Here is a 57,671-nt window from a genome sequence, read left to right on the forward strand (position 1 = left end):
ACGGAAATGAACTTCTTATCTTTTACCACTACCGTTTTCTTCTGGTACCCAACATATGAAATGGTCAATGATGCGTTCTTTGCCAACTGTATAGTGAATATACCGTCCACATCTGTTATAACCCCGTTCTGCGTTCCACTTTCCAATACGGTAGCTCCAATAACAGGCTCTCCGTTTTCGTCTCCCACATATCCTTTCATTTCTGCTTTTACTTCTTTTTGCTGGCTCTCGTCGATCTTTCTATTATCTGCCGCCGTTACAACGGAAACGGGAAATAATGTGAAGGCTAACCATAACAGGATGCAACAGCTTTCGCTGGTAAGGCATCCTTGTTTTACTTTACAGTTCATATATCAATAGATTTTTTGATTAGTAGTGTAGATTTTTCTCTGAAATACAGGGAGGTGTGTCGTAATGCACGATGTACCCTCTTTTTTATTCATTACTATACAACTCTGTTCATTTTCTTTTCTATTATTCATTGTGTGTGCAATTTATTTTATAATTATTTCTTTGACTTTATATAAATTACAGTACAAATTCTCAAACTAAGAATCGTTTATATATACGATAGGAAAACAACTCTCTCTTCCGCCCGAAGGCTGGCTGGCAAAAAAAAGTAAATACCTTGTCATACATCAAATTTAGTTGTTAATATATTTGCAAAATTACCCGGAACAACTCGGATAAAATATCAGAAAATGACCTGATATTATAAAATTTAAAGCAAAATACATATTACTAGTGCGATATGAAATCTTTAGGCAGTACTCCGAACTGTTTTTTAAAACAGCTTGAAAAATAGGAGGGGGTACTGAACCCTACCATGTAAGAGACTTCCACCACTCCATAGGTTCCTTCTTTCAGTATGGAAGCTGCCTGCTTCAAACGGAAAAGGCGGAGATATTCGTTCGGACTCATATTTAGGATTCCTTTCAATTTCCGGTAAAAGTTGGAACGTCCCATATTCATTGCATCCGCTATATCATCAATTTGCAGGTCCGTATTATCAAGATGGCGTAATACATACTCATTTAACTTGCTAATAAACATCTCATCGGCCTTTGTCTGCGCCATTGCATCTGCTTTGATAAAAGGAAATTCAATAAAGTGACGGCGTAATCTTTCCCGATTACTCAACAGATTTGCTACATTGGCACGAAGATACTCCATAGAAAACGGCTTTTCAATATACGCATCCGCCCCTTCTTCAAGTCCTTCGATTCTTGATTCCAGATTAGTTTTAGCTGTCAATAATATTACAGGAATATGACTATAGTCCAGATTTTGTTTCAGATGCTTGCATAATTCAACCCCGTCCATCAGAGGCATCATAATGTCACTTATTATCAGATCCACAGATTTCTGTTCAAGAACGTCCAACGCCTCGACCCCATTTTCCGCAATCAGTACATGATACAATGAAGACAATTGCCTGAACACAAAAGCAAGCATATCCTTATTATCTTCTACAACCAATATGGAAGCAACCTCTCTTTTATCTTTATCAGAAACTTCACGATCTTCATCATCATACCCAGGTTTCTTATGTTGTTCTTCCGAATCATCCGGAAGTGTCTGGTGTAATATTGGAATGGAAAGAATGAAACGGTTACAATCTAGCTCCCGGTCCATCACCAGCATACCTTGATGCAACTCTGCCAAGTAACGAGCCATAGCTAATCCGATGCCTGTGCCCGAGACAATATCTTTCCCGTCCCGGTATTGGACAAAGGCTTTAAAAATATTTTCACGCATTTCGATAGGGACTATATTCCCATCATTACTCATAGAGATAGTGAACACCTCATTCTTCTCATCAACAGACAAATGGAGATAAACGTATGTCCGGGCATATTTCAATGCATTAGCAAACAGATTACTGAGAATTTTGGTCAAAGCCTCTTTGTCAACAGAAGCCAACAATTCTTCCTCTGGAACTTCTACTTCAAGTTTAATTCCCCTTTGCTTTGCCAAAGTGGTGAAATACTTATAAACAGAGTGGACGATAGTACCGATATTATATTCTTTCGGATTCAATTTAAAACCTTTATTTTCCGCTTTACGGAAATCAAGTAATTGGTTTATCAGGTTCAGTAACCTCTCCACGTTCTGATCCATAATTTCCAATTCCATCCTTACATTTTCGGAGAGTTCCCTATCAGCAAGTACATTCTCCAATGGGCACTTTATCAGTGTTAAAGGAGTACGGATTTCGTGTGCCACATTTGTAAAGAAATCTATCTTAGTGGTGTAGAGTTCCTGCTCCTTTTCCTGTTCGAACTTCTCCATCTCTTTACGCTGCTTTTCAATAGTACGCTTCCTTAAATAAAAGAAGAGGGCGAAAAATGTACCGAGTATCAATAGGATATAAATCAGGTATGCCCATACGGATAAATAAAACGGGGGCAATATCCTGATCCCCAATGTGCGTACATCTGGATTCCATACACCATCACTATTCGCACCTTTCACGCGTAACATGTATGTCCCATAAGGTAAATTGGAATACGTAATAGGGCCCTTACCCGCTGTATGCCATTCGGAATCATACCCTTCCAGTCTATATAGCAGTGTATTCATGCTCGGTGACTGATAACTTATCGCAGCTATCCTGAAGGAGAACGAATTCTGATTTGACTGAAGTTCGATATGGTTTGACAAAGTGATACTTTGTTTCAATGGAGAGCCTTTTTCTCCGACTACCACCTTTTTATTAAAGAGCATAAAATCGGTAATCAAAACAGAGGGTAAAAAATCATTATCAATAAAGGAGGAGGGGGCAAAGGAGATGAAACCGTTAATACAGCCAAAATAAATCCGTCCATTCTTATCCTTATAGCTGGACTGGTAATTAAACTGGTTACTCAGCAACCCATTAGCAACTGTATACACTTTAAAACTGGAATTCTTCGGGTTAAAATGCACCAGCCCTTTATTGGTTGAAACCCAGAACAATCCCTTTTCATCTTCTTCAATCCGATAAATGACGTTGCTTGGCAGACCGATACCGTCATAACGGACAAAGGTGTTGGCGGAAGGCACAAAGCGGCAGAAGCCACCTCCTTGTGTGGTAAACCATAGCTGATTTTGACTGTCTTCAAAAATACTCAGCACCTTATTGGATGGAAGGGTGGACGAGTCTGCTTCCTCATGTACGAAATGTTCCCAACCACCTGTACGGACATTCTTTTTATAGACGCCATCGGCATAAGTTGCCAGCCATAAATTCCCCTGCTTATCCTCCTTTATATAATAAACAAACGTCCACCCAAGTTCGGGGACGCGTTTAAAACGTTCCGTATCTGGGTTGTACCGAAACAATCCTATTGTTGTTCCAAGATACAGATCGCCCGCAGTTATCCGGCAGATAGAAAAGATATCACTTGCAATATTATCATAGTGCTTTACAGCGTATGTCCTCAAATCAATACGCTTCAATCCTTTTGCAAAATTCCCAACCCACAGATAATCTCCGTCCAAATACAATCCGTGAACATTATGATAAATATCCGGATGAATGAACGGTTCGATTTTTCCAGTACTAGGATAATAATGGAAAAGCCCCTTATCTTCTGTACCTATCCAGAGTGTGCCGTCATGGGCGGCACAAAACTCCCGCACCCTTTTTCCCATTTTGTTTGATTCTTTCTGGGGATAGACTTTATCAAAGTAGGTATATTGCCGGGGGTAATAATTCACACCCCCAAAATAAGTCCCTATCCACATTCCGCCTTCACGGTCTTTGAGAATCGAATAGATGGCATTGTCAGAGATTGAATAGGGATCACCGTTGACGTTCTGCAAGTGGATGATTTTTGCCGTGTGCAGATTATAGATATAAAGTCCCGATTCGGTTCCTATCCATAATTCGTCATCTGAATAAAATGCAAGTTCCCTGATATAAATATCACCTCCCAATTCATCCTTGGAAAGAAGGGTACGGATAGTCTTATTAGTTAGGTTCACTTCTTTCAGTCCGAATACAGTTCCCACATACATGCAATTATAGGGTCCGGGGAGCAATTTATAGATGTATTCATCTCTGAAAGACACTTTTGAATCTTCTGGAAAAATCGGAGTTAAAGTTTTAAGCTTGTCTTTTGAATAATACAGATTTCCATCACGTATGTCCAACCAGCAGACATCGTCCGAATCAAAATAGAGTTGGCCGGAAGTTTTAAGGTTCAGAGTACCGGACCCGTCCGACTGATAATTAACCAACTGGCTATCCTGGGGATTGTAATAGAAGATTCCCCGCGTCTGAGTTACAACCCAGATACCTCCTTTCTGGTCCCCAGTTATCAGATTGACCGTACAGTCTATATCTATGTTTGAATTACTTATCAGAGTAAAATGCCTGACCTTTTCCATTTGTGGGCAATAGACATATAGGCCTACGTCTGTCCCAATCCATATTTGCCCAAGATTGTCTTCATACAAAGAAGTGATGAAATTATTGCCCAAGGTTCCGGATTCTTTCATGAAAGTCCGAAAAGAGATACCATCATACCGGTCAAGACCATCCTTCGTCCCAAACCACATAAATCCTTGTTTATCCTGAAGGATGGCATGGACCGTATTCTGGGATAATCCATTATTGATATCAAGTGAACGGAATGCATATTGTCCTTCATTCAGAACGGCAAGGGAATAAAGAGGCATCAAAGAAAGAAGTATTAATATAACTAAAATACGTAGTCTCTGCATTGTCTTAATTGTTAGTTTCATTAATTAACATACAACAGGATATAAGAATATCCTGAAAAGTGGATATCAGAGCTATTTCAACAGTATATTCTCAGTACGTCCCGGTGTCAGCAATTCCCAAAGGGATGCTACCGTCCAACCGGGAGCAAACATGTCATTATAATATCCTTTTCCATTCCTTCCATAATCCCAGTTGGTGTGCTGGATCACTTCCGGATAATAACCAACTTTTATCACTCCACACATATGTCCTTTATAAGGAAGTAACTGGCACATGGAAGTAGAAATGACTTCAGCAAAATCAGAGAAACGAGGTTCATTATACTCTTTGGAAAGCCAACGGAGCACATCGGCAAATTCAAAAATAAATACATCAATATGATTATTCTCCACCGAGACATTTCCCCAGCCGCGAGTTTTCAGACCGATATCACCCAACATCTGCCCGGGAGCAAACGGAACGTCCCAGACGTAATACCAGGACAAGGCAAAATAAGCCGCTTTTCGTGTCAGAGAGGCATAGTGGTTATGTTCCGTACCATTTGTTATCAATGATAAATAGTAAGTTGCCGTAGCGGTATAGAGGGAAGCTTCCTTATCCTCACAGTTTGCATCCAGCGTAGAGGAGAAATAGTCAGCCTTTGATATAAGCTCTTTTTCCAGATATTCCGCAGTACGCCGGGCAGCGGACAGATAGCGTTTGTCCTTAAAATATTTATATCCCATAACCAGAGGTAATGTAGCGGATGGAGTACTTCCTCCACTTCCGTCAACAACTGTAAAGTCATCATGGAATTTACGTGGAAAACTTCCATCTGGATTTTGCAGTTGCAAGAACATATCGAGCATTTTCTTTAAGCGTTGTTCCCAATCAGGATGGTGACGTTTATACTTCTGTTCATAATTCAGATAATGAAACATGGCATAAATTCCTTCCGACTGACGACGTATGCTATGCACTGGGCGTTCTTCTTTCACATCACTATCATTTTCCAGATTTACCCATTCACGCAAATAACCGGTTTCCGTAAAGCCATTTTCTAAGTAACTATCAAATATCTTTTTACTGCTAGCTGCAAGGTCATCACGTCCATTCTCATTGCCAAACTCCCATGCATTGAAAGCGTTTAGAAGTACGCGACCGACAAAACCTATCTCTGCTACATTCATGTTGGCACAGGCTGCCACTTTCATTTCAGGGCTGGAGTAATAGGCAAGAGCTTTGTCCCCAACAAAACTTTCCACAAAATAATTGCTCAGCACTCCTTTTATCTCTTCTGGAGAAAAAGGTATTTTCACAGGTTGGGGACGGTATGTATCATAACAATATTCCCAAGTATGGCAAATAAAATCTGAGTAGTCTGTAGCCTGCCCCTCGATAAATTCCCAGGTCAGGAGTACTGTTTCTCCTTTTTTTAGATATTGGAAAGATGTAACCTCCGGAGCCAGCGTCAACTTACGAATATAGGTTTTAGGAGCTTCTCGGTAAGGAAATCCAAAAGATAGTGTTGATGTTCCGTCATGGCTCTCAAAGCCGGTGAACCCTAGGGACGTTTTGCCCGAGAGGATGATTTCGCCTGTTTGGTGGGTAGCAAGGGCATCCCATTGAAAATCGTCCTTGCGTGCCACAGTCATATAACGTCCATCTTTCTGATTGAAGATACCGGTAAGGGGTGAGCTCAGACGATCCTCACGTACCAGCCAACTCTCTGATATATGAAATGAAGGAGCACCTTTAGGAGAACGTAAATTGCGACTATACCAGAATCCTGGTAGATAAAACATACAGTCATTATGTCGGAAGCCTGTTTTCAACTGTTGTTGATAATTAAAGTACACGTCTTCCAATGCCGTAATACTTACTACCATTACACATTTAACATTGTCACGTTCTATTCTCTCTGTAATGATTAATGGTATTTTTTCTTCAGACTCTAACAGATAGATTCCCTTATCATCAACGGCTCCTTGAAAAGCAAGGGAATAGTTTCGTGATTGATTACCGGGAACCTTCAAGGAGACTTGTGCAGATATTCTTTTATATATATCATTAACAGTCCTAGCATCAATAGTAATAGTACAGATCATCAGGCAACAAAGCATACATCTTAATTTTGTCATATAAATCAGATAATTTAGTTTATTAATATTCTTTTAATTTGCGTTCCAAAATTAGGATATTACGTATACAAAGAATGTGATTTTTTGAGCAATTATTATAAGATTTCAGTAGAATTCATAAGAAACAGCCCATTAAGTATTTATTTTTTAATCCTCTATTAAGATCCCATTACAATATACACTTATATTTTTATTGGGATATTTAATACTACAAATGTAAATGTGTCAGAATGCGGGCACAACCTCAGGTCCCTAGCCTTTGTATTGACGAGACTTCTTTAAGCTGCGGAGAATTATATACTGTTGTCACTAATCGTGCGGGACGTGGTGGCAGAGGTACACTTGTGACCATGATACGTGGCACGAAGTCTGAAGACGTCATAAAGGTGCTTGAAATGATTCATGTCTCCAAGCGCAAGACAGCCAAAGAGGTCACTTTAGATCTTTTGCCGACCATGATGCGGATCGTCTGAACGGCTTTTCCCAATGCCACTATGACAGGTTATCGGTTTCATGTACCTTAATTCCGCAATACTATTGTAAATTAAATCTTTTAAGTAGAGGTTGTGTCAAAACGCTGACACACCTCTTTTAAATGCTATTTAATGCGAAATTACAAAAATACGCATTTAGATGGAGGCAAACTGTTTGCGCCATTGGCTAGGTGACATGCCCGTTTTTTGTTTGAATATACGATAAATCCATGTGTGGGATGAGAAACCGCACTCTGTGGAAATAGCGTCAATGCTATATTCGGGGTTGGCTTTCATCATGCGAACAGCCTCATTAAAACGAATGTCGCTAAGCCAGGTTCTAAAATTGGTGTATTCTGACTGATTGAAGTATTCTGTCAGTTCGTTTTTCTTGTATCCCAACTTGGTAGCTAGCGAATAGATGTTAACTTCATAGTCCTTATAAAATCCCTCTTCACACCATTTCTTGAGGGCTAATTCTATTTCCATCTTTCTATTAGCTGTCAAGATATTTGTGCCATGAGTGTTCTTGCCGTCTTTCATGTCTTCTGCTTCCGTGACTTTTGCTTCTGCGTCATTTTCCTCAGGAATGACTTCTTTGGGTGTGATGTAATAGCCCATAGCAATGAAAGTGTGGACGAAAAAGATGACAGAGAGTAATATCAAGGGACCTATTATATATAATAAGGTATTGAAGAGGATTGCTACAGGAAGGAGTCCAGCAGCAAAGTATAGCAAAATGATGCTGGCTTGCGAATAGCGCACGTATGGAATCAAGTCGATTCCGAAATTCTCCATGAGCTTCTGCTTTCGGGCTTTTGTTTCTTTGCGAATGATAAGAATAAAATATGCCATGCTAGCCACAAAAAGACCGAGCATCACATAGAGCATATTGCCAATGTGTAAACTTTGACTTTTGAACATGCCAATGACGAAAACTATGGCGATGAGTATGTATGCCATCATACCACGTAAACAATACCGTCGCACTTTGTTGCCTGTGCTCTCTATGTTGATTATGGAGAGAGTGATGGCAAATGCCACTGGAGTATAGAACAATATGTTGAATGCTGCGCCCACATCGGTACCTTGTGCACGGAGTCCATGAATCATCTGTAAGAGGTAGTGGACGGAGAAGAATAGCATGGATGCAACGAGAATCCATCTTGATATTTCGTAGCGCCACACCTTCCATCTCACCTGCAAACTTGCCATGGCTAATTGCAATGCTAGCATGGCTGTAATGACGCAACATACAAGTTGTAATATGAATAACGATTTCATAGTATTGTTATTACCTTAATTCCGCAACACTATAAATTTTAACTTTTATAATATCCTGAACAACAAAAAGTTCTTGGACAAGCCAAGCGGCAAAGCCGAGCGGCTCAGGATTTTGTCATGTCAAAGGATTCACTTAACTTAGTGTTGCAAAAATAGTCAAACAAAACCTCATCAAGCATGGTAAAAGTACAAATAAAATCCGAGAAACTCACATCTTTTGGTGGTATATTTCCAATTATGGAGAAATTCGACAGGATGTTGTCTTGTACAATAGACTCTACTTTAGGTTTGCGTAGCAAAGTGTATGGCTATCAATATAGCGAGATAATACGTTCTCTGATGTGCGTATATTTCTGTGGAGGGTCATGTGTCGAAGACGTGACCTCACACCTTATGGAAGCACTTTGCTTGCATCCACCCCTCCGTACATGCAGCGCAGACACAATACTTAGGGCCATTCGTGAATTGACCACACCGAATCTGACCTACAGGTCTGATTCGGGCAAAAGCTACGACTTCAACGTGGCTTCCGACCTTAACAATCTGCTTGTCAATGCATTGCTGGCAACTGGACAGTTGCTGCCAGACAATGAATATGACTTTGATTTTGACCACCAGTTCATTGAGACGGAGAAATTTGACGCAAAAATGACCTACAAGAAGTTTACCGGTTACAGTCCAGGAATAGCAACGGTCGGCGATGTCATCGTCGGGATAGAGAACCGCGACGGCAATACCAATGTCCGTTTCCATCAGGAAGACACTCTAAAACGTATTTTTGAGCGTTTGGAGAATGCCAGAATACATATAAACCGTGCGAGGATGGATTGTGGCTCATGCTCTGAGGCTATGGTGGAAATGGTGGAGAAGCACAGTCGGCATTTTTATATCCGCGCAAACAGGTGTGTATCGTTGTATGACGATATCTTTGCCTTGCGCGGATGGAAGACCGAATACATAAACGGTCACGAGTTTGAGATATGCTCCATCATTGCAGAGAAATGGGTCGGCAAAGCGTACCGCCTTGTCATACAGCGGCAAAGAAGCATCAACAAGGAACTCGACCTGTGGGAAGGGGAATATACATACAGATGCATACTGACAAATGACTATACTTCGACAGACCGTGACATCGTGGAGTATTACAACAAGCGTGGCGGTGCTGAGCGTGTATTGGACGACATGAACAACGGCTTTGGCTGGAAACGGCTGCCAAAATCGTTCATGGCGGAAAACACGGTGTTCCTGCTTCTGACCGCTTTAATACGAAACTTTTACAGACACCTCATATCTGACGCAAACATGAAGAGCTTTGGACTTAAACGCACAAGCAGAATCAAAACTTTTGTATTCAAGTATGTTTCTGTCCCTGCAAAATGGATTAAGACTGCAAGACAGCACATACTGAACATATACACAAGCAATGGCATACATGATGGCCTTCAAATTTGATTTTGGGTAGCCTCAAATCTTCGTGGCCTTTTGCGTATTGCCTCAAGTCGCATCATGGGGTAAGGGGATTTTGTCTCTTGCGACTGCACCATTAGGGTTCTTTACGAAAACGAGTCGTTTTAGAGAGGTATCTGCAACCCCAGATATCAAAAATATTACAGGTTGCGGATTTTAGGATGTACAAAAGCTCTTTTATGAGGCAATTGATGAACTCAGGATTACTTATCGCTGAAGGGCACGGGATTTGGAGAGCGGAGAGCGATGAAATTCAGTGGCGCAGAGAGTAAAATAATAAAAAAGTTGGATTTTTATTGACGCGAATCAATTCTTTTAGTATTTTTGCCTTGTCTTTTACCAAAAAAGATTAATAACAGTAAGCGTTAGGCATTATCCATGTTCAGGAAATCCCCAATTTCAAGACAACAATTGGATAATACATCAGGTGTCCCTATGCACTATTATATCTTGTTAGCATATATAGGCGTGGGGCGTTGTGTATTATATGTTGTTGAGTATGGGGATACTTCTGAACGGTAATACCAAAGTTCCCACGCTTAACTTTATATAAACACAACTTCAGGGAACAGAGTTGTCATATAATCGCATTATGAAAGCAATTTGTTTCAAAACCGGACAGGTCCTGCCTTCCGTTTTCATTCCTCTGTCTGTTACTGTCTTTAGTGGAATTCTCTGCCTTTTTGTTTCCATTCCTGCCCCTTTTCGGGACTTGCGGCTATTATTACACAAATTACATGCCAAACAGTTTCTCTGAATCCATTTATGGCATTCAATAATCCCCCTGGACATACAGAAGAGGAACTTTGGCAACAAATACTCTCCCTGTCAAGGGAATTGCAGGAATGCAGGGCCTACCTGCACTATCATAATACGCTGGATTACATATACGACAAGATCAACATGATAGAGAAAGAACTGGATATCTTGTTGAGAATGTTGTAGGGATCTTGTGACAAAAAGGCATGATAATTATACATTTTTATGACTATTTGTCTCGCAAGCATTAAAATTCATTTTACAACTCCATAAGAGTCCGATTTACAGATGCTATCACATAAATTCATGATTATTGCAGGATATGAATTACGATTTATTTTGTCTAATTTCAAATATCAGAACAGCCATGGATAAACGAATTGAATATGCGATGAACACATTGATCAATACAGAAATCTGGTCAACTAACCTGTACCTGTCATTGCAGGTCTATTTTGAGGGGCAGCAACTTCTGATATTGGCCTCATGGCTAAGTGCACAGGCACAGGACAATATGGGCAAGGTCTATCAGATGATGAACCGCATCTATCATGAAGGAGGTGCTGTAACCATCCATGAAATCAGGCGCGACATCCGGCAATGGCCGACACCGCTGGCTGCCTTGAACACCCTGCTTGAACATGAACAATATATATCCCGTCAGATATCCGAACTTCACGTACTATGCCAGAATACGGATTCATCCATCCATTCTTTCATCAAGGGGCTGTACACAAAACGGATATATGTAAGTACGGCGTTTATGGAATTGTTGCGTATCCTGGCCATGGAATATGAACGCAGGCTGCCCTGCTTCATATGATGTGTCAAATCGTGTAACCTGACCGGAGTTTATTGTTCACAGAGAAAATAATGGTCTAAAAATAAAACAAGTATCATCCTATGGATATATTCGCATACTCAATGTTGTGTTTCACTTCGTTGTTCACATTGATGGACCCCCTCGGAGTGATGCCGGTTTTCCTGCAGATGACCGAGGGCATGAGTGCCGGAGAACGCCGGAGCATCGCCTTAAAATCCTGCGCCCTCACGTTCGTCATACTGGTACTTTTCACCTTGTGCGGCAGGTTCCTGTTCCATTTTTTCGGGATCTCGACCAATGGTTTCCGGATTGCGGGAGGTATCATCATCTTTAAAATCGGATATGACATGCTGCAGGCACACTTCACCCATGTGAAACTGAACGAGAACGAGAAAAAAGAATATTCCAGGAACATCACCGTCACGCCTCTTGCCGTTCCGATGCTGTGCGGTCCGGGTGTAATTTCAAGCGGCATAACACTGATGGAAGATGCCCCTGAGCATATTTTCAAAATTGCACTGGTTTGCGTGATCGCCCTAGTCTGTCTCCTCTCTTTCATTATCCTTTGCGTGTCAACGCGGCTTTTGAAAATTCTTGGAGAAACCGGAAATAATGTGATGATGAGACTGATGGGGCTTATTCTGATGGTCATCGCCGTGGAATGTTTCATAAACGGGATGCAACCTGTCCTGACAGATATTTTGAGACAAGCACACGCTTGCCCCTGAATATGAAAAATAAAAAATAGTACCAACATTAAAAATTAGATTCATTATGACCGAGAATTTACAAAAGGCCCTGAACGGGCAGATTACTGCGGAATTATGGTCCGCCAACCTGTATCTTTCAATGTCCTTCTATCTGGAAAAGGAAGGTTTTTCCGGCATGGCCCGCTGGATGCGCAAGCAATCGGCGGAAGAGACAGGACACGCATGTGCCATCGCCGAATATATGGCCAAACGTGAGGCGGAGGCAAAAGTGGACAAGGTCGATGTGGTTCCACAGGGTTGGGGCAGTCCCACCGAAGTCTTTGAACATGCCTTGGAACACGAGAGACATGTTTCCAGATTGATTGACGAACTGGTACATCTGGCTTCCGAGGAGAAAGACAATGCCACCCGTGATTTTCTTTGGGGATTTGTCAGGGAGCAGGTGGAGGAAGAGGCGAATTTCCTGAACATCGTAAACCTGATGAAGAAAGCCGGAGAGAGCGGCATCCTTTTCATGGATGCAAAACTGGGGGAACGCCAGTCCTGATTTGGAATAAAAAAACGACTGACATGAGCACGATTATTGATTTGTTGGGAACGCAGGCAGGATACTACCTGGACCATGTATGCAAGACAATAGACAAGAAACTCATCCATATCCCCGAGCCGAATATGATAGACAAGGCATGGGTGGATTCCGACAGGAATATACGCACCTTGGAGAGCCTGCAAGCCCTGTACGGGCACGGGCGTCTGGCCAATACCGGGTATGTCTCCATCCTGCCGGTGGATCAGGGGATAGAACATTCTGCCGGAGCATCCTTTGCACCCAATCCTCTTTACTTCGATCCCGGGAACATTGTGAAACTCGCTATCGAGGGAGGATGCAACGCCGTGGCATCCACATTCGGAGTTCTGGGAGCTGTGGCACGTAAGTACGCCCATAAGATTCCTTTCATCGTGAAGTTGAACCATAACGAGCTGCTGACTTATCCGAACAGTTATGACCAGGTCATGTTCGGTACAGTGAAGGAGGCATGGAACATGGGTGCCGTTGCCGTGGGGGCAACTATCTATTTCGGTTCGGAACAAAGCCGCCGCCAGATTGTGGAGGTCTCACAGGCGTTTGAATATGCCCATGAGTTGGGGATGGCCACGGTATTGTGGTGTTATCTGAGAAACAGCAGTTTTAAGAAAGACGGGATTGACTATCATGCGGCAGCAGATCTGACAGGGCAGGCCAACCATATCGGGGTCACCATCAAGGCTGATATCGTGAAGCAGAAGCTGCCGTCCAACAATGGAGGTTTTAAAGCCATCGGATTCGGTAAGACCGACGGGCGTATGTATACGGAACTGGTCTCCGACCATCCGATAGACCTCTGCCGCTACCAGGTGGCCAACGGGTATATGGGAAGGGTTGGCCTGATCAATTCGGGGGGCGAGTCCCATGGGACATCTGACCTGCATGATGCCGTCGTAACCGCAGTGGTGAACAAACGTGCCGGAGGTATGGGACTTATCTGTGGGAGAAAAGCCTTCCAGAAGACGATGAAAGACGGGGTCTCGCTTCTGAACACCATTCAGGATGTCTATCTGGATCCTTCGATAACCGTTGCATAAAAACTATATGGCATGAAAAGGATCGTATTGTTGAGACATGGCGAGAGCCTATGGAACAAGGAAAACCGCTTTACCGGTTGGACCGATGTAGACCTGAGTGATAAGGGGATCGCAGAAGCCTGTAAAGCCGGTGATATGCTGAAAGAAGCGGGATTCTCTTTTGAGGCGGCTTACACATCCTATCTGAAACGGGCTGTGAAAACGTTGAATTGTGTTCTGGACCGTCTCAATGAAGACTGGATCCCGGTGGAGAAAAGCTGGAGGTTGAACGAGAAACACTACGGCATACTTCAGGGACTTAACAAAAGGGAGACAGCAGACAAATATGGCGAGGAACAAGTCCATATCTGGCGGAGAAGTTACGGCGTGTCGCCCGAGCCGGTGAAGGAAGACGATCCCCGCTATCCGGGGAACGACACCCGTTACGCCGGTGTTCCCGAAATGGAACTGCCACGGACTGAATCCCTGAAGGATGCCGTCATGCGTGTCATGCCCTATTGGGAATGTGTCATCCTACCCACATTGATGCATAGGGACAACCTGCTTGTCGTTGCCCATGGAAACAGTCTGCGCGGGATAGTCAAGCATCTCAAGAATATTTCCGATACGGACATATCCCTCTTGAACCTGCCCACGGCAGTACCTTATGTATTCGAATTTGATGAACGGCCGGTGCTTGTCAGGGACTATTTCCTCGGAGACCAGGAGGAGATACGGAGACGGACGGAGGCTGTAGCCGAACAAGGTATGATCAGACGATAAGAGTCAGTCAATCAGACTGATTTGTATTGTCTTTTTGAATATTTTATTTATTAACAATTTAAAAAAGGAGGTAAAAATGGTACCTGTAAAAACAAATTCAAACTGGTTGCCGAGTATTTTTAACGATTTCTTCGAGAATGAGTGGCTGGCAAAAACGGGAGTTACGGCTCCTGCCATCAATGTCATTGAGAATGACAAGGACTACAAGGTTGAAATGGCGGCTCCCGGAATGACGAAGGATGATTTCAAGGTGAATGTTGACGAAAACAACAACCTGACAATCTGCATGGAAAAGAAAGAAGAGAAGAAGGAGGAGAAGAAAGACAAGAAGTATCTCCGCCGCGAATTCTCTTATTCCAAGTTCCAGCAGACCATCCTGCTACCTGAAAACGTGGAGAAGGATAAGATTTCCGCAAAAGTCGAACACGGGATCCTGTCCATTGAAATCCCGAAAGTGAAGGAGGAAGAAAAACAAAAAACTTCCAAGGCTATCGAGGTTAAATAATTCCATATCTGGAATGGTGTAAGGCCGGACAGGCTTTTCCTGTCCGGAGAGCCGTCCGGCCTTTAACAGGCACTTCCGGAACAGGGAACCGGCACAACCGATGAAGGAATTCAATTTTGAAAAAGAGCTGCTTAGCGTACAGGACGAACTGTTCCGTTTCGCGTACAAACTGACAGCGGACAGGGAGAAGGCGGAAGATCTGCTGCAGGATACCCTGCTCAAGGCAATGCTTCACAAAGAAAGTTACAACAAGAACACAAATTTCAAAGGGTGGCTGTTTATCATCATGCGTAACACGTTTATCAACGGTTACCGGGCGGAGGTCGGTCATACCCGTCTGTACATATCCTCCGATCCTGCATATTATTCGCGGATCATGGACGAGTCCCGTACAGAGGAGGTGGACAGGAACTATGACCTGGAAAAGATACGTAATGCCATCAAAAGTATACCGGAGTCGCATTTCATACCTTTTGAGATGTACCTGTCAGGGTTCAAATACCGTGAGATAGCGGAAAGAACCGGTGTGAGTTTGGGAACCATAAAGAGCCGTATTTTTCACTGCCGGAAAAAACTGAAAGCTATATTGGCAGAATGAAACAAAACAAGAACTGAGATAGATGAAAAAAGATGAATATATAGGAATCCTTACTTCCGGAGGGGACGCTTCCGGAATGAATGCGGCAATCCGTGCCGTGACCCGTACCGCCATTTTCAACGGCTTCAAAGTCAAAGGAATTTACAGAGGGTACGAAGGCCTGATAGCGGGCGAGTCCAGGGAACTTACGACCGAGGATGTGAGCAGCATCATCCAGCGTGGGGGAACCATCCTGAAAACGGCACGTTCCGAAGCGTTCACCACCCCGGAAGGACGCAGAGAGGCATACGATACCATGAGGAAAGAAAAAATCGGGGCGCTGGTAGTCATCGGGGGCGACGGCTCACTGACTGGAGCCCGCATATTTGCCGAGGAATACCCTGTCACGTGCATAGGACTGCCCGGTACCATCGACAATGACCTGTACGGTACCGATTTTACAATCGGATATGATACGGCCCTGAACACCATTGTGGAGTGTGTGGACAAAATCCGGGATACAGCCACCTCGCACGACCGAATTTTCTTTGTCGAGGTGATGGGACGCGACGCCGGTTTCCTCGCCCAGAACAGCGCAATAGCCTCGGGAGCCGAGGCCGCCATTATTCCGGAAGACCGGACGGATGCGGATCAGCTGGAGACTTTTATCGGACGCGGATTCCGGAAGACCAAGAACAGCAGCATCGTCATCGTGACGGAAAGCCCGGGCAATAAGAATGGCGGAGCCATGCACTATGCCGACCGGGTAAAAAGGGAATACCCCGGATATGATGTCAGGGTCTCTATCCTGGGACATCTACAACGGGGAGGAGCGCCAAGTGCCAACGACCGCATATTGGCCAGCCGGCTGGGTGAGGCCGCCATACAGGCCCTGATGGAGGACCAGCACAATATCATGGTAGGCATACATAACAATGAGATTGTCTATGTTCCTTTTGACCAGGCTATCAAGAACGACAAGCCCATTGACAAAAACCTGATCCGTGTCCTTAACGAGTTGTCCATATAAAATGTTACTCCTATGTCGGAAGTTGCCCCTTTAATATCAGACCTTGCCACTATCTTGATTATAGCCGGTATCATAACCGTCATTTTCAAATGGCTGGGACAGCCGGTCATAGTGGGATATATTGTGGCCGGTATTATGGCAGGTCCTTCCATTTCCCTATTCCCGACTGTTTCCGACCAGGCCAATATCAAGATATGGGCGGATATCGGTGTTATTTTCCTCCTGTTCGCCATAGGACTGGATTTCTCGTTCAGAAAGCTGATAAGTGTGGGAGCCTCGGCCATATTCTCCACTGTTATCATCGTCTGCGGCATGATGTTCCTGGGATATACGGCAGGCAATGCGATGGGCTTCTCACACACGAGCTGTATCTTTCTGGGCGGAATGCTGTCCATGTCCTCCACCGCCATCGTATTCAAAGCATTCAGTGACATGGGGCTTCTCGATCAGAAATTTACCGGTATTGTCCTGGGGATACTAATCATTGAGGACGTGGTGGCGGTAATCATGATGGTGGTCCTCTCCACATTGGCTGTAGGCAAGCATTTTGAAGGCTTCGAAATGCTGGAGAGCATATTGAAACTTGCGGCCTTTCTTATTTTCTGGTCAGCATTGGGAATCTATCTGATTCCTACCCTTCTGAAAAGATTGAACCGCTTTATTAGCAATGAAATACTGTTGACAACCTCCCTGGGACTATGCCTGGGAATGGTGATGATAGCGACAAAGGCGGGATTCTCCGCCGCGCTGGGTGCGTTCGTCATGGGATCCCTGCTGGCAGAAACAGATAAAGCGGAAGAAATCGCACATATCGTGCAACCGGTAAAGGACCTGTTCGCCTCCGTTTTCTTCGTATCAGTGGGAATGATGATCGACCCTGCCATGATATGGGAATATGCCGTTCCTGTTTTTATCCTGACGGCACTGGTCCTATGCGGGCAGGTCCTGTTCGGGAGTTTCGGCGTGTTGCTTTCCGGACAACCGCTAAAGATTGCGATACAAGCCGGCTTTTCCCTGGCACAAGTGGGTGAGTTTGCGTTCATCATCGCTTCGTTAGGAATCAGTCTGAATGTAATGGACAAATACCTTTATCTGGTCATAGTGGCAGTATCGGTCATCACCACTTTCCTTACTCCTTATATGATAAGACTGTCGGATCCCGTCTACTGTTTTGCAGACAGGCACTTGCCACAATTCCTGAAAGATTACCTGACGCATTATTCTTCTGGAACAATGACCACAAGACATCAAGGCTCCTGGCACAAGCTCATCAGGTCCATGTTGGTATCCGTCACCCTTTATCTGGTGGTATGCCTGTTTTTCATAGCGCTGTTCTTCTCCTATGCGTATCCTCTGGTAATGGGACGTATTCCGGGGATGAAAGGAAGCCTGCTGAGCTTCGTTCTTGTCCTCCTTATCATATCCCCGTTTTTGTGCGCCATCATCATGAAGAAAAACAATTCCGTCGAATTCCGCAAACTTTGGGCGGACAACAGGTTCAACAGGGGGCTGCTGGTATCAATGATAGTGATCAAGGTGTTGATCTGTATCATTATCGTAATGGGTATCATCATCCGTCTTTTCAATGTCGCTTTGGGGTCAGGACTGATATTATCTTTCCTGATCATTGTCGTTATCTATTTTTCCAAGCGGATACGGAAACGATCGCTAAGTATGGAAAAACAGTTCCTCGAGAATTTCCAGGGTACAGCCGGGACATTTCCACAGGAAGAACCGGAAACAGGAGAAACCTCCACAGAAAAAAATCATGAACTATCAAATAAGTAAAATGTTATGGAATATTCAAGTTATCATGTAAACGTCCCACAATGGAGGGAGATTACAGTCGGTTCACACCTTCCGGCAGAATTGCGGAGATTTGCGGAGATGGCACATAATCTTTGGTGGACCTGGAACGAGGATGCGAAGAGTTTATATAGTGGTTTGAACCCGGAACTATGGGAAGAGGCGGAACAGAATCCGGTACTGTTTCTGGAACGGATGGATTATGAAGAGCTGGAGGCACTGACACATGACGGAAACTTCATGCGTAAGATGGAAAACGTATATTCCACTTTTAAGGCGTATCTTGATGTGGAGCCGGACCACAGCCGTCCGTCAGTTGCCTATTTCAGCATGGAATATGGTCTGGACAGGGTTCTTAAAATCTATTCCGGCGGTCTGGGCATATTGGCAGGTGACTATCTGAAGGAAGCTTCGGACAGTAACGTAGACCTCTGCGCTGTAGGGCTTTTATATCGTTATGGCTATTTTGACCAGGCTCTGGCGATGGACGGGCAGCAACAGGTTCATTATGACCCACAGAATTTCGGGCAGCTTCCGATAGAGAAAGTGATGCAGCCTGACGGGCGACAACTGGTAATCCATGTTCCCTATGCCGACAGTTTCACGGTCCATGCCAATGTATGGAAGGCCAATGTGGGACGTGTTTCCCTCTACCTGCTGGATACGGACAATGAACTGAACAGCGAGTTCGACCGTCCGATTACCCATCACCTGTATGGCGGTGACTGGGAAAACCGGCTCAAGCAGGAAATACTGCTCGGCATCGGAGGAATGATGACATTAAAAGTATTGGGCATCGAGAAAGATGTATATCACTGCAACGAGGGGCATGCCGCACTGATCAATATCCAGCGGTTATGCGACTATATATCCGAAGGCCTGGACTTCGGACAAGCCATGGAACTGGTTAGGGCTTCCTCGCTTTACACTGTGCATACACCTGTGCCTGCCGGCCATGACTATTTCGATGAGGGGCTTTTCAATAAATATATGAAAGGATATCCTGATAAGCTGGGCATTACGTGGGACGAGTTGATGAACCTCGGACGGCAAACTCCGGGCAACAAGGGAGAACGTTTCTGCATGTCGGTATTCGCCTGCAAAACCAGCCAGGCGGTAAACGGTGTCAGCAAGCTGCACAAGTCCGTTTCACAGCAGATGTTCGCGCCTCTCTGGAAAGGCTATTTCCCGGAAGAGAACCATGTGGGCTATGTGACGAATGGCGTACACTTTCCCACTTGGTGTACGGCGGAGTGGAAAAAGCTGTTTAAGGACAATTTCGATGAGAATTTCATGAACGACCAGTCCAATCAGGAAATATGGAAAGGCGTTTATAATATACCCGATGAAGAGATATGGAACATGCGGAAAAGGTTGAAAACCAAACTGATATCCTACATCAAGTGGAAATGCGGCCGGGACTGGCTCAAAAGCCAGGTTGACCCGGCATTGGGTGTCTCCATTTTCGAGAAGTTTAATCCGAATGCTCTTCTTGTCGGCTTCGGAAGGCGCTTTGCAACTTACAAAAGAGCTCATCTTTTGTTTACCGATTTGGATCGTCTGGCGCGGATTGTGAACAATCAGGAACATCCCATACAGTTTGTCTTTGCAGGAAAAGCCCATCCAAACGACACTGCCGGGCAAGGGCTCATCAAGCAGATTGTGGAGATATCCCGCCGTCCTGAATTCTTGGGTAAAATCATCTTCCTTGAGAATTATGACATGGACCTGGCACGGCATCTTATTTCTGGGGTTGACATCTGGATGAATACTCCCACCCGTCTTGCGGAGGCTTCCGGAACTTCCGGTGAGAAGGCTCTGATGAACGGCGTACTCAACTTCTCCGTGCTGGACGGTTGGTGGTACGAAGGCTACCGCAAGGAGGCGGGATGGGCCATCACCGACAAGGCCACCTATCAGGATGAACAGTACCAGAACCAACTGGATGCGGAAACAATTTATTTCCTGCTGGAACATAATATCCTGCCGTTATATTATGAACGGAAAGAAAAAGACTATCCGGAAACCTGGGTCAAGTACATCAAGAACTCGGTTGCGCAAATAGCTCCCCGCTTCACGATGAAAAGACAGCTGGATGACTACTATGACGGATTTTACAACAAGTTGTCGGAACACTTTCATGTTTTGGCGGCGGACAATTATGCAAAGGCGAAAACGCTTGCCGGCTGGAAGGCAGCTGTCGACAGCAGATGGAATGCCGTGGAAATCGTTTCCGTGAATGCGGGAAAAGGATTGGACGCCACGGTGGAGGCTGGTAAGGAATACGAGATGACGGTCGTCATTGACGAGAAAGGGCTGGACAACGCGATCGGATTGGAATCGGTCATTATACGGCATGAGGAGAATGAGGATCGCATCCATGAGGTCATTCCTTTTTCTTTGACATCCAAAGACGGAAACCTATACACTTTCAAGGCAATAACCAGAATGTTCAGCGCTGGAAGCTTCAAACAGGCATTCAGAATGTATCCCAACCATCCCCTGTTACCTCACCGGCAAGATTTTTGTTATGTACGATGGTTCTGAACGGACATGAATAAGCAAGAGTTACTGACAAATGGACGGTGTAAGAAGAAGGCGGACCGAGAAACCGTCTGGCCGGTTGTCATCATGAACTTCACCGGTGTGTATGCCCATGAGGTATTTGCACGGAACAATCAGTTCATTTGGCTAGACTGCCGTCACCTTTCTGGAACGAGAGGTTACTGTGACAAGGAGGGGATACGAAAATTGAAGCGGGTGATTGCCGGTTATCCAGCGGAAGGTATCCATTTCATTGATTCGGGCAATTATCATTACCTGACCAAATTATGGACAGACAAACTTCGAGTTCCGTTCTCTCTGATTGTATTCGACCATCACCCCGACATGCAGCCTCCCTTGTTCAAGGGCATGCTTTCTTGTGGGAGCTGGGTAAAAGACATGTTAGACTGGAATATGCTTTGCAAGAAAGTGGTGATAGTCGGTGCATCGGACAAACTGATACGCACCGTACCGGAAGAATACGGACAACGAGTCAGTTTTTATAGCGAAGCGACGTTAGCTCACGAGAAGGGCTGGCGCAATTTCTCCTCTGCGTATATTGAAGGACCGGTTTACTTGTCCATAGACAAGGATGTCCTGAACCCGGCATCCGCAGTAACAGACTGGGATCAAGGGTCTTTCAGCCTGCAGGAACTGGAGGAATTACTGGCAATTGTCCTTCGAAAGGAACGTGTAGTCGGCATTGATATCTGCGGGGAATGCTCCGCAACGCTTACTTTGTTTGAGGAGAGGCGGGAAGCCACCGTGGACAGCCGGGCGAACAAGGAGCTGCTCAAACTCATACAGTCATTCTCCTGTTTTTTATAAAGCTGTTGGATATTGTTAATTATATTATCACATAAACCATATTTTATTATTATGATGAAAACAATTGTTCGTAAAATCGGTCTGGTTGCACACGATGCAATGAAAAAGGACATGATAGAATGGGTTCTTTGGAACTCGGAACGTCTGATAGGGCATAAGTTCTATTGTACGGGAACCACCGGTACACTCATTAAAAAAGCGCTCGAAGAGAAACATCCTGAAACAGAATGGGATATCACGATTCTGAAATCCGGTCCTTTAGGTGGTGACCAGCAAATGGGCTCACGTATTGTGGAAGGAGAGATTGATTATTTGTTCTTTTTCACGGATCCGATGACATTGCAGCCACATGACACGGATGTAAAGGCACTGACCCGGCTGGCGGGAGTTGAAAATATAGTTTTCTGTTGTAACCGTTCGACAGCGGACCATATTATTTCCAGTCCTTTGTTTCTTGACCCGACCTACAAACGGATTCATCCAGACTATACCAATTATACACAACGCTTTGAAAACAAAGAAATTGTATCGGAAGCAGTAGAACGGGTGAAGAAACGGATGAGCCGAAATGAAAACAATATGATCGAATGAGAATGTAATGTCCAATAAAGGGGATGTGATATGTTTCAGTCATAAAAAGCAGGTTCCTATCCTTTCTGTGAGTATAAAAAAAGATTAAAAGATCAACTGTGTGATAGCAAACTTGCGAGGTATCCTCAAATGGTTTGAAACAGTAATAAACTTTTATCATAAGTTTCTATTATTCCCTTTTATATGAGCGAACACGCCTTTTTGTAGGATTCCAATATAAGAATGAAGACTTCCATGTGGTTGAAACTTAAAATCCTTTTAGGATATGTCATACTGCTTCTCCTGCTCGTCCTGACCATTCATATCTTCCGCAAGGAACAGACGAGGCGGAACAGCCTGCGACAGGATGAGCATGAACTGGCCTGTATCCGGCATCTGGCCGGAGAAACATACGCGGGCTTGCTGGGACTGGCCACTTACGGTGAAACAGTCAGCGTCTGGGATGAAAGCGACCTTGGACTCTACCACACAAAAAAAGACAGTGTCTGTAACATGTTGCAGACACTGAAAAGGTATGTGAAGTCTCCCGAACAACAGTCGCGCATAGATTCGTTATGCCTGCTGCTGGAAAGAAAGGAACTGTTGTTAGACACGGTCATGGACACGTTCGGGCGTCTGCGCAAGACCGGCGAGATCGTGAACAGCAAGATTCCGGCAATCGTGTCCCATATCCAGCAGGCGGATGTCCTTCCTGCCGAGAAAAAGAAGGAGGAGGAAACTCCGAAGAAGGGTTTCTGGTCATTCATCAGGCCCGGGAGGAAAAAATCGGCCTATCTGCAGCAGAAGGAACAGCTGGAACGCCAGCGACAGTCCATTGGTAAACATCAGGGTACCACATCTGTCACGAGCATGCTGCACTCCCTTGACAGGGAGGTGACCGACATGCAGAAAGCCGAACGGGAAAGGCTGCTGGAACAGATGGACCTCCTGTACAGTAACAACACGGACCTGAACCACAGGCTACACCGGATTGTCAGGGACTTTGAGGCGGATGCTGGAATACGGCTTGATGAGCGTTACAGGCAATTCATTTCCACACGCGACCGCTCGTTCCATACGGTCTCTCTGCTGGCTGTCCTCATCTCGTTGCTGACCGTCCTCCTGTATCTTATCATCCACCGGGATCTGAACAGGATAAACCAGTATCAGCGTCAGCTGGAAGCCTCCAATCGTGAGAACACGGAGCTCCTACAATCCAGAAAACGCATGATGCTCACCATCGCTCATGACCTTCGTGCGCCACTGGCTACTATCAAAGGATGCGCCGAACTGCTCCCCGGGGAAGAAAAGAAGAGCCGCAAGGACGAGTATGCGGAAAATATACTCCATTCTTCCGATTACATGATCGGGCTGGTCAATACGCTGATCGGATTCTACCTGCTGGATACCGGCAGGAACAAACCCATCCTTTCGATTTTCCGGCTGGAGACCCTTTTCAGCGAAACAGCCCGGAACTACGGTTCGCTGGCCAAAAAGAAAAAGCTGCGGCTGACAACCGCCTTTTCCGGTCTGGATGTGGTAGTAAGCGGTGACCGTTCCCAGCTCCAGCAAATCCTGAACAATCTGCTTTCCAACGCCATTAAATTCACCCGGCAAGGTGAAATCCGCCTGCAAGCGGAATACCGGAATAAAGAATTGCATTTCTCGGTACAGGACACCGGTACCGGGATGACGGAGGAAGAAACAACCCGGATATTCACAGCTTTTGAACGGTTGGACAATGCCCGTAATGTTCCCGGTTTCGGATTGGGGCTGGCCATTGCAAGCAGGCTGGTCTCCGGGATGCAGGGAAGCCTTACCGTAAAAAGCAAACCGGGTGAAGGCAGCACGTTTACCGCATTCCTGCCACTCCTTGAGGCGGATGAATCCACCCAGATGGATGAGACACGCATCGCTACTGATTATCATCTGGATGGAATCAACGTACTGGTCATTGATGACGACCGGATGCAACTGAACATTACCAAAGAGATGTTTAACCGTAACGGAGTGCGGTGCGACTGCTGCCAGACCAGCCGTGAACTGGTTACCCGGCTACGGTCACAAAGATATGACCTGCTGCTGACGGATATACAGATGCCTGAAACGGACGGCTACGGAATACTTGAACTGCTCCGGGCATCCAATATGGAGAACGCAAAGACAATCCCCGTCATAGCGGTAACGGCACGGGTGGATGATGACAACGAGTATCTGTCGGGCGGCTTTTCGGGCTGCATCCATAAACCATTCTCTATGGAAGAACTGATAAATACAGTGGCACAAGTGATAGGAGAAAAAGACAGAAAGGAGTATGCTCCCGATTTCTCACTCATCCTTTCAGGAGAGGACAACAGGGAGGAAATGCTCGCCCTGTTTATCGAAGAGAGCCGGAAAGACCTTGCCGCATTAACCGCTGCCTTAGACCGACAAGACAAGGAGGCCGCCGCCTCCATCCTGCATAAGAACCTGCCCCTATGGGAAACCGTCCGTCTGGATTTCCCCTTGTCTCATTTACGGGAACTGGTGACAGAACCTGCGACAGAGTGGACCAATAGACAATCCATGGAAATGCGGGACATCATCCGGGCAGTGGAAAAACTGATAGTATACGCTGAAAAATACGGGAGGAAAGCCTATGAAAACAATCCTGATTATTGAAGATGATATTGTGTTCAGCCGTAGCATCAGCAACTGGCTGGTGAAAAAAGGGATGAAAACCGAATGCGTGGCAACCCTTGCGAATGCCCGTAAAGCCATCGGGCAAAAGGAGTTCGACCTAATACTGGCAGACCTGCGCCTGCCGGACGGAAATAGCACCTCGCTCCTGAAATGGATGAATGAGAAGTACTACTCTATCCCTTTTCTGATCATGACCAACTACGGACAGGTGGAGAATGCGGTGACAACCATGCAACTGGGAGCCATCAACTACCTGTGTAAGCCTGTGCAGCCAGACAATCTCCTGGCTCTGATAACGGAGATACTGGATAAAAACGATAACGAACAGGAGTTCTACCGAGGTGAAAGCCCCAAAGCCCATGAGATGTACCGTCTGATAGAGATGATTGCCTGTGCCGACATCTCCGTTCTGCTCCGTGGGGCTTCCGGCACCGGGAAGGAGCACATTGCAGCCGAGATACATGCCCGGAGCCATCGGAAGAACAAGCCGTATCTGGCTATCGACTGCGGGGCCATTTCCGATGAGCTTGCCGCCTCCGAGTTTTTCGGTCATCAGAAGGGAGCCTTTACCGGTGCGGAAAGCGACAAGGTCGGATTGTTCCGTGCCGTTAACGGAGGGACATTGTTTCTGGACGAGATAGGCAACCTTTCCTATAAGACACAGATGCTCCTGCTCAGGGCCTTGCAAGAGAAACGCTGCAAGCCGGTAGGTTCCACGAAAGAATACTCTTTTGATATCCGGCTGGTTGCCGCCACCAATGAGAATCTGGAAAAAGCCATCGGAGAAGGACGCTTCCGGGAAGACCTGTTCCACCGGCTCAATGAGTTCACTCTGCGGATTCCTACACTGGCAGAATGCCGGGAAGACATCCTTCCTCTGGCTTATTTTTTCTTGAAACTCACTTGCGCCAAGGCCCATAAATCGTTTCGTGGCTTTGACCGGCTGGCAGAGGCGGCACTGCTGGAATATCCCTGGCCGGGGAATATCCGTGAACTGAAGAATGTAATAGGTCGAGCCGTACTCATCTGCCAAGAGCAATGGATTTCCGTTTCAGACCTGAACCTTGAAATCTCCCTTCCTAAAGAAGAAGAAACGCAGTGGACGGAAGAAGAAAAAGAAAAGGCGTTGCTTCTCCAGACCCTTGAAAAGACGGGTGACAACCGTTCCAAGGCGGCCCGGTTGCTCAATGTCAGCCGGACTACCCTGTATGAGAAACTAAGGAAATACCATATCATCGACTGACCGGAGGATAACCCGAAGCAAATGAGGTTTACAAAAGTGTAAGCCGTCCTAACATTCTTGTCAAGGACGGCTTACACTTTTTATTTACACCCGTTTCTATATGAAATTTGTTTATTGTTGATTGTCAGTATTTTAAAAAGGTATAGAGCTTTAAACGATAGCAGAGGCATTTCATTTGGCTTACTCCGGTATAAACAAATCAAATGTATGCCGTATGAAACCATTTACAGAATGCCGTATATTCAATTATTTATCTCTGGCTTCAAGCCCAAAACAGACAGTTTCCGATGAAGAATTCTCTTCCTCCTATACCGAATATGAACAATACCTTTACGACCTCGCCATCGAATCGGTTTCCGTATCGGAAAGGCTGCGCCATCTGCTTCACAGCAAGGTAGAACTGATTTCCCTAAAGAAGTTATTCACCCGAACAGGACATTTCCACACGGCAGTAGCCGAATTCTATCTGGACAAATGCCTCCTGCTGGTGGAGGCGGAAATAGAGCTGGTCAATTTTGGTGTACAGTACCCCGGAACCATCACGACACCTTCCTCGTTTCTTTCATCGCTCCATTGGAAAGGTTCGCTGGTCAACCTGATGGAACTGATCTCCTCGCTGGATTACAGCGGGCTGATTACGGACGAAAGCGGCAAACGCCTCTCTTTCGCCGGTATCGTTTCCGCTTTTGAGAAACTCTTCAATGTTGCCATTCCCAAACCATATGACCTGCGTGCCGACCTTGCCCGGCGCAAAAAGAACTATTCCGTCCTGCTGCCCAAACTAAAGGAAACCTTTGAAAAGAACATCGCGGCTTGCGGAAACGGGAAGTGAACAGGGGTATTTTTACCCCCTGTCACAAATAGTCATCTCTTGTCATTTGTAGTCACTTTCCGATTTTAGGTTCGTATCAAAATTATCACTTATTTTGCTGCCGGATAAATAAAACCTGAAAAGATATGGCTAAAATCAATAGTACACGCAAACCCGGACGGGCTGACACTTCGAGCAAATGAAGAGGCGGACGGAATCCCAAAGAGGAATCAGAACTTCATTCTTATTATTACGGATTCCGTCTGGACGAACTCCAGAACATCGAGTTTGAGAGGCTCTTTGAGAATTCGGGAGCTAATAATAAATCCCAGTTCATCCTTGCCGCCCTTTTCGACAAACCGATGAAAGTCGTGAAAATAGATAAGGCGGCAACGGACTACTACATCAAGCTGACCAACCTGCAGAGCGAATACCGCCGGATCGGAGTAAACTATAACCAGGCAGTCAAAGCTCTGCATACCGGACTATCCGAAAAGAAGGCTCTTGCCATGCTCTATAAATTGGAGCAACTGACTATTGAACTAATATCTCTCAACCGGGAGATTATCCGTCTCACCCAAGAATTTGAACAATGGTTGCAAAAATAACATCAGGAGCCTCCGTTTACGGGGCATTATACTACAATCAAGAAAAAGTGGACAAGCAGCAGGCACGGCCACTGGCATGAAACCGGATCATGGAACCGGCAGACGGCCATCCGACCATCCAGCACTGCATCCGTTCCTTCGAACCGTATCTGGCGGCTAACCGCCGGACTGAGAAGCCCGTTATCCACATTTCATTAAATCCACACCCGGACGATGTGCTGACCGATGAACAGTTGACCGCTATCGGCCAGGAATACATGGAAAAAATGGGATATGGCAACCAACCCTATATCATCTACCGGCATGAGGATATCGGCAGGCCCCACATCCATATCGTCTCCCTGCGTATTGACGAGCAGGGAAAGAAAATTAAAGATTACAAAGAATGGCAACGCTCGACCGCTGTTTGCCGGGAGCTGGAGAGGAAATACCATCTGTTACCCGCCGAGAAGATGGAGCGACGGGAATCCCTGCCGCTGACTGCCGTCGATTACCGGAAGGGGGATATCAAGCATCAGATAGCCAATGTGGTCAAGCCCGTCATGCAGGGATACAAGTTCCAATCCGTCAAGGAGTTTAAAGCCCTGCTTGGCCTTTTCCATGTAACGGTGGAAGAGGCCCACAAGACGATAAAGGGAAAGACCTATCATGGACTGGTCTATGCGGCTACCGATGAAAAAGGAGAACGGACCGGCGTAGCCATCAAATCCAGCAAGATCGGTAAAAGCGTAGGCTACGAGGCACTCCAAAAGAAATTTGTGAAAAGCAAACAATGAATTGCCCGACATCCCGTACCCGTACAGACGAAGGAAGCTATCGCTACCGCCCTGCAAGGACAGCCCACCCGTCAGGGATTCCTGCAGGAACTTTCTGGAAAAGGCATTGCCGCCATACTCTGGCAGAACGATTCCGGTGTGATCTATGGCGTGACCTACATCGACCATAACTCAAAGACCGTATTCAAGGGCTCGCTTCTGGGCAAAGAATATTCGGCATCGGTTATAAACCGGAAGTACGGCACGATCCCACCGGAAAAGACTGAAGAAGCCCCTGTTATCCATCCGTCCGAACCGGAAATGAAAGAGACGGAGCTGGTGGAAGGACTGCTTGATATATTCTCTTTGGAATCCTATCCGTATCCGGCAGACGACCTGACGCAAAGCCCTTACGGGAAAAAGAAAAAGAGAAAACGCAGAGGTCCGCATCTGGGCTAATAAAATGTATCACCATTAATTATCATACCGCTTATGTCACAAGACGAAACCAGAGGGCTCAATAAGAACCTTGACTTCATGAGGGCCATCAGCATCCTATTTTTAGTGATGAATGTCTATTATTTCTGCTATCCCTATTTTCTTTCCATGAACCTGAACATCGGTGTCGTGGACAAGATACTGCTCAATTTCCAGCGGGATACCGGGCTGTTTTCCCATTCGCTGGTGAGCAAGTCCTTCAGTCTGCTCTTCCTTTTCTTCTCCTGCATGGGAGCGAAAGGACGGAAGGACGTGGAGATGTCATGAAGGAGTATCGGCTGTTACCTTATAGCCGGGATGCTGCTCTTTTTTGGTAGCGAGCTCTTACTGACGGCACGCTTCCCCGTCGCGCTTCTAACCTTATTATATGTAGCTACCGTAGCTGCCGGATATATCAGCCTGCTTACCGCCGGAACCTGGATCAGCCGCCTGTTGAAGAACCAACTCATGGATGACGTCTTTAACGACGAGAACGAGAGCTTCATGCAGGAGCGCAGGTTGATTGCCAATGAATACTCGGTAAACCTGCCCACCCGTTTCCGTTACCAACGAAAGACCTATTCAGGCTGGATAAACGTGATTAATCCCTTCCGCGCCTCATTGATATTAGGCACGCCGGGATCAGGAAAGAGTTATGCCATCATCAATAACTATATCCGCCAGCAGATAGAGAAAGGATTCGCCGCCTATATCTATGATTTTAAGTATCCGGATTTAAGCATAATTGCTTATAACCAGCTGCTTAAAAACAAGGATAAGTATGCCAAGCCGGTCGGATTTTATGTGATTAATTTCGATGATCCCAGATACAGCCACCGGTGCAATCCCCTCAATCCTTCGTTTCTATCCGATATCGCGGATGCATACGAATCAGCGTATGTAATCATGTTAAATTTGAACAAGAGTTGGATTCAAAAGCAGGGAGATTTCTTTGTAGAAAGCCCGATTGTGCTATTTGCGGCGGTGATCTGGTATCTTAAAATCTATGAAAACGGGAAATTCTGCACCTTCCCACATGCCATAGAGCTATTGAATAAACCGTATTCCGACCTGTTCACCATACTGACCTCTTACCGGGAGCTGGAGAATTACCTGTCACCTTTTATGGATGCATGGAAAGGTGGTGCGATGGAGCAGCTCCAAGGGCAGATAGCTTCCGCCAAAATTCCGCTATCAAGGCTGATCTCACCTGCCTTATATTGGATTATGACCGGAGATGACTTCACGCTGGATATCAATAATCCGGAGGAACCCAAAGTTTTGTGCGTCGGCAATAACCCTGACAGACAGAATATTTACTCATGTGCGTTAGGATTGTATAATGCCCGTATCGTTAAAATGGTCAACCGAAAAGGCAGGCTCAAATGCTCTATTCTAGTGGATGAGGTTCCCACACTTTACTTTAAAGGACTTGACACCCTGATCGCTACCGCCCGTAGCAACAAAGTGGCAGTATGTCTGGGAGCACAGGATTTCAGCCAGTTAATACGTGACTACGGTGATAAGGAGGCGCGGGTGATCCAGAACACAATTGGAAATATCTTTTCCGGGCAAGTGGTCGGAGAAACAGCGAAAAACCTTTCTGAAAGGTTTGGGAAAGTGCTCCAACAGCGCAAATCCATTAATATGACCCGTGAAGACACCTCAACCAATATCAGTACCCAGCTCGACTCGCTGATACCTGCCTCCAAAATCTCCAACCTCTCGCAAGGAGAGTTTGTCGGCAGTGTCTGCGACAACTTCGGGGAGAAGATAGAACAGAAGATATTCCATTGCGAGATCGTGGTGGACAATGAACGGGTAGCCGCCGAAACAAAAGCCTACAAGCCTATCCCCGTCATAACCGACTTTACCGGTGCGGATGGTAAGGACCACATGCAAGAGGAAATCGAAAGGAACTACTATCAAATCAAGGAAGACGTGACGCAAATCATCGAAAAAGAGCTGCTTCGCATCCAAAATGATCCCAACTTGAAACACCTGCTGGAAACGGCAGACGATGAATAATCCCTATTTAATTTATTAATCATTTAAATGTTGTAAACATGGAAAAAAAGAAAAGTTCTCCGGCCAACCTGCCGGGAAAACCCTGCTTCCCCTGGGTGGGAGGTAAAAGAAGACTGCTTCCCGTACTTATCGAATCCCTTCCGAAAGACTTCGGACAGATGGATACCTATGTAGAACCGTTTGTCGGTGGCGGCGCCCTCTTCTTCTGAATAAGACAAGCCTATCCGGAAATCCGTTGCGTCATCAACGACTCCAACGAGGCTCTGATCAATGTCTACCGCGTCATCAAGGAATCCCCGGAGCAGCTTATTAAAGTGCTTGCCCGGATACAGGACGAATACATCGCGCTGGAGGAACATACCCGAAGAAGGGTCTACTTCATGGAGAAACGTACCTACTACAATGAAGGAAACCCGAATAACATCACCCGTGCCGCCCTGTTTATCTTCTTCATGCGTACCTGTTATAACGGCATCTACTCCGTGAACCATAGCGGAAAGCTGTCCGTCACTTTTGGTGCCGGGGGACGGGTAAAACTGTTGGAAGAGGAACTGATCCGCTTTAACCACAAGCTGCTGCAAGATGTTGTGATTCTGGACGGTGACTACCGGCAGACCGCAGAATACACCGGAGCCAACTCCCTATTTTATTTTGACCCGCCTTATAAGCCGGTCAATGAGGGTAACTCCTGCACCTCCTACATGCCACAGGACTTCGGAGATGAAGAGCAGATCAACCTGGCAAATTTCTGCAAGGGAATAGGTGAAACCGGTGCCAAATGAATGCTTTCCAACTCCGATCCCCGGCAAAAGAACCCTGAGAACACCTTCTTCGACGACCTCTATGCCGGTTTCCATATCCAGCGAATCAGCATCTTCCGTTCCATCTGTTCCATAGCCGAGAAAAGAGAAGCGGTCAATGAATTGCTGATCAGAAATTATTAAGAATAAATATCCGGTGGTAGCCGGGTAGCAATAAAAAGAGAGCCAAATTCCCTCCAGCAGGGATTTGACTCTCTTTTTTATTGCCTGCCTTTCATGCATCAGACAAGGACCAGTATTTTATAATTTTCAACCGGACTGTTTCTTTGCAGGCTTTTCAATCAGCTTCGGGGCTGTTTCGTGCTGATGATCCGTCTTGTTCTCCTGCGCCATCTTCCTGCCCAACAGGTAATCGTTCAAATCGTTATACTCCCGGTAGCAGTCGGACTTGTCCCTGACCGGGCATCCGGCTTGCGCCATCTGCTGAAAAGCCTGCCTTCCGGCGGAATCGTTATCCAGTAGGCAGAGGGCACTCTTATACTCTTTCAAGACAGGGATAGCCTTGCCTACATTGCTGACCGAATTTAAAACGATATAGTCCGGACCGTTTCCTTTAGGCTGTCCGTTACCGGGATGCGTAGCCTTGAGCGTGAGGTATGAGAGATAATCCATAAAGCCTTCAACCACTATGCAACGGTCGCTGCCATTTTTGATATGGGTAATCTCTTTGGGCGATATGCTGCCTTTTAGGTATTTGTTACGGATCTCGTACCCGCCGCTCCGGTTGGCAAAGCCTACGGCAAAATACCATTTTCCCTTGTTCTGAAAATGCACTTCCTTGCATGCTTCCCTTGCGATTTCAGGCAAGATGCCTCTTTCTTTGAGATATCCCAGCAAGACCGGGTTCGTCAGCGGATCAATGCGTACCTGCCGGTAGCCGGTAGCCTGCGGTTCCGCCTGCCGGGGAGAGGCTGCTACCGGACGGAAAGCAGCCGGAAAATGTCCCTCTATCGTTTTAAGCGCATAAGAGATATCCTTCGTCTTTTGAAGCTCCATCGCCAGGGTGATGATGTCCCCTCCCTGTCCGATGCCGAAATCGTATCATAGGTTGCGGGATGCGCTCACCTTGAAAGAAGGTGTCTTCTCCTCACGGAAAGGGGAACAATACCAGATACTGTCCCCTTGTTGTTTTACCGGGTTGAACCCCATACGCCGGAGATAATCCTCCAACTGAATGCTCTTGGCTTCTTCAATGTTCATTGTGTAACGGATTAAATTAATGACTCTTTTTAGAACGGGAATCCTTTAGTATCACCCACTGCAACGGATTCTGCGGCTTCCCGTTTTTTCTCAGTTCAAAATGCAGATGGTTGCCGGTCGCTATGCCGGTATGACCGACATTGCCGATATGCCGACCTATGCGTACATCGCTCCCTTTCCTCACATGCAATTTGCTCAAGTGTGCATACAACGTGGAAAAGCCGCCCGCGTGCCGGATTTCGATGTACCAGCCGTAACTGCTGCTATACCTGGCTTCAACGACTTTCCCGCTTCCTGAAGCATAGACCGGCGTGCCATAGGGTGCGGCAAGATCCACTCCGGCATGGAGTATCCTTTTCTTTTTCACCGGATGCATCCTTATACCGAAACCGGAAGAAACGGCATACCTCCTCCGACTTTCATTCAATGGATACAGAATAGGATAATCGGCCAGTACGGTAACCGGCAACCGGCTGTCTCATATGAAAGACTTTCACTGCCGGGCAGAGTGGATACGGTAGATGACAGCACTGAGTCCGGCTTTATATCCCTTTGACGGGGACTGTGCAAAAGCCGGACATGACAATAAGTGACAGAACATGACAATTAATGACAACTTCCTCATAATCAAACTATTTAATGACAAAGATAGTAATTTTACCCTCGTAAATGATTCATTAATCTTTAAAATTAACGTATATGAACGATGTGAATTTAGCTCCTGAAAACAAGGAAGCAACCCCGGAACACGGGTATTTGATGGCGTATGACAAGAAAGAGCAGAAAGCCAAAGGTGTAAAAGGAATCGCAGCGAACGGAGAGCTGGAAACGCTCGAAGCTAACGAGGCGAACAGGGACCAGTTTATCAAAGTGGACCAACGTGGAAACTTCTTCACCAACTTCGGGAAGAATTTTCTCTACCAGTACAATAATCCCGGTCGTTACTCCCTCTACAACATGCCGAAGGAAACGCTCGTAGAGCAGGCCAAAGAAAAGATCGAAGCGGCGCAGGAACCACAGAACGAAGCAGTCAGAAGGGAACTGGCTTCGACCAGGGTGTATAATAACCATCGCTTCAACGAGCGGGAAGTGAATTGGGAACAGGCCGCCAAATACGGCATTACCCCGGACGGACTGAAGAACGCAAAGGACAGCCTCGAAAGAATGTTGCAGGGAAAGACTTCCGCTATCGCTTTCCGTGTGGCAAAAAATTCCGAGCTGGGGCGTGAAAACGGGGATGCCAAACTCTCCCTGTTCCGCGACGAGAACGGAGCTGTCAAGTTCGACATCCACTACATCCGTCAGGCTCCCAAGATCGGGGAAGACTACAGGGGACATGTCCTGACGGAAGAAGACCTCAAGGCCCTGAACCAGACCGGCAATCTCGGCAAGGCGGTGGATGTAGTCATTGACTACCGTACCAAAGAAACCAAATCCTGCTACCTTTCCAAAGACCCGGTGACCAATGAATTGTTCCATATGCCCGTAGAGCAGGCACGCATTCCGCGTAAGGTGAAAGATTATACGCTTTCTCCGAAAGAATACGATGCTGCCGTGCGCGGTGAGGAAGTACCGATCCGTTTCAAGTCTGATAATGGAAAATTTTATGCCACCTCCATCCAGATGAGTGCCGCCGAGCGAGGGGTGGAATTCCTCTGGGAAAGAAGCACCAAGAAGTTGGAAGAGGCACAGAAACAAGGTCAGGAACAAGACGGAAGCCAGCAGCAGCCCCATGCACCGGTACAAGTAGCCGGAAAACCCCGGAAAAAAGAGGAAGCCTCACAGCAAGCGGAAAAGAAACCGCGTACCCGTAAACCGTCCATCACACCTAAAATGTAAGAAAAATGGCAACCTATATTTCTGATGATCCCAAACTATTGGACGAGCTTTTCAGGAAAGACGGTGAAGGCCAGCTCCTTGTCGGTTATGAAACCGGCAAGGAGAAACCCCATGCAGAATCCTCCTATATGCTTTATCCTGCCAATCCCGACAGGCAAGACCCTGTCTATACGTTTATGGCCTTGTTCAGCCAACAATCGATAAAAGCCAAATACTCCGCCTTCGTACCGAATACCCGTCTGGAAATCTATTCATTCCCGAAGATGACGGATGTACCGGCTATCTCCGGAGATATTTCCAAAAAGGAATATATCAATCAGGTATTACTACCCTATATCCGGGAAAAGGGACTGGCTCCTCTAATAAGTACCAATCTGAGAAATGTCCTGTTTGCGCAGTCACGCAGCGATATCCTCATGATATCGGGAGAACTTCCGAAACTGACCACACAGCAGTTGGACGAGCTGGTCCATTTTCATCAGAAGCAGGATGAGCTGGCTGCCAGGTATGATTATAATCCGGTTTACAAATTACCGCTGCATGCTGTGGAAACGTCCAAAGGAATCTTGTTTTTCAGTGATACCAAAATGGGACGGGAGGGATTGAAGAGCTTTTACCAACAGTTATCCGGCAATTATTTCTGGGTTCATGGCGAACCCGGTCCTGTCAGGCAATACAACGTCAACTGCCTGTCCGACGATATCTGTCCTTTGGTGGATGCCTGCTACCGGAAGAATCCCCAAAGCGGAAAAGGGGAATATGATTTTGATAATGCTGTATTCTCAAAAGAGGCTTTCCGTGACAGGAAACAGTGGAAACTGGCGTTTGAAACGGACATGGAGCCGAGCGCTTCTGAATTTCTCCGCCTGAATGAATTTGCCGGATGTCCTGCGAGCCGTAACAATGCGGATATCAGCAAACTGTTGTATCTGATGGAGAACGGATTCAAGCGGGATATAATAAATGATCCCGATTTCGGATACCGGAATGTCTTTCAGGAGTATGTCACCCGGATAGACGACTGTATCAACGGACAGTCCTCGGGGCCAGATTTGTCAGATGTGCTGGATGACATGCGTTGGAAAGCGAAGAATATCCTTCTGACGGATTTCGATGTCCGTGGACACCGTACATTGGAAAGGACACTGAATGACAGGAGCGTCCCGTTTCTCATCAATGGAACCGATGCCGGCGAAGCCATGAGGCAAGCCTTGCTGGAAGGAAAGTGGATCTACTGTCCCCAAATATCCAAGTCAATGCCAGATTTACATTTCCTCCATGCCGAAAAGACATGCAACCGGGTAATGGCATATACCAAATCTCCCGTAAACAAGACCGTGTATCAGGAGAAAAACGGCAAAATCATTCCATATGTACCGGCTTTGAAAAAGGTATCGAAAACGAAAAGGAACAATTCCCTCAAAATGTAATGATATGAAGCAACCTGAACAATCCTATACAGCCATAGAGACAGCCCATGGCTTTGTGTTCTTTACTGATACGACGGAAGGACAGAAAAACAGGCAGGACTTTCTGCAATTTATGGCAGACCATTACTTCGATCCCCATTTCAATCTTGGTCCGGTAAATGTTTACCGGGCAGAAGGAGTCCTAAAGGATGGATCCTATGTCAATCCGGGTGAAGGCCTGTACCCGGAATATGCTTACCTGCAGATGGATAAGACACCGGAAATGGAGCTGGTCTACCGGAATGAGATGAAGCCGACCTGGGAGGATTTCGGTAGTTTCTGCCACAATATGCATTGTACCAGCAGCCATCGCAACCGTAATATCGCTGATATTTTGGAGGAAATAGAAAGCAAGGACCGTAAATTACTGGAGCTTTCCAAACAAGGTACAGCATCGGATATCCGGCAGCAGATAGAAGAAACCGGCCAGGATAAAGCCTTGCTGGACAAACTCCTCAAGCAGTATTACGATGTGCGTGGACACCGGACTGTTGGGAACATCCTCCGCGACCCGATGGAATGTGTCACCGTAGACGGTGTCCGGCTCTTTACCCCTCACCGGCAAGTATTGGCGGCAGGGCACGGACTCTTCCTGCCGGGAGAGGCAAAAAGCAACCCGTCCCATGCCTATGCATGGATAAACGGGGATTTCACCCGGATCGTATTTTCTAAGGATCCTCCTGCGAACAAACAGGTGTTCAAAGTGAAAACAGTCATCGAAAAGGCTTTGAATAAAAAGCAGGACGTGAAAAAGAAAAGAAATACCCACCCTAAATTGTAGAAATATGGACAAGAGAAACCAAATGGAAAATCCTTTTTTCGATCCCGACAAGCCGGGAAGTATTTTTGTCGGTATGGACCGTTACCATCAGTACTCTCCCCACCAGCCCCGAAATGCCCTCACATTCATTCAGAAAGGAGATGCGGACAGCCTGTTCCGCAAATTCCTGATTGACAATATCAAGGAAGCGGAGTGCTGCCCCTATATTCCGGATACGGAACTGCTCCGGTTTGACCTGGCGAACATGAGGCAGGTTCCACCGGTAGATACCCATACCCCTTTCGAGGAATATATCAGCAAGGAACTGCTGCCGTATTTTCAAGAACACTGCATTCCCCCTGCCAAACGCATTTCCCTGCGTGATGCGGTCTATACCTATAAATACAAGAATGAACCGGACGGCGGCATATTGAAGAAGTATCTCATGCAGGAACCCGCATACTTGGAGTTTCGATTACAGCAACAGGAAAAAAGGACATTGTACCGGTGCCAGCCGCGGTACACATTCCCCTTAAAAGTGGTGGAGAATGACTTCGGATACCTTATCTTTTCCGGTAACGAGATCGGCAGGAACGGATTCAGGGAGTGCATCCGGTACATCACGGACCATTACTTCGACCCGCACTACGATACCGGCCATCTGGCCGTCTACGACAGTACGTTCATGGACAAGAACCTGGTTCCTCTCATAGATGCCGCTTACAAGCCGTGCAAACCGATGGAACTGGATTATTCCTTCGATTTTTATCCGGCATCCTATATCGGTCTTGACGAACTGCCCAAAGAATTCATCGACAGTTTAAAACCGGTATGCTACCATTCGATGGAAGCGACAGCCGGGGATTTTATAAAATTCGCCACCGACTGGCATTTCAATAAGGATACGCAGGTTTCCATCAGCCGGGAGAACCATGACATTTACCGGCTGCTGACCGTCATGCGTAACGGTTATATGAATATTCATGAACAACCGTTTACCTATTTCAATGAACTGCTGCCGTATGCCAAGGAATTTGAAAAAGTCACGCAGGTTAAATCTGCCGGCGAATTCGATACGGGAAAGTTCAAGCGGTTGTCTACGGAAATCCGGAAGGCTGCCGATGGAATTTTGAAAAGGGATTTCGATGTGAGAGGGCACCGTTCCCTTGAGAATATGTTGAATGACTCCACCGTTACCTTCACCGTCGGAAGCCGAAAACTGAATGAAGTTCAAAAGACGGCACTGGCTTCGGGATACGCACTGTATCTCCCGGAAAACAACAAGGAGGCGACAAGGCATCTCTGCAAGGCCGACTTTGAGCAGGGCAGAATTGAGGGTTCCTCCAAGCCCTTCGGCGTCAGGACATACGTGATAAAGGACGGACTGCTCTGTCCGCTGCCGGAAGAGAAGAATACCGTTAAAAAGACTGAGAATAAGAACAGACATAACAATAACCGTTTAAAATAAAGCGATATGATACCTAAAAGTCAGATGTACCTCGGAGCGCGGATTGTAGAGAACGATCCGGAAGAGGAAACTCCCGTTGTTCCCTATAAAGGAACAGTAACAGCCATTGAAGAAACCGGAAAAGGGGAACTGGATTACTTTGTCTATATCCGGCTGGATGATGAGTCCATGAAACAAAAAAGAATCTCCCTTTGCTGCCCGGACAAGATCATGACCTGTTTTCCATGGACTATAGACCTGGAAGAAAAACAGAAAATGGAGCAGAAAATGAAGAATAAAAAAGTTCCCGACCCGTCGAAACGGCATAGACTATCTTAATCAACCATTCATCTAAACCATAAAATAATATGAGTACATACATTGGTTTCAATTTGAACAGCAACAGGCAGATTGAACATTTCCAGACCATAGAGAATCGTTATGGCATCAATTCAGATGGCGGCAAATTTCTTTTCGGGCAGGCAGAACTGGCCTTGAAAGGCTCCTACATTCCTAAGGAAGAAGTCTATTTAATACCATATCAGGGTGCTGTACAACCGGGGAACATTGAAAGGTTCATCAAGGACATGACCCATAACGGAGGACTGTCTTGTGCAACTCATTTCCCATTGCGGGATATCGCCTTCGTTTACGAGAATACATCTCCTTATGGCATCCATAATGTGGATAGCATCCAGAGAATGCTTCAAAAGGCCAAAGACAATCCCCTGCTGAAAAAACAACTGAACGCTTACCGCGCATTCCATCAAGAAAAGGAAAAAGATATCTACAACAGGGTGATTACTGCAATAAATACGAACCAGGGAGTCCTGATGTTCAATGATACCGGCAGGGGGATACAGTGTGCGCAGAAATACCTGCAGCATATTGGCGATAATTTCTTCTCGCCGGTTTACAGGGATGCGGATAAACTGCAAATATATTATTTCAGCACTTCCAATATCAATCTGATCAAAGAGGCGTCAAAGTGTTCGAACATGTTTGAACATGGCTTAAAAAAGATATACCTTCCCCAAAAGGCTCATTTCCTGGATTCAAATATGATAGCCAACTATACCCCGGCGGTAGAATGCAGCATGGCTCCCTCTTTGGAATGTTATAACCAACTGGCCGAAAAGTTGAATCTGGGCAAGAGCCAGAAGAATTATAACATAGGCGTACTCGACCGGATCTGCAAGACCGGGCAAATCGGGAATTTGGAAAAAGACAGCCGGTTCAACCATCAAAACAGCTTTGTCTCCCTGGATGAACGGATCAGGCTGTCTTATGTGGGGAAGCAGGATGGCACACTGCTGAAAAATGCACTTGAACGGACCATCAAGGATACGGCAAAGAGAATCCTACAGACGGACTATGCGGTACGGGGCTATGAACCGCCCAAACAGGAAAAGAAAAAGAGTAGAAGTATCACCATGTAACTATTTTAAATTTCAATCGTATGCAAAAGCAAGAGATTTCAAACATTATGATTTTCTTTGTTACCCAGGACTTGGAAGGGCAACCCCGACAACTGGAGATGCACCTGATGCCGGAGAAAGAAGTATCGATGATGAATCAACGATTCACCGAATACCTCCAGCGGCAAAGGGAAATGTACAAGCCGTCCCTTGTCCAAAGCCACTTGCCGGATCTTTATCTGTGCCGCTACCAGTTTCCGGCAGGAGTAAGCTACCCGGATATCCGGCTCTTTGACAAGGATAACAGCTTGGTACAAAAATTCATCACCCGGAACGGAGGAAGCATGCAGGGCAATGTCTCATTGCGCGGACTGGAATACCTGCATTCTCACGATGAAGAAAAAAGCCTGCCCATGCTGGTAGCCAGCGGACTTGCCGACCACCTGCTTGTACAGCCGGAAGCCAAACGGTTCGCGCTGGCACAGGATACTCTCCACGACGATCCGTCGGAAACCCTGACCGCCGTGGAAACCGCCAAAGGAGTGCTTCTGTTCGAATATTCCGGCTTTGGAAAGACATGCTGCCATGCCTATATGCAACATCTGGCCGACCGTTTCTTCATTACGGACGAAGAGAAACCGGAGTTTGTCAACCTGTACAAGCTGACCCGTCCGGACGCAGAAGTGGTAAAGGCATTCCAAGCATCTCCCAATGCCTTCTCCTTATATACAAACTCTTTTCTGCCGGAGAAAGCACAATATCTGGATGCGACTATCCTGCGGAATGCCCGGCTGGACAGGAGCCACCGCATAGAACCGACATTCGATGCCTATGACAAGTTTGCTTCCTCCTATAACGTGCTCCCCAGTATTGCCAATGCCCAGATACTCCGGTTACTATCCTTACAGGAAACCGCAGGAATCTATGGGATAGACTATACAACCAGAAGGATTCCGTTCATACACAAGAATTCTTTCAACTCCCAGTTCAATGCGCTGCAGAATATTCCGGCTGAAAATAAAGGCGGACAGGAGAAGGTCAAATCACAGATCCGGGATCAGGCGGCCTATATCCTGAAACGTGATTACGGGCTTATCCCGGACAGCCTGCAAAACAAAGAGATAGACCCCATCATTTCCCTCCAGACTCCCAAAGGAGCCGTCTACCTGCCCGCCACGGATGAAGGAGCCATCTATAAACAGTGTTACCTGCAATATCTGGCTGACCGTTTCTTCACTCCGGAAGTACAGGCTCTGGGACGAATCAGAGAATTCTATATTTCCTGCCCGAACCATAGCACGGAGCATTACATGCAGAAGCATCTGGACCTTTTCCGGTCCAATCCTTTCTACGGGCAGCTGGCGAAAATGCCATTGTATCCGATAGAGCAATCCGAGCTGTTGAAGAAAGGTGGCTATCCCATAGAGCCGACATACCATGCATTCAAACAGTTTACGGAAGATTACCGGCTTTCGGTAACGCCGGAGAATGCCGAGATATTCACCCTGCTCTTTATACGGGAATACGGATTACCGGCTGATTTCAATACTAATGAAAGCTATAAGGAGTTCACCCACAAAGGAAATTTTAAACCGCTGGATCAAGAAATGTCCGAACTGCAATCCAAAAAGGGATATAGTGAAAAGGCATTCTACAATATTCAAAACAGGCAGCAGCAACTCGCGGACAAGATACTTGGCCTGAGATACAGACTGACCTGTCCTCCGTTGCAACTGACCGGACCGGCGGCTTCGGAAAAGAGAAAGACGGCTTCCCGTCAGAACAAGTCACATAATCCCCGCATCTAAAACTGATTATCATGCCTGCATGGATGGAAAAAATAAAAGATACATTCACCGCTAAAGCGGATTTAAAGAGCCTGTTTATTGTGTTACAGCCGGATAATCAAGTCTCGACTGTCATGGTCGTGTCGTATGTTCCGACGGATAAGGACTCTTTTCAGGTATTTATGGATCTGACCGCCCGGATTGCTATGGATCAGAAAACCATACCGGATAACTTATTGCTGCATTTTGAGGGAATACCTGCTAAAGATATTCCTTTCACCAGCGAACTACCGGCGAAAGACAGTGAGAAAGCCCTCAGTTTCATCGCCTCTTACGGAGGCATCACTGAAAACAACTCCGTACCTTTACGGAAAGCGGCTTATTTGAGAGCATGCCAAAGGGAACTGACGGCAGAGAATATCCGGGATCTGGACTACTCACCAGCTTATAAGTGCTTTATTGCACACGAAGATGCGATGGAGAAGATTGCGGCAGGAAAGCAAGCCAAACAGTTCTACACCATAGCTGAAACGGAACAAGGTGTCCGCGTATTCAATGACGGACTTTCCGGGACTATAAAGTTTCGGGATTACCTGCAATCGACAGCGGACAATTTCTACTCAAGCTCTTTGCAGGATGTGGAGTCATTGAATATTTACCGGATAGAAACCGTCTCCCGCCGGATGCTGGAACTCTCCAACGGGAATCAGACCACCATGCCGCAGGCCGGGATGGAAATTCTGGCGAATTACAAGCCGTCCGTCACTTTCGACATGCATCCTACGGGAGAAAATCTCAACCGGTTTGTCACAGCCGGCGCATTGGAACTCTCTATCCGTAACCGGAACATTATGACACTTCAGGACATAGCAGCCAGAGGATACGCCCATTTACCGGCAGACGAATCGTTTGCCTATAAAAAGGATTTCTTGTTTGTGGAGAAAGGTATCCGTGAGATTACCCGGCAAAAGGAATTGTACCGGGATTATCCTTTCCGGCAGAAGATGGATGAATTACAAAATGCTGCCAGGTCATTGGCGCAAACACTGTTAAACAGGGATGGAGTCCGGAAGAACTATCATCGGGTAAGCCCGCCTGTTGTTGTTTCTAAGAAAGGAGAAGCTCAAACAGCCGAAAAACCGCAAGACAAGCCCGGACTGTCCTGTGGCAATGAAAAGAAAAAGGTCAAGACAAAAACCGCTTCCGTTAAAAAGCAGGCGAAGCCCAAATTATAATGCATATGGAACTGATAAATAATACATTCATTCCCGAAAAAGAGATACCACGTAGCCGCAGGGCTGCCGGAAGGAAAGCATTCCTGCAAACTTTCAGAAACCTGTTTACCAGCCGGAATCATTTCAGGAGATTCATGGATACTTACCGTTTCAACACGATCCGCTGGAGCGCGTCCAACCTCCACGAACCCTCATGGGGAAAACGGATCGGATTATTCTTTCGTACCAAAAATCCAATCGCTATCCTCCGGGATGATTACCGGAGCAATCGCAGTAATCTGTTGAATAAATGGGAAACGTCCAGCCTGAACCGTATCCAGATGGAACTGGTCCGAATGGGTAGTATGCCTATTCAGAATAAGGACAGACATACTTTCAAAGCTCTGAACAGCATTGAAAAGAAAATCAAACAACTGCAGGAATATGAAGGATGTCCCGATATGAGCCATGAAAAGCAGCTTCTGGCAACATACAAGTACATTCTTTCTTCTCCTTTTGACCGGAAGTTCGGAGGATTGCCACCCGATGAGATTTGTGGGATGCTTCAGCAGAACGGACTGTCTGAATCAAACCTTCCTTACCAAAATTACGAAGGAATCCTCCAGGGCCGTGAAACAGTCATGTACGAACTGGCAACCGGAAAGAACGGGGAGAAATACCTCCAACCGGCAGATCAGGTGAAACTGAATGCGGGAATGTCAGGAATCTCAATGGATTTAATCAGCCGTTTTCCGGCAAAGGAAATACCCCTGCCGAATCTGACGGAAAGCATACAAGTATCGGAAAAGAAAGAGAAGCTCTCCATTCCCAAAGAACCGAAGAAAAGGGTACGGAAAGAAAAATCAAAGGTCAAGAGTGTAAAAATTAAATAGTCATTCATATTAAAAAAGAAAGTAACATGAAAACAATTTGTATTTGTGAGAAGCCCTCGGTGGCACGCAGCATTGCCCGGGTCCTGGGCGTAACGGAGAAACAGGAAGGATACTTGAGTGGGAACGGATATGCCGTCACATGAACTTACGGCCATCTGTTGGCATTGGCCCTGCCTCAAGACTACGGCATTGTCCATGTGGAAAAGGAGATGCTGCCTATTATTCCCGACCCGTTCAAACTGGTTGTCCGTCAGATTAAAACCGAAGATGGATACAAGGCTGATCCGACGGCTCTGAAACAATTGGAAGTAATCCGTAAACTGTTGGGTCAGGCTGATCAAGTGATATCCTGTACTGATGCAGGGCGGGAAGGAGAGTTAATTATGAGATATGTGCTTGAATATCTGGGATATCATAAGGAAACCAAACGCTTGTGGATATCTTCCATGACAGAAAAATCGATACGGGAAGGATTTGATAGCCTCAAATCAAGTAAGGAGTTTGACAACCTGTACCGTGCCGCTAAAGCCAGGAGAGAATCAGATTGGGTCGTCGGTATGAATGCCAGCCTGTCTTTGAGCATGGCTGCAGGCAAGAGTAACTATTCTCTGGGAAGAGTACAGACACCGGCACTTGGCATGATTTGCCGTCGATATCTGGACAACAGGGATTTTATAGCCAAACCCTATTATCTGCTACAGCTACGGACAACGAAAGCAGGGAAAGAACTCGTCTTAACCTGTACCGGGAAATATGATACACCGGAAAAACTCGATGTGGACCGTAAAAAAGTGTATGAAGAGACGACAGCCAAAGTGGTGCAAGTGGAGAAGAAAGAGGTTCCAGAAGAAGCTCCGCTACTTTATGACCTGACCGCCCTGCAACGAAGTGCCAATACCAAACTCGGACTGACCGCAGAACAGACGCTGAACATTGCTCAAAAATTATATGAAGGAGGCTACATTTCGTATCCCCGTACCGGATGTAGCTATATCACAGAAGACATCTTCGAACAAGTCCCTTCCCTCATCGGCCTGCTTAAGCAACATCCCCGTTTCACATGGCATGCGGAAAACCTCTGTAACCAGCCTTTAAACCGGCACTGTGTGGACGATAGCAAGATGACGGACCATCATGCGTTAATCATTACGGAGAACTATCCCCAGAGGCTTTCCCTTGACGAGCAGAATATCTATTCCATGATCGCGGGACGCATGTTGGAGGCTTTCTCCGGCAAATGCCTGAAAGAAACGGTATCCGTACAAGCGGACTGTAACGGCGTTCTTTTCGGGATAAAAGGAAGCCAAATCAAAGTTCCGGGGTGGAGAGGCATCTATAACGAACCCAGTGAGAAAGAAGAAGGAAGTCTTCTGCCCGAATTTCAGGAAGACGAAATATTGCCCGTGCTCGGTATTGATACATTGGTCAAGAAAACCAAACCGCAGCCCATATTCACTGAGGCAAGCCTGCTTGCTGCGATGGAAGGTTGTGGCAGAACATTGGACGATGAAAAGGAAAAAGAGGCAATGGAGGATTCCGGCTTGGGTACACCGGCTACACGTGCCGGAATCATCGAACTGCTCATTGCCAGACACTACGTGGAAAGAAACGGACGGTCACTGATTCCCACTCCCAAAGGACTGGAAGTATATGATATTGTAAAAGAGAAGATGATCGCCAACGTGAGCATGACCGGAGGGTGGGAATGCGCCTTGCATGAAATCGAAACCGGCAAAGTTTCCACGGAAACATTTACTCAGAGCATCAATTCCTATACCCAACAAATCACCTCGGAACTGCTTGCCCTGAAACTTAACCATCCGGACTTGCCACATTGTAACTGCCCCAAATGCGGAGCAGAAACGATTATCGTCTTTAACAAGGTCGCCAAATGCAGCGATCCCAATTGTGGGTTCCTGTTATTTAGAACGTTCAACGGCAGGGAACTGACGGATAATCAGATGCTCCTGCTGCTATCGGGGAAACGTACCGGATATCTGAAGTTTACCAGCAAGAAAGGAAAGAAGTATGAGGCATCACTCGAGCTGGATGACAATTACAGGATTGAGATGACTTTCAAGGATAATAAACCTAAAAAATAAAGAAGCGACTTATGAAAAAAGAAATGGAAGAGATACCGGATGAACTGAATCCGGACTTAATGCTGAATACGATTGCTTCCGAACTGCTGATCAAGATAGCCAAAGGGGAGATTGATATCCAGAAGCTGGTCAGGAAACAACTCTCGGACAGGGGAATCGATGACCAACGGAACTGGATAGGACCGGACAAGGCAAGAAAATATTGGGAGAAATATAAGATGCCTGTCTAAACCAAGTCAGTCAGGATAAGAAGATAATTGCAGGTTATTCAATCCGTTTGTAGGCCAGCCTGCAAATACCGGATCTGAAACATTTGTTCCCGGTCATTTCCCATGAGGAAGGACCGGGAATTTCTGTAAACAGACGTATGCCGTCCCCTTGGATATACGGTGCGACAAAAAGGATGATTTCATCCACCAACCAGTATCTGAACATGCTGCTTATAACGGAAATTGTATCCGGAGCCGCTTCTATGAAATAAATACCTTCATTTTTCTTTTTCCATTGTGTCAATGAGATGAAAGATACATCCGGCCCGAGAGTCTGTGTAGCACGTTCCCGTATTTTGGTGAGGCCATATTTGTTCGGATTATCCCACAAAGGGGAAGAAACAGTCCTGTCGAAGAGGTATCCGTCAAGAGTAGTGATTGCAAGTAATTGGAGTTTTGCCATAAGTATAATATTTAACCTATAAATATTATTCGGCAGAAGTATTTGAGAAAGCGTGGCCTTACCCAACTCCAAGACGGAGGTTCTGGTAAACCTATGAATAGTAGCTGTGTAAGCCACGCTATGACAAAGCATAGCATAAGCAATACACAAAAAGCCTCTATTCATTGAAATTTACCAGATTTCCGTCTTGAGACATTCTGCGAATGTTATGTCTATATCTAATTGGAAGGCTATTGCCTGCCATTTAAATCTATATTTCGTTCCAAAGATACTCATATTTCTGATTTCTCCGAAGAAATCCATATCATAAAGAAATGTGGCAGGGCAAAAAAGGAAAAAAGATGAAAGAGTTACCATTTGTATAAGGGATGTCGGATTTCACGACTCCCCCGTTAAATAAAAAGTATAAGAAAAGCTACGCTGACAAAAAATGACTATTAATGACTATTAACGACACTGGAAACTAAACGATTGATTTATAGTAATATTCCCTTTATCTTGCACCCAATTTCATTATTCACAATTTAATTTATAAATCATGGAACTGACAATTATCGAAACAAGTGCTTATCAGGACTTGAAGAAACAACTAAGTATGCTGTCCGTGCAAATGATGGACTTTCAAAAGAAAATAGCCCCCGTAACACCGGACAAGTGACTGGATGCGCAGGATGTGTGCCTGGCTCTCAATATTTCCAAAAGGGCACTGCAGACTTACCGGGATAACGGGCTGATTCCTTATTCTAATATCGGTGGAAAATTCTTTTATAAAGAAGTGGACATCCAGCAAATTCTGGAGGAAGGACTAATCAAAAAAAGAAAATAAAGAGTATGGCAGACATTATCACTAAAGATTCGGAAGAGTTCAAGGAACTTACCGGATGGATCAAACGGACAGGAAAAAATCTGGAGGCTGCTGCGGCACGGATACGTCCGACGATTGCAGACGAACATTATCTGAGTGGAGATGAGGTATGCCGGATGCTTCATGTTTCCAAGCGTACATTACAAACACTACGGGATGAAAAGGCAATACCTTATACCTCAATTACCTCTGTCGGGGGTAAACTGCTCTATCCGGAAAGCGGGCTATACGAGGTACTAAAAAAGAACTATAAAGATTTCAGGCGTTACTTGAAATAAGCAACCTGCCTGAATACGAAAAACACCCTTCAACATTTGCTGAAGGGTGTTTTTTCATACTTATTCTAATTGGCCAAGCGATACACGGAACCAATCTTGTCGCACATCCTATCCGTATCTTCCCCAACCTTCGGATTGATCAGTTCAGCATAGACTTGTGTGGAAAGAATCGATTTGTGTCCTAATACTTTTTGCAAAGTTTCTAACGGCATGCCTTTCAATATAGCCAAAACTGCAAAGGTATGTCTCCCGATATGAGGGGTGATATTTACATTACAATCACACTTTTTCCCTAAAACCTTAAAACTACTTTTCATGGTTTCATAATCACCGACGGGGAAAACGCAATCAGGAGAATCTTTCTTTTTGTTATCACCCTTATACTTTTCTACAAGTTCAATTGCTATAGGTAATAATTTCACGACGTATGCTACGCCTGTTTTTATACGGTTTCCCATGAGCCATGTGCCACCATCAGAATCTGTATGGATATTCTTATAAGTAATTGCTTTCAGATCTGCGAAGGCGAGGCCTGTGAAGCACATGAAAAGTAGCATGTCACGCATAGCCTGCTGACGTTTATACCTCAATTCTACATGTATAAGCCTCTGCAGTTCTTCTTCAGAGAGAAATGAACGTCTTTTATATCCCGGCTTACATCCAAAACCCGTGAAGGGATGAACTTTTATTAAACCTTTCTCTTGAGCGATATGCATTAGCCATTTCATGGTATTAACACGTCCGAATGCTGTAGAACTGGCCGAGCCGCATGTGCCCAACATCCAATTATAATAGTCTTCAATAAAATCTTTGTCAAGTTCATCAAGTGCAATGTCCTCAACATTCTTTTTGTCTTTCAAAAAAAGCAATGCGCTCTTATAATCGGCTACTAAACCAAGATAGGTGCTTTTTGCCTTTTCCTTGCCTACTTTCTCCTTGTATGACTCAAGCTGTTCCCTGAAAAGCTCCATAAGGGTGTGGGAATCTTCTTTAAAACCGACATAGCGGCTATAGACTTTCTTGGCTGTGACAAAACTGTCATGATCGCATATGTATTGGTAATGCTTGGCAATTTGGGCTTTGGCATTATCAAGTTCCTGGTTTAACATTCTAGCTTCTTCGGATTTCCCTTTAGCCCTATTAGCTTTGGCGTCCCATAAAGAAATAGACACCTCCTTCTTACAGCTAAAGCAAGCTGTGGTCTTGTTGATGGTAATACGTCCCATTACAGGTACTTTACCATTCTTAATCGATTGATTTTTAGTGTAAAACAACACTCTGAATGTACTTCTCATAACTCAACTTTTTTAGTTACAAATTTAATTACTGTTGAGGTATTTGAAGTTATGAAGAATAATGCAATATATTGAAAACTAATGCCTTATATCCGATTAGTAGGCAAATTGGAAGAGGTAACAGATAAGTAACATAACTCACTCCCAAATATGCTCTATTTAGCTTTATTCACCACATCCGATTAAAACATTAGTTTTATAACTATTTGAATTTTAATAGGTTTGCACTATATTTGCGCATCTTGAAAAAACACTTTGTTTCACGCCGAGAAACAAAGTGTTTCAAGCAGTGAAACTATTTTTGAAACTAATCGCCACAGGTGAAGAGGTGGTGAAGTTGTTACCCTTCACCCGCAAACTCCTTATTCATCGAAGAGACAGAGAAAAGGTGAAAGAAGACATAGAAAGATTGAAAATAAATATCCGATGAGAAAATCCATTCTATTCTGTAATAATTAAAAACCGCACCGATTAATTACTAATCCGTTAATCACTATTTAATTACTTTGTACACCATTATGAGCTTCCCAACTAAATTTCAAAAGAGCAACTACACCCAAACTTCATATTAAGAAGAGCTATTTTGATTTAGTTTTTTTAAAGAATGCTCCTTACCAATTAGTTTTCCCGTTCAATAATATATTTGTTTTAATCTCTTGATATAGTTGACTGATTCGTATCTTCTATAACCGAGTTGTCGAATTTATGTTTTTTCTTTCCAAAAGTGAAACGATAATTTACCGATAAGCTAATCACATGATCGCTGACGCGAGGTATTCGACTTTCATATCTTCTTTCATAGCCAATTTGCTGAAGAGATCCTTTAGAGACTGCCTTGTACGGTGTTCGCATATATAAATCAATATTCCAGTTGTTGATACTATAACCAGCTCCGAATCCCAGCATTCCGGGAGAATGAGTCATAAGACCGGAAGTGATTTTCATATACTTTGATGGTGCCATATAGTTTACATCAAAGCTCCAACCATTATGCATATAAAAAAGAGAACAGCAAAAGAAAAAACGATCAAAAGAAAATTTTTTCCACAATGTCACATCCATGCGGTCATAAATCAGCACTGGTCTTAAACTAAATATCTGTGGAATAATATCATATTGCAAAGCCAATTCATAGTGCTGACTCAAACTTTTGCCTCCATTCAAATTTTGATATATAAACATTTTCCGTTCGTCATCATAACGATATAGTTCATAGATCTGCGGATTACTTATGTGCAAACTAGCTGAATAAAGCAATGTCAACTTAGAATTCATAGTCCAATCATAATTTAATCCTGCATTATATTGCAAATAGTCTTTTAATTCAGGATTTCCTACAAACATCTCGTATTCATTTTTTTTATATTCGTAACCGGTACGATTTGAAAGACCTATTTCTGTACTACGGACAGTTCCGGTCAACTTCAACGAATGTCCCTTATGAAGATAGGAGAGTTTCAATGAAGGTATGAAAAAAGAACTGAACACATGATTTCCATTCGTCGTAGTATATGATAAATGTTCGGCAATGCTAGCTTGTAGATTAAATTTCTTCTTAATGCGATAATTATATGTAGCATAAAAACTGGTATTACCTTTATTTAAAAAGATCTCTGAATTTTGCCCCTCTTTTGTATTTAAGTTGTTAGTATACGTAAAATTCTGATTTAGAGTCAAACTGACAGATGATTTATTTTTGAAACTTTTACTATAGTTACAATTAAGCCTTCCATACCAACTATCTTCGGCAGTAGCATTGGCATAAGAAGACGTTATGACTTCATCCGTACGCTGCTCATACCATCGATTGTAATCGTTGTTTCCATAACTTCCATACAACTCCAATCGAAGTATCTGCCTTTTGGGAAGAGTACGATTATAGCGTAATTGTAAAGCCGGATTCAACCTAACAGTATGTTTGTATTCTTGTTTCACGAGAACAGCGGATGTATTATTATACCGTTGCCGATTCCAGTCGTCATTTTCGGACATACTCCTATTCATTCGTAAAGAAGAATAAAATGTTTGCAGCTTATCTTTATAGATATAGTTCAGATAGGTTTTCAAATTGTTATTGTTATCCAATGAGGGTAGCTCATCATCTGTCCGTACAATGGTTTCGTCAGGAAAATGATAAATGGTTTCGGTATATCCCTCATCATGATTTCTAAAATGAGTATAACTGTCCGATACTGACACAGCCCATTCAGATTTTCCTTCAAAATACTGGGCAGTTCCTCGTCCAGTACCTGTTGGTTTGTTCAATTGATGCCTTGCGTTTAAAGCGATTGTTCCTAAGTAATCCCGTTCTTTAAGTATATAATCTAATATAGTAGAAGCTTCCGGGTAATCGGGACGACCTTGAGAATAAAAATCTACACGTTTAATATCTTTGGGGTTTAGATTCTGCACTTCTTCCCGTGTTGCCTCACGTCCGTCAATACACAATAATACGCTTTCTCTATGATAAGTGATAGTTGCACTTCGAGGATCAGCTTCCAGCCCCGGAATCATTAACGCACGCAAAGCACTGTATCCATCATAAGAATGTCGTAACTGCTCACGAGTAGGGAATACCATTATTTTGTCTTCGGTATTTATCCGGTTTTGAGCTAGCACAGTTACTTCCTGTATCTGTACCACTTTCTTATCCATCGTTATTTCTCCTAAACGAATCTGGGTCTCTTTGGTCGGATTCAAGACTAAAGTGGTTTCTTTATAACCTAAATAACTGATTAATAGCTTGTACTTTTGTTCCGTACGTGGAAGTTTGAGTTCAAATTCTCCTTTACTATTTGTAACTCCTCCTATCACTAAAAGCGTATCATTACTATAGCAGTGTATAGTTGCCGCTACTAAGTCTCGTTTATTTTCATCTATTAAATGTCCTTGTATTTTCAGTTCTTGTCCAAAGAGTGAAGTTCCCCAAAATAACAAAGCAAATAGTAATATAGCGTATTTCATAAAATTATTTATATTTCAATTTTACATATTCATTTTGCCGATGAATTAATACCATAGCTGCTTAGCATCTTTATATAAGAAAATTCGTTCATCCGTCCCCCTAGTAAGATTTCTCAATAATAGTAAAGCATTTTGTGGTACATGGTGAAAGGTTAGACTAAAATCGTCAGCTATTTGTTTGCCCAACGACACCCAATCCATATCCCAATAAAAAAGCTCGTAAGTATCTCCAATACGAACATTATTGTCATCATTACGTGTCATATAGCCTATTCTTCCAACAGATTCCGGTTTGCCCAAATCCAATCCTACCCAACCATCTCTTAAAGTTTTAGATGCGAAAAATGTCAACGGATCTAAATCAAAAGCAGCAAAACGGCTATAATGAGGATTTTTGCTTCGTTCTTCAGAACCTATAATGGTTCCTGTCAGTTTTTTATTGTCTTTATCCAAGAACATCAATTCTGCAATATTACAGCGGTAGGGCTTTGGACAGATATAACGCCAATAACGATACTTTGTAGTATCGCTCACATTTATACTACCCGATACGCTATACTCTTTGAATGTATGTACTGTGACAGCATCACTGAAATCCTCCTTGTGTGCTGCTTGAAACATGCTGTATTTTAAACGGAGTGCTGTGGTGAACGCTTTGCGCGTTAAAGGATATTTCCGTTTTAGACTAATACTTCTTTTCGATGTGTTATCGGGATTCAAGAACTCCAGTTCACCTTTTTCATTCAACAAAGCAGGATAATTGAATGGACGAACCCTTCCATTTATATAATATACCGGCAGATAGACAGCTCCCTTCTCTATTTTATCAAAGACGATCTGCTTACTATCTTTTATTTCCGAAAAGCAAATAGGAATCCATTTCGCATTGTCGAATACAGCCAGATACGCATATCTTTCTTTGCGTTCTCTTTTCCCGGAAAGTACAGGAAAAACAGGATCAATGGTCGTTGCATATTCATCCGTAACGTCTTTTATAAACACATTGCGCAACGTTGACGGGACACTACCAGCTTCTTTATTCAGCCGGACTAAGGCCGAATTGGGAGAATATGTTCTTCGATATACTTTTCCTTTACACTCCCCCGGTCGTAAGGCAGCTAAAAAAGGTTCATGTCCTCCTTCACATACCATTCGGCGATCGTGATCTATCAAAATACTAAGCCACGAATGTGCATGTGCTTTTGTAGGCCACTGCAAAACGAAATCATACGAAACCGCAAACCCCTTACTGCGCATGATAGCTAAAGCTGTGTTTGTCCTTGTCTCACAAGAATTGGAAGGAATATTGCACCAAAACGGAACCTTATATAACGCATGCCACTTCAGAGGCTTTTTCAAATCGACAATAACAGTATCACGTAGTTTAATATTAATAGCTTCTGCCGCATGATAAGGTGTTTTATTCCAAATGTCATTATAAGAAAAATCGCCTAATGTGTCATTAGCTATCGGTTTCAACACATTGCGCCAATCATCAAAAGCCTGAAACTCTACGCACTTATAAGGAAGCATATATTCACAAAATTCATCGAATGTAATGCCTCTTGCCCAACGACCTTGTTGCCAATCGTCAAAAGCCGCGTCTATACTCTGTATCAGATAGTCGGCTTTTATGACAGAGTAATCTTCCTTAAACTCAAAATCATCTGATGGAAACTCTAACAACAAGTTATTTAATTCATTCACCTGTTCATCAATCTTTCTGTCGGAGAAGATAATCTTTTCAGCTTCGACATAATATTCTTCAATATCTTTCCCTATATACGACTGGTGTCCGGGCATATTCATTATCAAAAATTTGGCAGCTCTAAGTTTCAAACTGTCAGCTTCGTTTTCTTTATAATGCTCCAACACTTTTTCAAGTTCCGGACGATTATTGCCCGCCAGTGTCAGCACCTTTTCCAACTGTTTTTCTTCAGAGCTTTGACAACTGAAAAGCAAAACAAGAAAAAGAAAGATGAATGTAGCTTTCATTTTGTTTTATTGTTAGTTTATAATTAAATATTCTTTTTACGCAAATAGTTTCTAGCCTCTTCTTGTATGATAGTAACAGTGTAAGATGGTATCTTTATTCGTTTATTTATTATTTCTAAAGCTATCCGTTCGGCAAGTATGCAGTTATCAGATTTTACATAGACCCTCAAAAGTCCTTGTAATGGAAGAAAACGGCTAGGACACATACATTGTGCCAGCTTATATCGTCTTTCAGCTTCTTCCCAACATTCCATTTGATAGTAATTATCCGCCAATTGCATTTGCAGGTCATACGTATTGATATAAGATTCGCAATGCAAGAATATGTTGACGCTTTGTTTGTACAATTCCACATTTTTCAATTCTGATGCATAATTGTACAAGAAATAGGGATTGCCATTCCACTCATCGTATAGCTTGGTAAATATAGATAATTCATTATCCAGCAAACCAGTGTTCTTTTCTGCAATCAACGAAATTCGCTTCCATGTACGTTCGAAAATGATATTCTTAATCAAAAAGAAACAGAGTATAAAAAGAATAATCAATAAAAATGGCTTATTGAAATGTATTGTTCGTAGAGCAACCTCCCGTTGATTAAGTGAAGCGAGGCAGTAGATAATCATGAACCAAACAAAAGCATATTTGAATGGATAAGAAAAACAGGAAAATATAGCAATAGAAACAAGCGTCAGTATGGCTGGAGTGTCAAATGCCACATTACTTCGAAAAACAGCAATCAACGACAATAAGAATAAAACGATTCCTATGAGTCCTTGTTCAATCAGCAGCAACAGATACTCATTAAATGGATGATTCGTGTTTCCTGCCAATATTCTATCGCTTTCATCAGCATGGGAGGAAGACAAATATTTGGCTTGTTCCGGCATGTAATCCGCCTTAAAAGAACCAAGTCCGTTTCCCTGAATTATATGTTCCTTACACAATCCGGCAGATACTTTCCAAATCAGAACACGACCGGAAGCGGAAGCTGGTTTTAGATAAATCAGTCCAATGAATAAACTTATTAGAAACAAAGCGCCTCCGCTGATAAGAAAGATGCGCCTTTTATGAATTAACTTCCGATAGCGGAGAGCGTAAAAAAGGAGTGTTACTACGCATAAAGTAAGTACACCTGTTCTCGAACCGGATAAGATAACGACTATAATGAGGAGAAGACACGCCATAAGCTTGAACATTCTTCTTTTTCCGTTAGAAGGATGACACAAAAGAAAAGGATAACAGAGAACGATGCTCGCAGCAAATCCGGCGGGATTATCAAAAGAACCGGTAACAGGAAAATAAGATTGAGTTTCTATATACCCTGTGTATTGCAACAAGCCATACAAGGCTGACAAAACTCCAACGACAGCTAAAATGCTATTAAATGTTTCTGTAGGATTTTTTCTATTACGCATCAACACAAAAAGAATCCATCCAGATACGATGTATACACTGTGTATATATTGCGATGTAAAGAGACTGTAAACGAAAACATATCCCATAAAAACAGTAAAAGACAGAAATAGAAAATCAACAGACAGTCTAATTTTTCGTTTCCAGTTCCCTATGCAAATACCTCCCCATAATATGATACCGACAACGAAACTTATATTTTTAGGCATAAAATACCTATCCATAAACCAATCAGCCGATAAGTATAAGGTGGTGATAAGTAAAAAAGAAAACGTAAAAACATTATCACTGAATAATTGCCTTAACTTGCAGAATATAAAAGAGGGAGTCTGTGTTTGCATTGATAATAATTAATTCTTCTTTCGGTCCTAATCCCTTTCCTTTCGGATTGAAAGAAAAATGAAGCGAGCACGATTCGTCAGGATTTAATTCATACTTCTCCACCGATGCTTGTGTACATCCACATCCAGTTTCGATCTCTCCTATCTCCAATCTGGCATTGCCTACATTGGTGATTGTAATGCTATCACGACAAATTATATCAGAACTAATTATTCCGAAATCGTGTGTATAGGAAGACAGAGATACCTCTGCCTTCCTTTTTTGATTGCAAGAAACGCAAATCAGCAGAATAACAATAAGACCAAGGATTTTACTCATTTTTCATTGTCGCTGATGGTGAATTACTTGGAATAGTCTCGATAAAACGAGGGGCATTGTTACGTATACTGTCCAATAATGGTTTGGTCTTTTTTTCATATTCATCCTTTTTAATAGTATAGTCCAACCAAGCCAAAAGAATATCCCGATCAGTTTTGGGCATTCGGTCGAGAATCTGTAGATATTTTGGAAAATCAGGCTCCCTTGACATTTTTCGTCCGTTCAATAAAAAAGATAAGTGTAATCGTACGACATCCGGGTATTGGGCATATTTTTCTAAAAAGAGTAATTGATTTTCCATATTTCTCTTTGTGCCAATCATATAGGTACTGTAATCTTCATTAATAGGAGTACCTGATACCACACCCTCATCTGCCCAATTAGCAATACGGATATGGATATTACCAGGCTCAACTATAAAATACATACCCAAATTCAACATCTCTCTTTTTGTCCCTGCACTATAAAGATACGCCAAAAATGGCTTTTGTAAAAGTACACCTTCATAATGGAATTTCCCATCAACCACCAATATACTATCAATAAATAAATGTTTAATTCGTTCTTTTTCTTGACTAAGAGCAGAACTATTGATTAAACGCAAATAACTATTATCCAACGAATGATCAGGTAATTCTCCCTGAATAGTATATTTTTCTTGTCCGTAAAATAGCTGGGCTATAGATACGAGAATAAAAATCAATATAACTTCTCTCATAATAGACATTATATAGATTAAATTGTTATATATCTCATTTTGTGACTGATTCTAAAGTTGTGTAACCCACAAGCAATAAGAATCACCATATCTTCGAAACCGAATTTATGGCATCTAAATCGTTCTTTGACAATACGGTATTTTTTCATACCACCGATAGCATGCTCAACTTTAATCCTAATTCCGGAAATCCTCTTGTTCTCTTGCTTTTCATCAGAAGTAAGTTCTCTTCCTTTAGGTTTCTTTTTGGGCATACACACTTCAACACCGGCTGGTCTGTGTCCGATGAAACCGGTATCCTGCCAAAGTCTGATTCCCTTAGGAAGGGAAAACGGTTCTGTATCACATATTTTCTTGTCATGAACATGACCTTCATACGTGGCACTCAACCATACAATCCTAAGATTACTAGTACAAAGCAGGTTATTCTTTACGCTATGAGTTTTTTTTACCACTATAGCAAGCTGATTGTCGGTCTTCATCAACCGGACGCTGAATGGGTCTTTCCGTTCCATCCAACAGGACATCTTCACATTCTTTGAGTATGTGTTGCAGACGTTTGGAATTTCGGTCAGGCAATTCCCCCAACGTTTTTAATGTACGTCGTAGGATTTCGGAAAGAAGATGAATCCATTTGTTTGCTTGGGGCTGTGTCATTTCAA

General features: G+C 44.4%; 51 protein-coding genes and 3 pseudogenes (2 of these 54 cut by a window edge). 37 read left to right on the forward strand and 17 right to left on the reverse strand.

Annotated elements, in window-relative coordinates:
- From BACFIN_RS14070 to BACFIN_RS14060, 3 genes are all read right to left on the reverse strand, one after another.
- Positions 1–350 carry the start of a SusC/RagA family TonB-linked outer membrane protein gene (locus BACFIN_RS14070; protein WP_004318652.1) on the reverse strand. 2,809 nt of this gene lie to the left of the window's left edge, so the window shows 350 of its 3,159 coding nt (coding positions 1–350); its start codon is at positions 348–350; its stop codon lies off the left edge, out of view.
- A gap of 391 nt (positions 351–741) precedes the next feature.
- On the reverse strand, positions 742–4,710 hold the full coding sequence (locus tag BACFIN_RS14065; protein ID WP_004318650.1) for a two-component regulator propeller domain-containing protein: 3,969 nt from the start codon (positions 4,708–4,710) through the stop codon (positions 742–744).
- Between the two features lie 72 nt (positions 4,711–4,782).
- The gene (locus BACFIN_RS14060) at positions 4,783–6,831 is read right to left on the reverse strand and encodes a hypothetical protein (protein ID WP_004318649.1); all 2,049 of its coding nucleotides are present in this window, start codon (positions 6,829–6,831) and stop codon (positions 4,783–4,785) included.
- 230 nt (positions 6,832–7,061) lie between these two features.
- Here BACFIN_RS14060 and BACFIN_RS14055 point away from each other — a divergent pair, with 230 nt between their 5' ends.
- Positions 7,062–7,304 carry a transposase gene (locus tag BACFIN_RS14055; RefSeq protein ID WP_004318648.1) on the forward strand — a complete coding sequence of 81 codons (243 nt, stop codon included), beginning with the start codon at positions 7,062–7,064 and terminating at the stop codon, positions 7,302–7,304.
- Positions 7,305–7,460: 156 nt separating this feature from the next.
- On the opposite strand, the gene BACFIN_RS14050 is transcribed toward BACFIN_RS14055, so the two are convergent.
- On the reverse strand, positions 7,461–8,588 hold the full coding sequence (locus BACFIN_RS14050; RefSeq protein WP_004312658.1) for an AraC family transcriptional regulator: 1,128 nt from the start codon (positions 8,586–8,588) through the stop codon (positions 7,461–7,463).
- 177 nt (positions 8,589–8,765) lie between these two features.
- On the opposite strand from BACFIN_RS14050, the gene BACFIN_RS20610 reads away from it, so the two are divergent.
- From BACFIN_RS20610 to BACFIN_RS22955, 23 genes and pseudogenes are all read left to right on the forward strand, one after another.
- Positions 8,766–10,040, forward strand: coding sequence for an IS1380-like element ISBfi1 family transposase (locus BACFIN_RS20610; protein ID WP_007750774.1), 1,275 nt, complete (start codon positions 8,766–8,768; stop codon positions 10,038–10,040).
- 780 nt (positions 10,041–10,820) lie between these two features.
- On the forward strand, positions 10,821–11,000 hold the full coding sequence (locus BACFIN_RS14040; protein ID WP_007750775.1) for a hypothetical protein: 180 nt from the start codon (positions 10,821–10,823) through the stop codon (positions 10,998–11,000).
- Positions 11,001–11,181: 181 nt separating this feature from the next.
- Positions 11,182–11,637 carry a ferritin-like domain-containing protein gene (locus BACFIN_RS14035; RefSeq protein ID WP_004318646.1) on the forward strand — a complete coding sequence of 152 codons (456 nt, stop codon included), beginning with the start codon at positions 11,182–11,184 and terminating at the stop codon, positions 11,635–11,637.
- An 80-nt stretch (positions 11,638–11,717) separates the two neighbouring features.
- Positions 11,718–12,365 (forward strand): MarC family protein, encoded by a 648-nt coding sequence (locus tag BACFIN_RS14030; protein ID WP_004308119.1) that lies wholly within the window; start codon positions 11,718–11,720, stop codon positions 12,363–12,365.
- Positions 12,366–12,411: 46 nt separating this feature from the next.
- Positions 12,412–12,894, forward strand: coding sequence for a ferritin (locus BACFIN_RS14025; protein WP_004308118.1), 483 nt, complete (start codon positions 12,412–12,414; stop codon positions 12,892–12,894).
- 23 nt (positions 12,895–12,917) lie between these two features.
- Positions 12,918–13,970 carry a class I fructose-bisphosphate aldolase gene (locus BACFIN_RS14020; RefSeq protein ID WP_004308117.1) on the forward strand — a complete coding sequence of 351 codons (1,053 nt, stop codon included), beginning with the start codon at positions 12,918–12,920 and terminating at the stop codon, positions 13,968–13,970.
- A gap of 12 nt (positions 13,971–13,982) precedes the next feature.
- Positions 13,983–14,732, forward strand: a complete 750-nt coding sequence (gene gpmA, locus BACFIN_RS14015; protein WP_004308116.1) for a 2,3-diphosphoglycerate-dependent phosphoglycerate mutase — start codon at positions 13,983–13,985, stop codon at positions 14,730–14,732.
- Positions 14,733–14,808: 76 nt separating this feature from the next.
- Positions 14,809–15,237 (forward strand): Hsp20/alpha crystallin family protein, encoded by a 429-nt coding sequence (locus BACFIN_RS14010; protein ID WP_004308115.1) that lies wholly within the window; start codon positions 14,809–14,811, stop codon positions 15,235–15,237.
- A 100-nt stretch (positions 15,238–15,337) separates the two neighbouring features.
- Positions 15,338–15,835, forward strand: coding sequence for an RNA polymerase sigma factor (locus BACFIN_RS14005; RefSeq protein ID WP_004308114.1), 498 nt, complete (start codon positions 15,338–15,340; stop codon positions 15,833–15,835).
- Positions 15,836–15,857: 22 nt separating this feature from the next.
- A complete protein-coding gene (gene pfkA, locus BACFIN_RS14000) occupies positions 15,858–16,844 on the forward strand; it encodes a 6-phosphofructokinase (protein WP_004308113.1) in 987 nt (328 codons plus the stop codon).
- 12 nt (positions 16,845–16,856) lie between these two features.
- On the forward strand, positions 16,857–18,632 hold the full coding sequence (locus tag BACFIN_RS13995; protein ID WP_007750784.1) for a cation:proton antiporter: 1,776 nt from the start codon (positions 16,857–16,859) through the stop codon (positions 18,630–18,632).
- 6 nt (positions 18,633–18,638) lie between these two features.
- Positions 18,639–21,197, forward strand: a complete 2,559-nt coding sequence (gene glgP, locus BACFIN_RS13990) for an alpha-glucan family phosphorylase (protein ID WP_004313433.1) — start codon at positions 18,639–18,641, stop codon at positions 21,195–21,197.
- 6 nt (positions 21,198–21,203) lie between these two features.
- Positions 21,204–22,022, forward strand: coding sequence for an arginase family protein (locus tag BACFIN_RS13985; protein WP_004308109.1), 819 nt, complete (start codon positions 21,204–21,206; stop codon positions 22,020–22,022).
- A gap of 54 nt (positions 22,023–22,076) precedes the next feature.
- Positions 22,077–22,613 carry a methylglyoxal synthase gene (locus BACFIN_RS13980; RefSeq protein ID WP_008775197.1) on the forward strand — a complete coding sequence of 179 codons (537 nt, stop codon included), beginning with the start codon at positions 22,077–22,079 and terminating at the stop codon, positions 22,611–22,613.
- A 234-nt stretch (positions 22,614–22,847) separates the two neighbouring features.
- Positions 22,848–25,253 carry an ATP-binding response regulator gene (locus BACFIN_RS13975; protein ID WP_032839385.1) on the forward strand — a complete coding sequence of 802 codons (2,406 nt, stop codon included), beginning with the start codon at positions 22,848–22,850 and terminating at the stop codon, positions 25,251–25,253.
- On the forward strand, positions 25,231–26,517 hold the full coding sequence (locus tag BACFIN_RS13970; RefSeq protein ID WP_004308106.1) for a sigma-54-dependent transcriptional regulator: 1,287 nt from the start codon (positions 25,231–25,233) through the stop codon (positions 26,515–26,517). The genes BACFIN_RS13975 and BACFIN_RS13970 overlap by 23 nt, the downstream gene beginning before the upstream one ends.
- 214 nt (positions 26,518–26,731) lie before the next feature.
- Positions 26,732–27,349: an RteC domain-containing protein gene (locus BACFIN_RS13965; RefSeq protein WP_004308105.1), complete on the forward strand. Its 618-nt coding sequence runs from the start codon at positions 26,732–26,734 to the stop codon at positions 27,347–27,349.
- A gap of 188 nt (positions 27,350–27,537) precedes the next feature.
- A pseudogene (gene mobA / locus BACFIN_RS13960) lies at positions 27,538–27,936 on the forward strand (conjugal transfer protein MobA); the annotation flags it as partial.
- Between the two features lie 89 nt (positions 27,937–28,025).
- Positions 28,026–28,712: a relaxase/mobilization nuclease domain-containing protein gene (locus BACFIN_RS22945; RefSeq protein ID WP_004308102.1), complete on the forward strand. Its 687-nt coding sequence runs from the start codon at positions 28,026–28,028 to the stop codon at positions 28,710–28,712.
- 138 nt (positions 28,713–28,850) lie between these two features.
- Entirely contained in the window at positions 28,851–29,150 is a 300-nt protein-coding gene (locus BACFIN_RS22950; protein WP_004308101.1) for a hypothetical protein, read from the forward strand.
- A gap of 33 nt (positions 29,151–29,183) precedes the next feature.
- Positions 29,184–31,196: pseudogene (mobC, locus tag BACFIN_RS13945) on the forward strand (conjugal transfer protein MobC).
- Between the two features lie 38 nt (positions 31,197–31,234).
- A pseudogene (locus BACFIN_RS13935) lies at positions 31,235–31,978 on the forward strand (DNA adenine methylase).
- Positions 31,979–32,140, forward strand: coding sequence for a hypothetical protein (locus tag BACFIN_RS22955; protein WP_004308096.1), 162 nt, complete (start codon positions 31,979–31,981; stop codon positions 32,138–32,140).
- Positions 32,141–32,266: 126 nt separating this feature from the next.
- On the opposite strand, the gene BACFIN_RS13930 is transcribed toward BACFIN_RS22955, so the two are convergent.
- From BACFIN_RS13930 to BACFIN_RS23580, 4 genes are all read right to left on the reverse strand, one after another.
- Positions 32,267–33,013, reverse strand: a complete 747-nt coding sequence (locus tag BACFIN_RS13930; protein ID WP_004318633.1) for a toprim domain-containing protein — start codon at positions 33,011–33,013, stop codon at positions 32,267–32,269.
- Between the two features lie 45 nt (positions 33,014–33,058).
- On the reverse strand, positions 33,059–33,217 hold the full coding sequence (locus tag BACFIN_RS22960; RefSeq protein WP_004311895.1) for a hypothetical protein: 159 nt from the start codon (positions 33,215–33,217) through the stop codon (positions 33,059–33,061).
- A 16-nt stretch (positions 33,218–33,233) separates the two neighbouring features.
- Positions 33,234–33,593, reverse strand: coding sequence for a M23 family metallopeptidase (locus tag BACFIN_RS13925; RefSeq protein ID WP_007750791.1), 360 nt, complete (start codon positions 33,591–33,593; stop codon positions 33,234–33,236).
- Positions 33,594–33,710: 117 nt separating this feature from the next.
- Positions 33,711–33,842, reverse strand: coding sequence for a hypothetical protein (locus tag BACFIN_RS23580; protein ID WP_004311894.1), 132 nt, complete (start codon positions 33,840–33,842; stop codon positions 33,711–33,713).
- 74 nt (positions 33,843–33,916) lie between these two features.
- Here BACFIN_RS23580 and BACFIN_RS13920 point away from each other — a divergent pair, with 74 nt between their 5' ends.
- The 11 genes from BACFIN_RS13920 (at position 33,917) to BACFIN_RS13870 (ending at position 46,376) form a co-directional block, all read left to right on the forward strand.
- Positions 33,917–35,056: a DUF4099 domain-containing protein gene (locus BACFIN_RS13920; RefSeq protein WP_004318630.1), complete on the forward strand. Its 1,140-nt coding sequence runs from the start codon at positions 33,917–33,919 to the stop codon at positions 35,054–35,056.
- A 5-nt stretch (positions 35,057–35,061) separates the two neighbouring features.
- Entirely contained in the window at positions 35,062–36,486 is a 1,425-nt protein-coding gene (locus BACFIN_RS13915; RefSeq protein WP_004311892.1) for a DUF6047 family protein, read from the forward strand.
- Between the two features lie 4 nt (positions 36,487–36,490).
- Positions 36,491–37,306, forward strand: a complete 816-nt coding sequence (locus tag BACFIN_RS13910; protein WP_004311891.1) for a DUF6047 family protein — start codon at positions 36,491–36,493, stop codon at positions 37,304–37,306.
- Positions 37,307–37,310: 4 nt separating this feature from the next.
- Positions 37,311–38,753, forward strand: coding sequence for a DUF6047 family protein (locus tag BACFIN_RS13905; protein ID WP_007750796.1), 1,443 nt, complete (start codon positions 37,311–37,313; stop codon positions 38,751–38,753).
- Positions 38,754–38,759: 6 nt separating this feature from the next.
- Positions 38,760–39,071, forward strand: coding sequence for a hypothetical protein (locus BACFIN_RS13900; RefSeq protein WP_004311889.1), 312 nt, complete (start codon positions 38,760–38,762; stop codon positions 39,069–39,071).
- Between the two features lie 29 nt (positions 39,072–39,100).
- Positions 39,101–40,171 carry a DUF6047 family protein gene (locus BACFIN_RS13895; RefSeq protein WP_004311888.1) on the forward strand — a complete coding sequence of 357 codons (1,071 nt, stop codon included), beginning with the start codon at positions 39,101–39,103 and terminating at the stop codon, positions 40,169–40,171.
- A 20-nt stretch (positions 40,172–40,191) separates the two neighbouring features.
- Entirely contained in the window at positions 40,192–41,958 is a 1,767-nt protein-coding gene (locus tag BACFIN_RS13890; RefSeq protein ID WP_004311887.1) for a DUF6047 family protein, read from the forward strand.
- 11 nt (positions 41,959–41,969) lie between these two features.
- Positions 41,970–43,172 (forward strand): DUF6047 family protein, encoded by a 1,203-nt coding sequence (locus tag BACFIN_RS13885; RefSeq protein WP_004315703.1) that lies wholly within the window; start codon positions 41,970–41,972, stop codon positions 43,170–43,172.
- Entirely contained in the window at positions 43,172–44,044 is an 873-nt protein-coding gene (locus tag BACFIN_RS13880; RefSeq protein ID WP_004318625.1) for a hypothetical protein, read from the forward strand. Before BACFIN_RS13885 ends, BACFIN_RS13880 begins: the two co-directional genes overlap by 1 nt.
- Before the next feature lie 209 nt (positions 44,045–44,253).
- Positions 44,254–46,146, forward strand: coding sequence for a type IA DNA topoisomerase (locus tag BACFIN_RS13875; RefSeq protein ID WP_005680137.1), 1,893 nt, complete (start codon positions 44,254–44,256; stop codon positions 46,144–46,146).
- Positions 46,147–46,157: 11 nt separating this feature from the next.
- A complete protein-coding gene (locus BACFIN_RS13870) occupies positions 46,158–46,376 on the forward strand; it encodes a hypothetical protein (protein WP_004318621.1) in 219 nt (72 codons plus the stop codon).
- A gap of 34 nt (positions 46,377–46,410) precedes the next feature.
- On the opposite strand, the gene BACFIN_RS13865 is transcribed toward BACFIN_RS13870, so the two are convergent.
- Positions 46,411–46,818, reverse strand: coding sequence for a deaminase (locus tag BACFIN_RS13865; RefSeq protein WP_004311882.1), 408 nt, complete (start codon positions 46,816–46,818; stop codon positions 46,411–46,413).
- Positions 46,819–47,476: 658 nt separating this feature from the next.
- Here BACFIN_RS13865 and BACFIN_RS13860 point away from each other — a divergent pair.
- Together BACFIN_RS13860 and BACFIN_RS13855 are read left to right on the forward strand one after the other, a co-directional pair.
- Positions 47,477–47,644, forward strand: a complete 168-nt coding sequence (locus tag BACFIN_RS13860) for a helix-turn-helix domain-containing protein (RefSeq protein ID WP_008771129.1) — start codon at positions 47,477–47,479, stop codon at positions 47,642–47,644.
- A 5-nt stretch (positions 47,645–47,649) separates the two neighbouring features.
- On the forward strand, positions 47,650–47,961 hold the full coding sequence (locus tag BACFIN_RS13855; RefSeq protein WP_004311879.1) for a helix-turn-helix domain-containing protein: 312 nt from the start codon (positions 47,650–47,652) through the stop codon (positions 47,959–47,961).
- A gap of 65 nt (positions 47,962–48,026) precedes the next feature.
- Here BACFIN_RS13855 and BACFIN_RS13850 read toward each other — a convergent pair whose 3' ends face one another.
- From BACFIN_RS13850 to BACFIN_RS13815, 8 genes are all read right to left on the reverse strand, one after another.
- Positions 48,027–49,256 carry a site-specific integrase gene (locus tag BACFIN_RS13850; RefSeq protein ID WP_004311878.1) on the reverse strand — a complete coding sequence of 410 codons (1,230 nt, stop codon included), beginning with the start codon at positions 49,254–49,256 and terminating at the stop codon, positions 48,027–48,029.
- 648 nt (positions 49,257–49,904) lie between these two features.
- Positions 49,905–52,220 carry a carboxypeptidase-like regulatory domain-containing protein gene (locus BACFIN_RS13845; protein WP_007750805.1) on the reverse strand — a complete coding sequence of 772 codons (2,316 nt, stop codon included), beginning with the start codon at positions 52,218–52,220 and terminating at the stop codon, positions 49,905–49,907.
- Positions 52,221–52,265: 45 nt separating this feature from the next.
- Positions 52,266–54,215, reverse strand: a complete 1,950-nt coding sequence (locus BACFIN_RS13840) for a discoidin domain-containing protein (protein WP_007750819.1) — start codon at positions 54,213–54,215, stop codon at positions 52,266–52,268.
- A gap of 23 nt (positions 54,216–54,238) precedes the next feature.
- Positions 54,239–55,414: an O-antigen ligase family protein gene (locus tag BACFIN_RS13835; RefSeq protein WP_232281644.1), complete on the reverse strand. Its 1,176-nt coding sequence runs from the start codon at positions 55,412–55,414 to the stop codon at positions 54,239–54,241.
- A gap of 502 nt (positions 55,415–55,916) precedes the next feature.
- Entirely contained in the window at positions 55,917–56,291 is a 375-nt protein-coding gene (locus BACFIN_RS13830) for a DUF1573 domain-containing protein (protein ID WP_007750825.1), read from the reverse strand.
- The gene (locus BACFIN_RS13825; RefSeq protein WP_032839420.1) at positions 56,284–57,009 is read right to left on the reverse strand and encodes a DUF4369 domain-containing protein; all 726 of its coding nucleotides are present in this window, start codon (positions 57,007–57,009) and stop codon (positions 56,284–56,286) included. The genes BACFIN_RS13830 and BACFIN_RS13825 overlap by 8 nt, the downstream gene beginning before the upstream one ends.
- A 17-nt stretch (positions 57,010–57,026) precedes the next feature.
- Positions 57,027–57,491 (reverse strand): transposase family protein, encoded by a 465-nt coding sequence (locus BACFIN_RS13820; protein WP_032839387.1) that lies wholly within the window; start codon positions 57,489–57,491, stop codon positions 57,027–57,029.
- Positions 57,445–57,671: the final stretch of a helix-turn-helix domain-containing protein gene (locus tag BACFIN_RS13815; protein ID WP_007750840.1), read on the reverse strand. Its footprint extends 262 nt past the window's final position; 227 of the gene's 489 nt are visible here — the last part of the coding sequence; its start codon lies beyond the right edge, outside the window — the gene reads right to left on this strand; the stop codon is at positions 57,445–57,447. Before BACFIN_RS13815 ends, BACFIN_RS13820 begins: the two co-directional genes overlap by 47 nt.

Source organism: Bacteroides finegoldii DSM 17565 (assembly GCF_000156195.1).
GTDB classification, from domain to species: Bacteria; Bacteroidota; Bacteroidia; order Bacteroidales; family Bacteroidaceae; genus Bacteroides; species Bacteroides finegoldii.

What these genes read in the sequence shown, in the direction of transcription:
- BACFIN_RS14065 (WP_004318650.1), bottom strand. Translation starts at nt 4,710, where the DNA reads ATGCAGAGACTACGTATTTTAGTTATATTAATACTTCTTTCTTTGATG.
- BACFIN_RS14060 (WP_004318649.1), bottom strand. Translation starts at nt 6,831, where the DNA reads ATGACAAAATTAAGATGTATGCTTTGTTGCCTGATGATCTGTACTATT.
- BACFIN_RS14055 (WP_004318648.1), top strand. Translation starts at nt 7,062, where the DNA reads ATGCGGGCACAACCTCAGGTCCCTAGCCTTTGTATTGACGAGACTTCT.
- BACFIN_RS14050 (WP_004312658.1), bottom strand. Translation starts at nt 8,588, where the DNA reads ATGAAATCGTTATTCATATTACAACTTGTATGTTGCGTCATTACAGCC.
- BACFIN_RS20610 (WP_007750774.1), top strand. Translation starts at nt 8,766, where the DNA reads ATGGTAAAAGTACAAATAAAATCCGAGAAACTCACATCTTTTGGTGGT.
- BACFIN_RS14040 (WP_007750775.1), top strand. Translation starts at nt 10,821, where the DNA reads ATGGCATTCAATAATCCCCCTGGACATACAGAAGAGGAACTTTGGCAA.
- BACFIN_RS14035 (WP_004318646.1), top strand. Translation starts at nt 11,182, where the DNA reads ATGGATAAACGAATTGAATATGCGATGAACACATTGATCAATACAGAA.
- BACFIN_RS14030 (WP_004308119.1), top strand. Translation starts at nt 11,718, where the DNA reads ATGGATATATTCGCATACTCAATGTTGTGTTTCACTTCGTTGTTCACA.
- BACFIN_RS14025 (WP_004308118.1), top strand. Translation starts at nt 12,412, where the DNA reads ATGACCGAGAATTTACAAAAGGCCCTGAACGGGCAGATTACTGCGGAA.
- BACFIN_RS14020 (WP_004308117.1), top strand. Translation starts at nt 12,918, where the DNA reads ATGAGCACGATTATTGATTTGTTGGGAACGCAGGCAGGATACTACCTG.
- gpmA (WP_004308116.1), top strand. Translation starts at nt 13,983, where the DNA reads ATGAAAAGGATCGTATTGTTGAGACATGGCGAGAGCCTATGGAACAAG.
- BACFIN_RS14010 (WP_004308115.1), top strand. Translation starts at nt 14,809, where the DNA reads ATGGTACCTGTAAAAACAAATTCAAACTGGTTGCCGAGTATTTTTAAC.
- BACFIN_RS14005 (WP_004308114.1), top strand. Translation starts at nt 15,338, where the DNA reads ATGAAGGAATTCAATTTTGAAAAAGAGCTGCTTAGCGTACAGGACGAA.
- pfkA (WP_004308113.1), top strand. Translation starts at nt 15,858, where the DNA reads ATGAAAAAAGATGAATATATAGGAATCCTTACTTCCGGAGGGGACGCT.
- BACFIN_RS13995 (WP_007750784.1), top strand. Translation starts at nt 16,857, where the DNA reads ATGTCGGAAGTTGCCCCTTTAATATCAGACCTTGCCACTATCTTGATT.
- glgP (WP_004313433.1), top strand. Translation starts at nt 18,639, where the DNA reads ATGGAATATTCAAGTTATCATGTAAACGTCCCACAATGGAGGGAGATT.
- BACFIN_RS13985 (WP_004308109.1), top strand. Translation starts at nt 21,204, where the DNA reads ATGAATAAGCAAGAGTTACTGACAAATGGACGGTGTAAGAAGAAGGCG.
- BACFIN_RS13980 (WP_008775197.1), top strand. Translation starts at nt 22,077, where the DNA reads ATGAAAACAATTGTTCGTAAAATCGGTCTGGTTGCACACGATGCAATG.
- BACFIN_RS13975 (WP_032839385.1), top strand. Translation starts at nt 22,848, where the DNA reads ATGTGGTTGAAACTTAAAATCCTTTTAGGATATGTCATACTGCTTCTC.
- BACFIN_RS13970 (WP_004308106.1), top strand. Translation starts at nt 25,231, where the DNA reads ATGAAAACAATCCTGATTATTGAAGATGATATTGTGTTCAGCCGTAGC.
- BACFIN_RS13965 (WP_004308105.1), top strand. Translation starts at nt 26,732, where the DNA reads ATGAAACCATTTACAGAATGCCGTATATTCAATTATTTATCTCTGGCT.
- BACFIN_RS22945 (WP_004308102.1), top strand. Translation starts at nt 28,026, where the DNA reads ATGGAACCGGCAGACGGCCATCCGACCATCCAGCACTGCATCCGTTCC.
- BACFIN_RS22955 (WP_004308096.1), top strand. Translation starts at nt 31,979, where the DNA reads ATGCTTTCCAACTCCGATCCCCGGCAAAAGAACCCTGAGAACACCTTC.
- BACFIN_RS13930 (WP_004318633.1), bottom strand. Translation starts at nt 33,013, where the DNA reads ATGGAGCTTCAAAAGACGAAGGATATCTCTTATGCGCTTAAAACGATA.
- BACFIN_RS22960 (WP_004311895.1), bottom strand. Translation starts at nt 33,217, where the DNA reads ATGAACATTGAAGAAGCCAAGAGCATTCAGTTGGAGGATTATCTCCGG.
- BACFIN_RS13925 (WP_007750791.1), bottom strand. Translation starts at nt 33,593, where the DNA reads ATGCATCCGGTGAAAAAGAAAAGGATACTCCATGCCGGAGTGGATCTT.
- BACFIN_RS23580 (WP_004311894.1), bottom strand. Translation starts at nt 33,842, where the DNA reads ATGAGGAAGTTGTCATTAATTGTCATGTTCTGTCACTTATTGTCATGT.
- BACFIN_RS13920 (WP_004318630.1), top strand. Translation starts at nt 33,917, where the DNA reads ATGAACGATGTGAATTTAGCTCCTGAAAACAAGGAAGCAACCCCGGAA.
- BACFIN_RS13915 (WP_004311892.1), top strand. Translation starts at nt 35,062, where the DNA reads ATGGCAACCTATATTTCTGATGATCCCAAACTATTGGACGAGCTTTTC.
- BACFIN_RS13910 (WP_004311891.1), top strand. Translation starts at nt 36,491, where the DNA reads ATGAAGCAACCTGAACAATCCTATACAGCCATAGAGACAGCCCATGGC.
- BACFIN_RS13905 (WP_007750796.1), top strand. Translation starts at nt 37,311, where the DNA reads ATGGACAAGAGAAACCAAATGGAAAATCCTTTTTTCGATCCCGACAAG.
- BACFIN_RS13900 (WP_004311889.1), top strand. Translation starts at nt 38,760, where the DNA reads ATGATACCTAAAAGTCAGATGTACCTCGGAGCGCGGATTGTAGAGAAC.
- BACFIN_RS13895 (WP_004311888.1), top strand. Translation starts at nt 39,101, where the DNA reads ATGAGTACATACATTGGTTTCAATTTGAACAGCAACAGGCAGATTGAA.
- BACFIN_RS13890 (WP_004311887.1), top strand. Translation starts at nt 40,192, where the DNA reads ATGCAAAAGCAAGAGATTTCAAACATTATGATTTTCTTTGTTACCCAG.
- BACFIN_RS13885 (WP_004315703.1), top strand. Translation starts at nt 41,970, where the DNA reads ATGCCTGCATGGATGGAAAAAATAAAAGATACATTCACCGCTAAAGCG.
- BACFIN_RS13880 (WP_004318625.1), top strand. Translation starts at nt 43,172, where the DNA reads ATGCATATGGAACTGATAAATAATACATTCATTCCCGAAAAAGAGATA.
- BACFIN_RS13875 (WP_005680137.1), top strand. Translation starts at nt 44,254, where the DNA reads ATGCTGCCTATTATTCCCGACCCGTTCAAACTGGTTGTCCGTCAGATT.
- BACFIN_RS13870 (WP_004318621.1), top strand. Translation starts at nt 46,158, where the DNA reads ATGAAAAAAGAAATGGAAGAGATACCGGATGAACTGAATCCGGACTTA.
- BACFIN_RS13865 (WP_004311882.1), bottom strand. Translation starts at nt 46,818, where the DNA reads ATGGCAAAACTCCAATTACTTGCAATCACTACTCTTGACGGATACCTC.
- BACFIN_RS13855 (WP_004311879.1), top strand. Translation starts at nt 47,650, where the DNA reads ATGGCAGACATTATCACTAAAGATTCGGAAGAGTTCAAGGAACTTACC.
- BACFIN_RS13850 (WP_004311878.1), bottom strand. Translation starts at nt 49,256, where the DNA reads ATGAGAAGTACATTCAGAGTGTTGTTTTACACTAAAAATCAATCGATT.
- BACFIN_RS13845 (WP_007750805.1), bottom strand. Translation starts at nt 52,220, where the DNA reads ATGAAATACGCTATATTACTATTTGCTTTGTTATTTTGGGGAACTTCA.
- BACFIN_RS13840 (WP_007750819.1), bottom strand. Translation starts at nt 54,215, where the DNA reads ATGAAAGCTACATTCATCTTTCTTTTTCTTGTTTTGCTTTTCAGTTGT.
- BACFIN_RS13835 (WP_232281644.1), bottom strand. Translation starts at nt 55,414, where the DNA reads ATGTTCAAGCTTATGGCGTGTCTTCTCCTCATTATAGTCGTTATCTTA.
- BACFIN_RS13830 (WP_007750825.1), bottom strand. Translation starts at nt 56,291, where the DNA reads ATGAGTAAAATCCTTGGTCTTATTGTTATTCTGCTGATTTGCGTTTCT.
- BACFIN_RS13825 (WP_032839420.1), bottom strand. Translation starts at nt 57,009, where the DNA reads ATGAGAGAAGTTATATTGATTTTTATTCTCGTATCTATAGCCCAGCTA.
- BACFIN_RS13820 (WP_032839387.1), bottom strand. Translation starts at nt 57,491, where the DNA reads ATGAAGACCGACAATCAGCTTGCTATAGTGGTAAAAAAAACTCATAGC.